This is a genomic window from Wukongibacter baidiensis, assembly GCF_050888315.1.
GTDB lineage: Bacteria > Bacillota > Clostridia > Peptostreptococcales > Caminicellaceae > Wukongibacter > Wukongibacter baidiensis.
Window position 1 is genome coordinate 1,326,441 of sequence record NZ_CP138202.1, and the last position, 57,671, is coordinate 1,384,111.

A 57,671-nucleotide genomic window follows, 5' to 3' on the forward strand; every position below is an offset into this window, starting at 1 on the left:
GAGATAATAAACGATTTTGCAAAATACCGTAATATCCATTTCTACCGGGCTGGGAATAGATCGGCATCCCAATCATTTCAAGAGATTGTATATCCCTTAATGCTGTACTTTTGGAAATTCCATATTTACTCATAATGTCTTTTAGATTGAAAAAGTTTTTATCGTTTAGATATATCATCATATCATTTATTCGTTCTGATTTACGCATCGCCATATTCCTTTCAGCCATTCATTAAAAGGTGTCGTAAATTGATACCTTTTAATAGTATACTATAAATACAAAATGATGGAAAGGAGATTTAAACATGAACACAGAGAAAGAATTTAAAAGAATAATGTCCACCCAAACAATGATAGCTTTAGCAACAAGCGTTAATGAGGTACCTAATGTCAGGATAGTAAATTTCTATTTTAATGAATTAACTAATTCTCTGTTTTTTACATCCTTCGAAAACAATGAAAAGGTAAAAGAGTTTAAGATAAATAACAATGTCGCTTTTACAACTATTCCCAATGAAGGAAGTGAACATATAAAAGCTAAAGGTTTCATCGAAAAAAGCAATTTAACCATTTATGATGTTGCAGATCGTTTTACAAAGAAAATCCCTGATTACAAAGAAATAATTGAACAAGCAGGACAATATCTTGTATTATTTGAGATTAAATTTGATACTGCCAAAGTAATATTAGACTTTGAAAATATTGAAATTATATCCTTAAGATAATATCTTTAGTTATAAAAAAATAATTTATAATAGCAGTAGTCTTGATATATATCAAGACTACTGCTATTATCATGATTACGCACCGCTCAAAATTTCGCAGGTAAGTATTCAGCCCTATCTTGACATATATAGAATGGACTGTATTAATTACTACTGCCCTCTTCCTTTTAATAAGTGGCGGTATACAATATCTATTTAGTACTATTATTCCCTTAGGGGGTAATGCTGAAACAGTTTTATTTACTACATTTCTGTTGTATGCTCCAATAGGAATTATAGTCTTTGCTGCGGTCTTCTGCCTGAGTGGAGTAGTGATTTTGCATTTGCCTTTATAATTGGTAAGTTAGGATATATCCCTGCTATAATGGTAACTGATATATTTAAAATACATTGCGATTGCTGTTAAATATATGCCTCTATAAATAGTATTTAAAACAACTATTCACATCTATTGTAACATCTCTCCCGTCTTCAAAAAGTGATTTATCGAATCTTCCCACAGTTTCATATGTCCGTTAAATACGTCAATGGTGTTTTCCTCATGCATTTGTTCAATAATATCATCATTAATTGCCGTAAATGTATACTTGATCTCACAGTAAACAATATCACCTTTCCCATCCGTTAGTTGAATATCAATTACTACAATCAACTTACTTTGAATGAACTTTACGAACTGGATACCATAGTCACCATCATCATACTTCGTCATAATCCACTGATAGCTTCCAAAATCATTATCCGTCTCAAAAACACAACCTTTTTCAGCTAATCCACTCTCTGAATAAATCATTGTATAATCCCAACCTTGTAACCATTCTTTTTCACGTACAGGACATAGTAACTTGAAAATCTCTTCTTTCTTCCCATGTAATGTTTGTTTATAATTTCTTTCCAATCTTCTGCTTTTCAACATATTTATCACTCCTTCTAACTCAAGTTTAAACTATAAACCGATAGTCAGGTCAAAGTAGTTCTATATAATTTAGCCTGTGACCCTCTGTTTTCATAACGTTAACACCTGGTATATGTATATCCAATGGCTAATATCACAAACATATATTTGTTACATTTTTTTAACATTTAAGAGTTTAAAATTAATGATACTATTATTATAGTAATATTTTCATTAATTCCTATAAATTTCATTTAGTGTAAATTATGTACTTCATGTGTCTTTCAAAGTCAAACTCATAACCTAAGACATGTGGTTTATATATAAGAAACATTTTATTATTTATTAATAAAAGGGGGATATCTAGTGAGTATAAAGGCAAAATCTAAATCATTAAGGAAAAGAATAATAGTCATTTCTCTAGTTACAGTATTTATTTTATTTAACTTTATTGGATTTAATTTGGGCAATAAGTTTTATAATGAAATGATCAATCCATCTATAGACATGGAAAAAGACTCATATGTTTCACAATATTATAAAGTTTTAGAGATGGAAGATATTAATGTAGAATCAAAGCATGGATACAATTTAAAAGGAATATTAGTAAAAAACCCTTCACCATCTAATGATACTATTATTATAAATCATGGATATACTGGTGGTAAACGTTCAATGACAAACGTTGCTGATGTATATATAGAAAAAGGTTTTAATGTAGTTTTGTATGATATGAGAGGTCATGGTGAAAGCGGTGGAAGAAACTCAACTTTTGGTTACTACGAAAAAGATGATCTTGAATTGGTAGTCAAACACATAAAGAAGAAATATCCAGATGGCATACTGGGAATTCACGGATATTCAAGAGGTGCAGCAGCAGCCTTACTACATGCAGGAGTATATAATAAGGATAATAACATCTCTTTTTATATAATAGATTCTTCATGGTCTGACTTAAGGGGCAAATTTGTATATCAAAATGAATTTGTTTACGAAAATGAAGAGTACAGTAATCTTGAATATTCTTTTATCTTGACTTATGGTAACATAGTAACACGTATCCGTTCTGGATTCTGGTTTGGTGAGGCTTCACCAATTAACTACATAGGAAATGTACAAACTCCTATTATGTTCATTCATGGGAAAAAAGATGATGTAATACCTTTTGAAATGACACAAGAATTATATGACAAAAAAAGTGGTATTAAAAAAATGCATATTTTAAAACATTCAGGACATAGAAGATCTATAATTTTATATAAAAATGTAGTTTATGATTTCTTAGATGAAATACTAAATTAGTTGTTCGTTAGTGTACAGTAAGCTGGTAATACATATTTTACATGTTCTACTCTGATCTCAGAACTCCCGGTAGGAATCTACCGGGAGTTTTCTTTACAGAATATTTTGAGACTCTTATAAATTAACTAGTACACCTATTTTTATATTTTTCCGTTTAGTTCCTTGTGCCATTTTATTTAAATGCCATGGGGACGGAGTTATTGACACATTCCTTCCTCATTAATTGCTACGGCATCATTTTTTATTTTTGACACTATCTTTGTTTCTGACCATTCTTCTTTTTTTTGCATGCTTGCCAGCTCGCTATCTAGCCATATTTCTAATTCCTGACTTATATCAAGTAATGATTCATTCAAAGAAAAACGAAACCCTTCACAACCTTTTTGGCAATTGCCGTGACCGCTGCCCTTTTTTCTATCACATCCATATCCTTTAGAGATCTTTTCCTGTAAAAACTCCGGGAATTTCTCGATCACATCAGCATATTTTAAGGTATTTTTTGTTTTAAGGATGATACAGTAACCGTTATGCAAAGATGTCGAAAACCTCCATATTGCTTTGCCTTTATACAAGTAGATAAAATGAACACAGAACATCCCTAACTCTACATTGCATTTCATTCCCGAATCCAGATAACGTTGATGTAATTTTAAAACGAGTTCTTGCAAAGGAGCAGACAACGGATAGACAAAGTCTTTCAAAATAGAGGCGACTTCCGTATCCTCGTTTTTCAGCGCCCTGTAATCGCATCGGAGTAAAATATCGTCATTTTTACGGGATGATAGTTCATTCTGGGCAATCCCCAAAGTCTTCCAACCCGTTAGCATAATCGGATAATCTGGATATGTAATTTCTACTGCTTCAATTTTTGATATATCAGGTTTTTTCATACTCAAGTCAATACCATGAAAATTAATACCGCATTCAGTCAGAAATCGCATGCTTTTAATCATTTGCGGAACAGAAATTTTTGCAGTTGAATTTTTATTAAGAGATCTTTTGAGACTAAGTTTTTCCCAACCATTAACCAACAGTGAATCACCTTTCTCGGATAATATCCCATGCTGACCTATGTTTATTAATATGCTCTTAATGTTGTTTAAGAATGGAAACTCTACCGTCAAAGTTGTTTCGTCTGAAAACTTTTTCTTGCCTTTTTTAGGTACGTCACATAAACTGTTGTCAGCTATTAAACAATCGTAAAATCGATATAGGAAATCTCTGAAAGCAAGGACGCCGTTTCGTATGTCCTCTTCGTCTGAAATGTTTCTAAACATAGAATTGATTGTATATCGTTCAGGAATATTCACTGGTATTAGTTGTTTCAAGAATTTTGCCATGTCCCCCATTGTTTTTTGCATAAAAAATTCTCCTTTTAGTATACGTCAGTAATAATCACCGAATGGCATTGCCTCGCCGATATTAAATTCTTTCATTCTTCTCCTTGTATAGTAAGTTTATGGCTTAATAATTCAAGCTGCAAACCCTTTATTTTACCACTTTATTAATAAAATCAATTTCATACTTCTGTTCACCGTATTTTTTTTCATTGTCAATAATGGTACCTTCTGTGAGGGTTATACGCAGAACGATTGAGTTCGGATTGTCCTCGTCGCCAACCTCATCGAACCAGTCGAAGATTTTTTTGAACTTAGCTCTGATTTTCGCATTCTTCTCGTCCTTGACCCAACCGAGATTTTCAGCCATGCCCTGTAAAGCATAATCATCCAACCCGCAGACGGAAATTTCGTTGTTCTTTTCAATTTGCAAGGTTTTGTTTTTTCTTGCGTCCGTGGAAACATAAAAAACACCGTCTTCATAATAAGCACAAACCATGCGGACGGCAGGACGGGGATTACCGGCAGCGTTCGCAGATAATGATATTGTCGCAAGGGCAATAATTACTTCTTTACCGTTTCCGCAACGCTCTTCCATTAGTTTGATTGCATCTTCGTATTTGCTCATTTTTAAACTCCTCCAATATTATTGTTTATTCCTTTATTTTACATCCTAGCGCATTCGCACTATATTGTCAACGACGATAAAGTTTGATATGGTTGCCTTCTATTAGTTTTTCACGAATAACACCCTCTTCTCCACCTCGGAACAGGACAGCATGAGGTAAAAAGGGGCACGTCCAACTTATCAGGACTTTCAATTCCAAAACAATCTGTTAAATTTGCTTGATTATCACAATCTACAATCAACATGTTGTAAGCCATATATTTTAAAATTCGGTGATTTTTCTGCAAAAACAAAAGAGATAGGTATCTGATTTTTAATCCAATCCTATCTCTTTTGCTTTCTCTCACAAAGTCCTCTAAATCAAAGGTACTGTCCGTTGACATGTTCATATTTAGTTAAGTGCTCACTGCAATGAAAATTTCAAACTCTCCAACGGGCATTTTATTCCTAAAACCATGCCCATTCTTTATGAATTCAAAATCCTTCGTAGACCTTGTAAATACTGCTATTTCTCAGATTCTTTCCTTTGTATTCGTACAATAGTCTCCACATGAGTAGTATGCGGAAACATATCAACAGGCTGTATCTCTTCCGTCTTATACCCTAATTCATCTAATATTTTTAGATCCCTTGCCAAAGTACTTGGTTTGCAGGATACATAAACTACCCTTTCAGGCTCCATCATGGCTATGGTTTCCAAGACTACCCTATCACAGCCCTTTCTTGGTGGATCAACAACTACTACATCGGCTTTTAAGCCCTCCTTGTATAGCTTTGGTACCACCTCTTCGGCTTTCCCTACAAAAAACTCTGTGTTATCCATGCTATTAAGCTCTGAATTTTTCTTGGCATCCTTTATTGCTGCATCGATTACTTCGATACCATAAACTTTTTTTGCCTTTTGTGCTAAAAACAGCGATATGCTTCCTATTCCACAGTATATGTCAAACACAGTTTCATTTCCACTTAGACCAGCATATTCTAATGTCTTATCGTATAGTACTTTAGTTTGAAATGAGTTAACCTGGAAAAAGGATAGTGGTGAGATTTCAAACTTTAGATCACCTATGTAATCCACAATCTTATCTTGACCGTATAGTGTCTTACATTCACGCCCCAGGATTACATTGGTTTTCTTTGTATTTATATTCTGTACTATGCTTTTTATTTGAGGAATTTCTTTTGTCAGCTCGTTAATTATTTCATCCTTAAACGGAAGCTTTGTTCCATTTGTAATGACTACAACCATCAAATCATCAGAAGTATAGGAAACTCTCGTCAGTATATGTCTTAAAAGACCATTTCCAGTTTTTTCATCATAAATAGATATTTTGTTATTGTCAATAAAGGCTTTGAAAATTCTTATAATTCTATTGTTTATATCATGCTGGATTTTACAACCATCAATGTCCACAATATTGTGGGTACCCTTTTTATAAAATCCTATTAGGGCTTTTCCTTTTTCTTTACCTATAGGAAATTGGGCCTTGTTTCTATAATTGAATGGTGTATCCATACCTAATGTATCGTGTACCAGAATTCCTTCTAATTTACCTATTCTCTCAATACTGGATTCAACTTTTTTTCTCTTCATCTCGAGCTGCTTACTATAGTCAATATTCTGTATTTGACATCCCCCACATTCCTCTGCAACTGGACATGCAGGAGTAACTCTATATGGAGATTTCTCTTTGATTTCAATAATTTTTCCAAGGGCATAGCTTTTCTTTACCTTCGTTGCCTTTATCTCTATTTTGTCCTCGGGTATTCCTCCATCGACAAAAACAGTAAATCCATCTATTTTTCCAATTCCTTCTCCACTTTCTCCAGTATCGATTATCTCAATGGTATATTTTTTTCCTTCTTCTACAGGTATATTAGTCATATATTTTACCTCCTAGTAAGATTAATGATTATTTTAAATCTGTCTTTATGCTTTTCAGATTACTCTTTTTTTATTAACTCATATGTATTCTTAATGCTCTGATAAAAATATCTTTATCACTTAGGACTCTATATCGAGTCCTAGGAAAATTTTCTTAAAATATTATTATAAATTGCATAAAAATAGCAAATTTTTCAAAAATGATTTATAATATGTTTATAAGGCTTGTCTTAGGAGTGTGGTAATGTGCGAAGAACTATTTTTAATCTATTTTTAATTGTTATTATCTGCTTTTTAGCCTCCTTTATCCCGTTAAGTAATTCTTATTTTAAAATTCCACAGAATATCTTGCCAAATTTCACACTAAGTAAACCATCAAGAAATACTGAGGCCATTAGCGGTAATTATGAAACAAATTTTGATGATACTCATCTATATAATCCAACTAATATAGAGTTTACCATGATCGGCGACTTTGATAAAGGGACTTTTTCCTTAGGTGATAGTCATGATATGGTTTTAGAAGTTTTTAATAAAGATACTTTAATAAAGAAATATTCCAATACCGAATTTATAACTGGTCTGCTTAATACATCGGATGTAGATTATGAACTTAAGTATTCCTGCGATATTTCCCAGGAAAACCTAGATTTAAATCAAGGTCATTATAACTTTAAGTTTTACTCAACGGCTGCAAACTTTAAAGAAGTGACTCCATTTGAAGTATCTGTATATTATTTAAGCACTTCTAAATACATTTCATCAAAGAATACTATAGAAGAAGGTAAAAGGTATGTCACTTTATACTTCCCCGATAAAAATTATGAGTATCTAGTCCCAATCTCACGTAAAATACCTGCTACTAATAAACATAGTAGAAAGGTTCTAGATAATCTACTTCTGGGTCCTAAACCTACTTTATCCTTACATGCAGGTTCTCCAATACCTGAAGTTCCTAAGATATGGGTCAGTAAGGGGGTTGCTACACTTAGTCTTCCTTGGGATATTGGCATTTATGACCAAGACTCAGTTGTAAGCCAATTTTCATTAAACTCATTCATAAATACTTTAACTTCCATAGACGGAATAGATAAGGTACAGTTCTTAAGAGGTGGTAAGAAAGTTAAAACCTTCTTCAACGGAACTTATGTTAAAAAACCCTTTGAAAAAAATAATTCTCCAAAGGTTTATTTAGGTCTTCAAACAAGTAACGAACGTATTTTGCTTGTTCCGATTAATCTTGAGGAAAATATACCAGACATGGATCAATTAGTTCATAATATCTTCAATTCTCTAAAAAATAATGTAGTAAATGATATCCATTATGAAAATTTGTTTTCCATAGTTCCTAATAGCGTAGACCTCATAGACTATGAATACAGTAACAATATCTTAACTTTAAATCTTAGCGATGACTTTCTAACGGTCTATGGAGAGAGGGATGATCTTCAAAAAATGATGTTAGATGGCATTCTATACTCTTTTACTAGTATCTCTAATGTTTCAAAGGTTTCTATAAAGGTTAATGGAAATACAGTCGATTCCTTTAATGGAATCTCTATTTCACAATCTATGCCGGCTCCTAAATTTATCAATATTGAAGCCGAATAATCTAAAACGCATGTTTTTTATCATTTCTTCTTTAGTTCTATCTCATCAATAAAATAACACAAAAAAATTTGGCGCCCTAGGGGCGCCATTTAATATATTAGAATCAGTTACACATCGTAAACAATTACGAAGTATAAACTACTCCTTTAAATTATAATACATAATTGTTAACTTTATACATGTTTTTTTGTTTTTTGTTAGTTTTTTTTTCTATTTTTGAGATAACTTTAGATTTTCATTCTTTGTTATCTCCTTCTTATTTAACAGATTGCTCTAAAATATCCCATACTTTTTTATTTACTTTCTTAATTCTAACTGGCTTAAGTTCCTTATTCACAAAGGCATGGACTGTTTTTCCCTTAGCTAATAAAGCCCCATCTTCCTTCCTTATGACTTCATATTCAAAGACAATCCTAACTCCCTTTAATGAATCAACCTTGGTTCTAATAAGAATCTCATCAAAATATTTAGCTGGCTTAATATACTCACAATGACTTTCAGTAACAGGTAGTATTATACCTTCTTGTTCCAGTCTCTTGTATGTATATCCCAAAGAGTTAAAAAACTCCGATCTACCAACTTCAAACCACGTATAGTAGTTACCATGATATACTACTCCCATTTGGTCTGTTTCTCCATATCTTACTCTAACCATTGCATCATTTGAATACATGTGATCCCCCTCTTCAGTTGACTACTGGTTAGTAGCTACTAAAGGACTCTTGCTTTTCCACTATACACTAAGCCTCTTATTGCATCAACTGTAACCACTTGTCCATTATCCAGTAGATTTATACAATTTTCAGCACCAACTATAACAGGTTTTCCTAAGCTTAATCCCACTATTGCTGCATGTGATGACAGTCCACCCTCTTCAACTATAACCGCTGATGCTTTCTCTATATATTTTATCATATCTTTATCAGTAGCAACAGTCACTAATATATCTCCATCTTCAAATTTTGACTCTAGTTCAGAAGCTGTTTTAGCATTACAAACTTTACCAGAAGCAGCATTCTTACCTACACCCATACCTTTAATTAAAATTTCTCCAACTATGTCAACTTTAATAAGGTTTGTTGCTCCAGCTACACCAACTGGAACACCAGCAGTGATAACTACAAGGTCTCCACCATTGATATATCCGTACTCTCTTGCCTTTTCAACAGATAAGTCAAAAATTTCATCAGTTGACTTTGCTTCTTTAGTTAAGACTGGCTTAACTCCCCATATTAATATTAATCTTCTAAGTACTTCTTCTTTAGTTGTAGCAGCAATAATTGGAGCCTTTGGTCTAAACTTAGAAACCATTCTAGCAGTAAATCCTGAAGAAGTTGCAGTAATGATAGCTGAAGCGCCTAAATCATGGGCAGTTGTGCACGTTGCATGACTCACTGCATATGTCACGCTAGTTTCTTTATTAGCCGCACCTTTCTCCAATATCGCTTTATAATCTAATGACTGCTCAGTTCTTTCGGCTATATTAGCCATAGTTTGAACAGACTCTAAAGGATATTTACCTGCAGCAGTTTCGCCTGATAGCATTATTGCATCAGTTCCATCGAAGATTGCATTCGCTACATCTGTTACTTCCGCTCTTGTAGGTCTAGGGTTTCTCATCATCGAATCAAGCATTTGAGTTGCTGTAATAACTGGTTTACCTGCGGCATTACACTTTCTTATCATTTCTTTTTGTGCTAATGGAACCATTTCCGTCGGTATTTCAACACCTAAGTCTCCTCTAGCAACCATTATTCCATCGGATACATCTATGATCTCATCAATATTGTCAAGACCTTCTTGATTTTCAATTTTTGAGATTATTTGTATCTGATGAGCATTATTCTTTTCTAGAATCTTTCTTATCTCATGAACATCATCAGCCTTACGAATAAATGAAGCTGCTATGAAATCGATTCCGTTCTTAATACCAAACTCAATGTCACTTATATCCTTAGCTGTTATAGCCGGTAGGTTTATACTTACACCTGGAACATTTACACCTTTTTTATTCTTAACAGTTCCACCATTCTTAACTTCACATTTAATTTCTTTGTCGTTAGGTATATCTAATACTTCTAGCTCTATTAGTCCGTCATCTATAAGTATTTTATCTCCAACCTTTACGTCTCCAGGTAATTTATCGTAGGTAATAGTACATCTGCTTTCATCTCCAGCAACTTCCTCAGTAGTTAAAACGAATTCTTGTCCCTCTTCTAATTCTACTGCTTCCTTAGCAAACTTTCCTGTTCTGATCTCTGGTCCCTTTGTGTCCAATAGAATTGCTACAGGAGTATCTAGTTCACGTCTAACTTCTTTAATCATATTTATTCTTTGAAGATGTTCTTCATGGTCTCCATGTGAAAAATTCAATCTTGCAACATTAAGTCCACTTTTAACCAAGCTCGAGAACATTTCCTTAGATTCACTTGCTGGCCCAATCGTACATACTATTTTTGTTTTTCTCATACCTTCACCTCATATTTTTATTTATTTTTATATTGACAATATTTTAGTAAGTTCATACATTTCTTTATCAATCTCTTTTTCCACAGAAAGAGCTTCTTCAATTTCTTGATCAACTATCCTATTTTCTTTAATTCCAACAACTCTTCCCTTTTGTCCTTCAAGGAGAAGCTCTACACTCTTAGCCCCTAGTCTGCTAGCCAATATCCTATCCTGGGCTGTAGGCGTCCCGCCTCTTTGCAAGTGTCCCATTATAGTTACACGAGTCTCTATATCTGTTCTTTCTTGTATCTCATTGGCTATATCATAAGGTTTGCCAACTCCCTCAGCTACTATTATTATACTATGAAGCTTGCCTCTATTTCTACCACTAATTAACTTTTTACATATTTCATCCATGTTAAAGTCTATTTCTGGAATAATTATATTTTCAGCTCCACCGGCAAGTCCTGCATATAAAGCTATATCGCCGCAATGTCTTCCCATAACCTCAACAATATTTGCTCTTCCATGGGATGATGAAGTATCTCTCAAATTACCTATTGCATTTACAACTGTGTTAACAGCCGTATCAAAGCCAATTGTATAATCTGTGTAACCTAAGTCATTATCTATAGTTCCTGGTATACCTATAGTAGGGAAACCACTTTCACTTAATTTTTCTGCACCTCTAAAGGAACCATCTCCGCCAATTACAACTAGTCCATCAACACCGAAAATCTTAAGTACATCTAATGCTTTTTGGAATCCTTTTTCAGTCATAAATTCTTTACTTCTAGCAGACCTGAGTATAGTTCCACCTCTATGAATTATGTCTCCCACAGAGGAAAGATTCATATCCTCCATATCGCCTTCTATAAGACCTTGATAACCTCTTTGAATACCCACTACTTTTAAACCTTTAAATATTGCTGCCCTGGTTACAGATCTAATCGCAGCATTCATCCCTGGAGCATCTCCTCCACTAGTTAAAACACCGATTTTTTTCACCAAATCACTCCTTACAAACTTTCTTTATTTAATAAAATAATTACATTATTACCATAGAAAACCAATATATAAATTGCCCCTAGACTCTTTTGTTTTCAAAAGAGCAGAGAATATACCTATAAATAACTATCGGCTATATAATTTGTCGAAACCTCTAATAATATTCAATTTATTTAAAGTTGTATTAAAATGTAATGACAGGTAACGAATCTTTACTTAAGTAAAATTTAATATAGGAAAGTTAAATATATATAATAGGTTTTTCGTAGCTTATATAGTAAGTAATAAGGGAAGTAGGCATAAAAACTTCCCTATTCAATTTTAAAGTAGAAATATCAAGTATAGTTATTTGCTAAACTACATTTAATCAGAAACAGGCATCGACAGAACCTAAGATTTTTTACAATAAATTTACATGATTAGTATTGATTATTTATCACGCTATGTGCTTCATCTGCCTCACATTCAGGAACTAATAGCTCAAACATTGCATCATCCATTTTCCCTATCTTTTTCACCTTGACTAAAAAGCCTTCTGAATTCAACTTCTCTTGTACTTTTTGTGCCTCTTCTTCTTGGTGTGCAACGTAAATAACAGTCCACATACAAGTCTTCCCTTCTGAAACCTAATTTTGCTTTATATTTTAAAGCATTTTTCATAAAATTTCAATAGAACATATCATACAATTATTATAGTATAAATTTTATATAAAACTCCAATTTTTTTTAAACACATAGAACATTATAAACTTTTTGTGATTAAAAATAAATATATTTTATTTTTTATTGCTCAAAAAGTCTAAATTGCAAGTATCTTTTTTTCCTTAGAGGCCTTCTTTTATAAAGCCTACAGAAATCCTTTGCTTATCTATTAAATTTGTAGGAATCATAATTATGAATTTTTATTAATATAATTAAAATATAACACTACTTATTATTCTCATAAAGGAGGCTTTCTATTGAAAGAAATTGTAAAAAAAATGATGCTTGATAGAGGTGTAACAATTGAAGATATTGCAAGCTTAGTTTATTTACTTCAATCAAAATACTGCAATTTAACAATAGAAGAATGTATAAATAGCGTTGATAAAGTTTTAGAGAAACGAGAGGTTCAACATGCCATTCTAACAGGCATAGCCTTAGATGTCTTAGCAGAAAAGGATAAACTTGAAGAGCCTCTGCTAAGTATACTCAAGAAGGATGAACCCCTTTATGGTATAGATGAAATATTAGCACTAAGCATAACAAACGTATATGGATCTATTGGGTTAACAAACTTCGGATATTTAGATAAAGAAAAAATAGGTGTTCTAAAAAAGCTTAATGTTAAAGGACCTAAGGTCCATACTTTCTTAGATGACTTAGTTGCAGGAATTGCTGCAGCAGCATCTGCTAGAATCGCTCATTCAAAAAGCAATTAGCAAACCTTTATTGAATCTTTACCTATTATTGCCTTTAGTTCTTTTATAATCTCTTCATCAATCTCTACCCATAAATCTTTATCAGCTAATAATTTGGTCTTTTCAGACTCAATGTATAGATAAACCGGAGTTTTTCCTCTCCTTTTTTGTAAAACCTTTTTTATTCTATTCATCATTTCATTGTCTCTATTTGATAATTTTATATACAGTTTTTTTGTATCTATGCTTTTTCGCTTTATAAAAGATTGTTTTCTACTACTTGAAATCAAATTTATATTTTCATCTGTAAGAGGAACTATATTTTCTGCGATTATCTTTGGTTCCTCATCTTCTTTTAAATTAATCTTGCCTACAACAATAACAATGCTGTCTTCATATAAATGTTGAACGCATCTATCATAAACGCCTGGAAATACTATAACTTCCATAGTTCCCAAAAGATCTTCCAGGGTTAGAAATGCCATCAGATTATTATTTCTGGTTGTTTTATCTTGCTTTTTCATCACTATTCCAGTAATTATTATTTTTGAACCATCCCTTAGACCAAGAGTACTGTTCTCCTCTTGCATTTCTTTTAAGTCGTTCGACTTAACGGTTGCAATCTTATTTATTAATTCCTCATACTCAGAAAGGGGATGTCCACTTAGATAGATACCCAGCATTTCCTTTTCAAAGCCTAGTAGATATTTATCTGAAAACTCTTTTACATCGGGAAGAACATCGTGTTTCATGTTCTGAGGCAACGTATCATCAAAGGCATTAAATAATGATACCTGTCCTTCTATATTTCTTCTTCTATCTTGATGAATTCCTTCAACTATCCTTTCATAACCTGCAAGAAGTCCTGCTCTAGTAACATTTAGACCGTCAAAAACTCCTGCTTTAATCATACTTTCTACTGCTCTTTTATTCAATTCTCTAGTTTCAATCTGCTCACAAAAATCAATGAAGCTAGTAAACTTCTTGCTTTTTCTTGCTTCAACGATTGACCTTATAATTCCATTTCCTACATTTTTTATAGCTAGCAAACCAAATCTGATTTTATCCTTAGAAACCGTGAACTTAGAAAAACTTTCATTTATACTTGGCGGAAGTATCTCAATACCCATTCTTTTGCAATCCCCTATATATTCTGCAACCTTCGAAGAATTTCCCATTACACTCGTCATAAGGGCTGCCATAAATTCAACTGGATAATGATGCTTAAGATATGCAGTTTGATAAGATAGAACAGCATAACTGGCAGCATGACTTTTATTAAAGGCATATTTCGCAAAGTCAATCATATCGTCAAAGATTATATTTGCTGCTTCCTTATCCACACCATTTCTAATACATCCAGCTATTTCAATATTTCCATCTTCGTCGACTTTTCCATTAATAAAGTACTCTCTTTCTTTCTTCATAACATCCATCTTCTTTTTTCCCATGGCTCTTCTTACAAGGTCGCTTCTTCCAAAGCTGTAACCGCCTAGTTCTCTAACCACTTGCATAACTTGTTCCTGATAAACTAGACAACCATAGGTAACCTTTAGTATAGGTTCTAATTTAGGATGAACATATGTTACTTTATCTGGATTATTTTTATTTTGAACATATTTAGGTATAGAGTCCATTGGGCCTGGTCTAAAAAGAGATACACCGGCTATAATATCCTCAAGGGACTCGGGTTTTAGCTCCTTCATAAATTGACGCATCCCAGAACTTTCAAGCTGGAAGACCCCTAGGGTTTCACCGCTGCTTATCAGTTCATATGTCTTGGGATCATCATAAGGAATCTTTTCTAAGTCAATATCAATTTGTCTATTAATCTTTATAAGCCTTACCGCTTCCTTTAGTACTGTTAAATTTCTTAGCCCTAGGAAATCCATTTTTAGAAGTCCTAGTTCTTCTAATAGATTCATATTAAACTGTGTAGTTACGTTATTGTCATGCAAGTACAAAGGAACGTATTCGTTTACAGCCTTTTTTGATATAACTACACCTGCTGCATGGGTTGATGCATGTCTTGGCATACCTTCCACCGCCATAGCTACATCTATCAAGTATTTTGCATTCTCATCATTTCTGTATATATCCTTTAGTTGTGGATTCAGCTCTATCGCCTTTTCTATTGTTATTCCTAATTGATGTGGAATCTGTTTAGCTATCTTATCGACATCTCCATAGGGCATATTTATTGCTCTGCCTACATCTCTTATAGCTCCCCTAGCAGCCATTGTACCAAATGTAATTATCTGAGCAACCTTTTCCTTCCCATATTTCTCTATAACATAGTCAATTACCTCTTGGCGCCTCTCATCCTCAAAATCAATATCAATATCGGGCATAGTTACCCTTTCAGGATTAAGAAATCTTTCAAAAATCAGGCTATACTGTATCGGGTCAATATCTGTGATGTTCAATGTGAAGGCAACAATACTCCCTCCACAACTTCCTCTACCTGGTCCTACTACAATCCCATTATCCTTAGCATATTTTATAAAATCCCATACTATTAAGAAGTAGTCCACATAACCCATTGTTTCAATGGTATTAAGTTCATACTCCAGCCTCTCCTTAATCTCATCAGTTATTACGTCGTATCTTCTTTCAAGCCCCTCATAGCAAAGTTTTCTTAAGTACTGACTAGGGTTATATTCCTCTGGAACATCGAATCCCGGCAAATGCATCTGATCAAAATCAAATTCTACATTACACAGGTCTGCTATCTTAGCAGTATTTTCAATTGCTTCGGGTGCGTAGGAAAACAACTTTGACATTTCATCATAAGATTTCAAATAGAATTCATTAGATGGAAACCTCATTCTTCCTTCATCTGCTACGGTTTTACCTGTTTGGATACAAAGGAGTATATCATGGGCAACATGATCATCCTTATTTAAATAATGTACGTCATTAGTTGCAACTAGTGGAATCCCTGTTTCTTTGCTAAGTTTTATTATATTGGTATTTACTAGTTTTTGTTCTTCAATTCCATGGTCTTGTAGCTCTAAGAAAAAGTTTCCCTCTCCAAAGATGTTATTGTATTCTAGAGTCAGCTTTTTAGCTCCCTCATAGTCGTTATTAAGAAGTCTTCTTTGTACATCGCCAGCTAAACAGGCACTAAGACATATTATATCCTCACTGTATTTTTCAAGTACTTCTATATCTATTCTAGGTTTATAATAAAAACCTTCTGTATAACCCTTTGAAACAATTTTAATTAAATTATTATAACCATTATTATTTTTAGCAAGTAACACAAGATGACCCATACCTTTATCCTTTACAGGGTCTTTGTCAAAACGTGTTCTGGGAGCAGTATATACTTCACACCCTATTATAGGCTTTACTCCCTGCTTCTTAGCTTGTTTATAAAAATCAACAACGCCAAACATGGCGCCATGGTCAGTAATTGCTACTGAGTCCATCCCAAGTTCTTTAGCTCTATCAAACAACTTCGAAATCCTTGTATATCCATCCAATAAGCTATATTCACTATGAAGATGAAGATGTACAAATCTATTTGTCATATACTTCATCCTTTCTAAAACTCTATCATATAATTTCGATATCTTGTCTACATTATACTATGTAAGACATATGGAAGTCTAATAGAAAAATAACAAACTGCCTTCTCGGCAGTTTTTAGCAACTTTTTTATTAAATTGTATTAAGCTTAGCTTAATCTTCCTTCAAATTTAGGAAACACATTTGTTATTTGTATTCCCAGGTTTTTATTTGTATCCACTTCTAGATAATTTGTAACTTTATTTCCTTTTTCGTCAAGCAGTATTCTCACTATCGGCTTAGATGGATTGATTTTGCTTATATCTACAACTAATCCTAATTCATTTGTATTAAGTCTAACAAGACTCCCAACGGGATATATTTTAACACAGTTTAATAGCTTTTTAACAAGTTCGTTGTCAAACTGTGTGTCTACCATTTTACATATATATTGTAAGGCTTTATGAGGGACGATCCCCTTCTTGTAAACTCTATCGGAAGTTAGCGCATCGTATACATCACATATTGCAACTATTTTTGAATATATTCTTATTTGTTCAGCTTTTCTACCTAAAGGATATCCATTCCCATCAGGTCTCTCATGATGACTTAGAGCAATCTCAGCAGCTATCCCGCTTATCCCTTCACTCTTTTTTAATATATCGTAACCATATGTAGTATGATTTTTTACTATTTCATATTCTTCAACAGTTAAAGCACCAGGTTTGTTTAAAATTTCTTGAGGAATTAACATCTTTCCAATATCATGTAATATTGCTCCAACGCCTAAATCCACAAGTTCCTCGTATTCAAAGCCATATGAAAGTCCTATAACTAGTGACATTATACAAACATTTACGGAATGCTCTAATGTATAATCATCAATAGTCCTTAGCTTTCCTAGGCTAATTACAATTTCATCATTTTCTAATAATTCCTCTATCAATTTATTTACAATTTCTAAGACCTTTTCAACTACTGCTCCGTTTAAATAGAATTCTTGCATTGTATCGGCAATAAATCTCTTAGCCTCTAATCTCGTTTCAAGTAAGTAGGGATCACTATGATTTTCTTTCTTCATTTCCTTAATAGGAAGTTTATTTTTTATCCACACATTTGATATATCAAGTGTTTTTATCTTCACTATATAGGTTTCTCTTAGCGTAATTCCATCACCAAGTAATATATTTCCTAAGGAATCATACAGGTTTTCACCAAGTATCATTCCTTCCTTTAATTCATCGACATCAATTTTAGTTAGTCTGCTGCTCATTATGAGATCCTCCAATAAATGAGAATATTAGTAAATAAATCAACTGATTATTATCTTCTTTCGACATCCATTACTAAAAACCTCCAATTAACAAGATTTTTTTTTAGGTTTCCAGTCCTAAATTAAAAAGCCTACTTAACAGTAAAATTTATCACATTAAGCCGCTGAAGTAAGGTTTTCAGAGAAGATAGAGTCTCGATCTTCCTATGAAAAATCTGGATTTAGTACTATTATATCCAACTTCAGAAATTGAATAATTACTTTTTTTACTATAATCGAGATTATTTTCTTCACTAAAAAAGAGCTACAATTCTGCAGCTCCTATAGATTAACTAATTTATCATTAATCAACTTTTCCAATTCTTCCATAGCTTCTTCTTCGTCTATTCCATTTATAATAATAGTTATATTAGAATCCCTTGAAATCCCTAAAGCCATTATCCCCATGATACTTTTAGCATTTACCCTCTCATTATCTTTTTCGACAAATATATCTGATGCAAATTTGTTTGTTGTCTGCACGAATAATGCTGCTGCTCTTGCATGTAAACCCATTTCATTCTTTACTTCAAAATCTCTCTTAATCATTTACTTAAGTCTCCCTTCATTCTCAATTGTTCAGCTATCTTTTCAATTTTTCTAAGCCTATGATTTACGCCTGATTTGCCTACGGGAGGGGTCAGCATTTGTCCTAGTTCCTTAAGACTTGCATTTTCATATTTAAGCCTTAGTTCAGCTATTTCTCTTAGATTATCTGGAAGCACCTTAAAACCAGCTGTTTTTTCTATATATTGAATGTTCTGTATTTGTCTTATTGAAGCTTCTACTATCTTGCTTAAATTTGCTGTCTCACAATTTACAATCCTATTAACATTGTTTCTCATCTGTTTAACTATCCGCACATTTTCTAGATGCATCAAGGCATTATGAGCTCCTATTATGTTAAGGCAATCAACAATTTGATCACCCTCTTTTAAATAAACAACATAATTACTTTTTCTTAGGATAACCTTTGCCTTGAGTCCATAACTATTGATTAGCGTGAGTAGTTCTTCACTAAATTCTTGGTTATGTGTAACAAATTCAAGGTGGTAAGTTTTTTCAGGATCACTAACAGAGCCTCCACCTAAAAAAGCACCTCTAAGATACGCCCTTTTACAGCATTCATTATCTAAAAGCTTTTCTGGTAGCTTATAATTTATGTTAAAGCTATTATTTTCAAAGTTAATAATTTCTAATTTTTGTAGAATTTCTGTTGCATCTGTAATTAGAACAACATAGGTATTTCCCTTTTTTAATACTTTGTTTTTCTTTACTAGTACCTCAGTATGAACATTAAAAGTATTTTTAAAAAGCTTAAAAATTAATCTAGCAATAGCAGGATTTTCAGTTGTAACTCTTATGTTAACTTTGTTAAGTCCTGCCAATTGTATCGTTCCACTCATCCTTAGCATTGAAGAAGCTTCAGCAAATTGACAACACGTATTTTCAAACATTTTTCTTACAAGTTCATTTTTCGTTTTTGAAGAAAATGACATTTAATCACCATCTTTATTAGTTATAATTTTCAAATACTAGTTTAACTTATACAATCAAAAATATATTCAATTAGGTATATTTGCATTCCAAGGTTTCCATGTTTTGAATAGCAATGATATAAGGACACTGAAAGAGTTGAATTGGAACAAGGTCTTTTGTAAAAAGATTTATATTTTATTATATCACAATTTTGAAAATATTTATCAATAATATATATGCAATACTTTTAAAATCCTAAAAGTTTCTATTTTTTCTAAATTCAGATTAATTTTATTGGAAGGAAGTCTCAGAATAAAGGATCTTTAAAAAGCAAATAATAACTTTGTAACATCATAAGGAGGTGAATTAATGCATACAAACAAAAGCATTGGATGTAATGTAACTGAGTGTAAATATCACGCTAAAACAGAATCTTATTGTAGCTTAAATCATATAGACGTAGTAAAACATACTAATACTGCAAAGACTGTAGAATGTACAGATTGTGGTAGTTTCGTAGCTGAAAACAAGTAACACAAGCTATATTGATATAGGAGGCACGACTATGCATACACCCCAAATGGAAGTAAAATGTTCAGTATCAAATTGTAAATATAACAAAGAAAACCTATGTCATGCAAAAAATTTACAAGTTAATGCCATGGGCGATGGCTATGCGAAAACTAGCGATGGTACTGCCTGTTCAACCTTTGTTTCAGAGATCAATAACAATAAAACCTTCTAATATCTCTATTTATTAATTATTACATCATTAATTATGAGGTAATAATTATCAACAATTTATTATACTCTGTAAACATTTAAGTTATAATGATTACAGAGTATTTTTAATCTTGCATTTTTTCACCCTTCATAAATCTATCTATCTCGTTCATTTTTATCCCATTGAAAACCTTTTGATAATCTTATTTTATATTATGCCTGAGGTAATTGCATAATTATAGCTTGGCAAAATTGCGTATGTGAATATCATCCTTACTTTAATTACTTCAAATAGAGCATATTTTATTGGTATAGCTCTAGGGTTTTTAAGACTATATATATTAGAAAGTTTTTTTAGATGGTAGTTATGCAATTTGCTCAAATAATTATTTTTCTTGAAAGATAATTATTTTCAGTTAAAATATTAATATAGGGCTTAAAGCAGATAGTTTAATTTATAAACCCTATACAGACTATTTCTAACAAATGTTAAAATTCTTTGAGGAGGAACAAAAATGAATAAAATTACTGTTTTTGGAAGCAAACATTGACCAGGCTGTGCACCAGTGAAGGAGTTTCTTTCACAGAATAATGTTGAATTTTTATATATTGATATTACGGATAGCATGTTAAACCTAAAGAAATTTCTCAAATATAGAGATAATAGACTTGAATTTGATGAGATTAGAAAGTCAGGTAGGGTTGGACTTCCTTGTGTAATGATTAATAAGGGAGAAAGATTTATTTTTGATCAATCGGAGATAGATGAATTAGTAGGTAAGTAAGTCAAAAGACAAATCATTACATATAACATTAAAAAGACCTCATAAAACTATGAGGTCTCAATTTTTCTTATTTCTTTTATAGCTTTATCAATAATGTTCTTTTCATCATAATATTTTGCCATTCCTTTGACTCTATCTATATGAATAAATCTAGCATCTATAAATCCCTCTTCTTTTTGAGGGTTACACGCCATACTCCTAGCCTTCATCAGGTACCAATGGACTGTTTTATTGACTATTTCATTATTTTTCCAGCTATTTTTGAAAGAATATTGAATCTTTCCAATATATTTTATGGCATCAGCCTTAACTCCACCTTCTTCAAAAACTTCTCTTATAGAAGTATCTTTTGTATCTTCATTTTCCTCAATCTTACCCTTTGGCAACACCCAATCTCCATTATATTTTTTAAGAAGTAAAATCGCATTACCAAAATAGACAACTCCACCTGCACTAATTTCTTCTCTCAATTGTTCCACTCCTTATGCTAAAAACTACTATAAGCTAAAATATATATCAAACATTGTAATTTTACTTTCTTATACTATAATATATTAAAAAATACTATCTTTCGGAACAATTTATTATATAGAGTTCATAGTAAATCTCAATTTATACATATCAAAATATTCGATGCTTCTTGGGATTTTTAATCTGTATAAATGAAAACTTTGATTAGAATCTCTGTAGAGAATTCTTGTTAAAGCTCAATTTATGCATGTCCAACTATTCAAATTTGGCAAAATTTTAGATATGTACAAATTAATAGTTTTACCGAAATCTCTATATTTAAACTATCCATAGAAAGTTTAAAACTATGCAAGTAATTTGGTTTCTAAGGCTCCTATCAATTTCCAAATCATGTCCAGAATTTGATAGCCGCCTTAAAAACAAAAGGCATAGCAGAGTTTTGAACTTTATATGAATAATCTTGGTAGTAATAGTATACCATAATAAAGTTAACATAGTATGGTAATAATTTCAATAATAATCTCGTATATTTTTGATTAAAAAAAATAGAAGATTTAGTTTTATTAACTCAATCTTCTAATTCCTTAAATTCTTAGATTTTCTCATTATCGAATTCAATTCCATAAATCTTATTCTGTCTTGACTATACTTTCTTTCTATAGCCGTCTGTAGTATATGCTCAGACAATTTTAAAGCATCATGTCTTACATATCCCTTCTTTACTTCAATAAAATTTCTTTGAACAAGCTGAATCCCATGCTCTCTGAATACCTCTTTATCTTCTTCTCTTATTTCAACAGCCTTTGATCCTTCGTCTTTATATTTAAAGTATATATCATCGGGAATTTTTTTATTATTTGCATAGACATATTCAATAATATTCTCATCTGTATGTCTTAGAATGGTCTTTACATGATCTCCTACTGAATATCCATCGGTTTCACCTGGCTGAGTCATAACATTTGATACATATACCTTAATAGCAGAGGATTTTTTTATCATCTTAGTAATATCTTCAACTACTAGATTAGGCAAAATACTCGTATATAGGCTTCCAGGTCCAAGTATTATTACATCAGCATCCATTATCGACTCCTTTGCTTCTAGTAGGGGCTTGGCCTTTTTAGGTTTTATAAATACGCTTTCGATTGGACTATCTAATTCTTTGGATTTAATAGGAATTTTCGATTCACCCTTTACTATTACACCGTTCTCTAATCTAGCGAAAAGGGTAACATCTTCCGTGGTAACAGGAAGAACTTTTCCAGCTACGGCAAAAATATCATTTATTCTCTTTATTGCATCTTCAAAGCTATCGGATATTCCATTCATTGCGGCTATTAAAAGGTTTCCAAAGTTCTGATCTTTATATATACCTTCTTCAAATCTATACTGCAAAAGCTTCTCCATAATTGGCTCTGTGTCTGCCAAGGCCAAAATACAGTTTCTTATATCTCCAGGTGGAAGCATCCCTAAATCTTCTCTAAGCTTCCCTGAACCACCGCCATCGTCGGCTACAGTAACAATGGCAGTAATATTAGAAGTAAATGTTTTAAGTCCTCTTAAAAGGACAGATAGACCTGTCCCCCCACCAACAACTACTATTTTTAATCCTCTATCTAGCATATTCTTATCTATTATATTGCTTATATTTTTAGAATTTCTAAAAATATTTCTCGAGCTTGAATTAGTCATAATTCTTGTCACTATTTTTGTTATACTACATATTGAGATAGACACCAATATGATACCTAAAATAACAAGTACTAATTTGTATTCGACTTTAATTGATTCGCTAATTAGATGACCTAATAAACTATTGATACCTATTGATGTTAATATGATTCCGATTATCCCTAAAAAAATCCACCTTTTAACCTTTCTACCTGGCTTAAGCCAGAAGTAAATATTCATTTCCCCCTTACTCCTTATCTATAGACAAACTTATTAAGACCCAAAGCCATTAAGTACTTTTCCGAGAATATCTACTATACTTTGAGGTTATTTGTCTTTATTTAGGTGCATCTCTATGATTCAACCTTACTCTTTGACCTTTCTCTTTTAAATATTCATTTAGTATATTAGCTACAGTTACCGATCTATGCTTACCTCCTGTACATCCAACTGCTATAACCAGCTGGAACTTACCCTCTCTCTCATAAAAAGGTATTAAGAAATCTATAAGATCATTCAGTTTTTTTACAAACTCAATGCTCTCAGGCCATTTCATAACATACTCTCTTACATTCTTATCATTTCCTGTAAACTCTTTCAATTCTGGTATATAGTGAGGATTAGGTAGAAATCTCACATCAAAGACTAAATCTGCATCCAGGGGAATTCCCTTTTTAAAGCCAAAGGATAAAATTGAAATCATAATATTATTTGATGAACCCTCAATGAATATTTTTTTTATTTCTTCCTTAAGCTCGCTAGGTATCATATTTGATGTATCTATTATTTTGTTAGCTCTTATTTTTAAATTCTCTAATTTCTCTCTCTCAGCCTCTATTCCATCAATTATTCTACCCTCACTACTCAAAGGATGTACTCTTCTAGTCTCTTTGAATCTCTTTATTAGAGTTTCATCTGAGGCATCAAGGAACAATATCTCGTATTTATAACCTTTACCTTTCAGTTCGTCTAAACTTTCAAATAGATCATCAAAGAACTTACCGCCCCTTATATCTATCACTAATGCTATTTTCTGAATCTCTCCACCATTAGTGAAACAAAGTTCAGCGAATTTTGGAATTAATACAGGAGGTAAATTATCTACACAATAGAATCCTAAATCCTCCATGCATTTCATTGCTTGACTTTTCCCTGCACCAGATAAACCAGTAATTATCACAAATTTCATAGACCCACCTCATCTTATGTTCTCTTACTCTTCTGTATTTATTATACTATCTACATTTAAACCGGCTTGCAGCGCGCGGTTTATACCCTTTTCTACATTGCCGATATCTTCAGGCCTATGGGCATCACTGTTTATAACAAATTTTGCGCCCTCTTTCATAGCTACTTTAATGTATTCCACTGTCAAATGCCCATGGCTGCTGTTTATTTCTAATGCTGTATCATTTTTTACTGCAGCTCTTGCTACTTCCTTTGTATCAATCGATGCTTTTGCTCCTGGATGAGTTAATATATCTATATCATACTTTGATAAGGCTTCTACAACTGACTTTGTATTTATTACCCTCGATTTTCTTTCTATAGATGGTAATAAAGGACTTAATACATTATAAATCTGAACCTTTGTACCTTCTATTAGCTTATCAGGAATACTTCCAAAATGAAAACCCGCTAATAAAATATCTAGCTCTTTTTTTATTTCTTCGTCAACATCGATTTTACCATCTGTACCAATAATATTTGCCTCCAGACCAAATTTCACTTCAATATCTGGATTTATTCTATTTAGTTCGTCTATTTCTTTTCTCATCTTTTTTATATTTTTTTTCTTTACCCCATATCCTATATGCTTTGGTCCATGATCTGTTATAGCTATTTCCCTAAGACCTTTCTTTTTTGCTGCTTCAACATTTTCCTCAATAGTTCCCTTTGCATCACCACTATAGATGGTATGAGTATGATAGTCAGCAAATATTTTCATAAAATCACCACTATTCTTCATCAATTATTTTTACTTCTGTTTCTAGCTCCACGTCAAATTTGTCTCTAACAACCTTCTGAACAAGTCTAATAAGATCATAAACCTCTTCAAAGGTAGCATTTCCTAGATTAACAATAAAACCACAGTGTAGATCAGATACCTGGGCATCACCTACTCTAACACCCTTTAGCCCAGAATCCTCGATAAGCTTACCTGCATAATGACCTACTGGTCTTTTAAATGTACTTCCAGCACTAGGTAAATGTAAAGGTTGCTTTGATGTTCTTCTCTCTGTTAAATCATCGGTTATACTCTTTATTTTTTCAAAATCACTCTTATTTAATTCCATTTGAACCTCTAAAACTATGTAACCATTTTCTTGAATAATACTTTTCCTATAACCAAATTCTATCTCGTCCTTAGTAAAGTGCATTACATTTCCTTTATTGTCTAAGACAGAAACTCCAGTGACAACATCCTTCATTTCTCCGCCATATGCTCCAGCATTCATAGCTACAGCACCACCTAATGTTCCTGGAATTCCACTAGCAAATTCAAAACCTTCTAGACTTTCATTCATTATTATTTTCGATAGACGAGAAAGTAATATACCTGCCTGCGCCTTTACAATGTTACCTTCAACTACTACATCCTTAAAATTATCTGCAACTTTAATGACTACTCCTCTAATCCCTTTATCACTTATTAATAGATTACTTCCATTGCCTATTATGTGATACTTTATATTATTTTCTTTACAATACCCTATGGTAAAAGCTATTTCTTCTATAGATTCTGGCATTATTAGTAGGTCAGCTGGGCCACCGATTTTGAAGGATGTATGGTTTTTCATCATCTCATTTTTTAGTACATTTTTTGGATTAATATTATTTGCAATATCTATATATATTTTATTTATATCCATAAATTCATCTCCCAACAAGTTATTTTAAAGTAATCAAGATAAGTATACCTTTTTGATTTTATAAAAACAAGGGCTTCGGTTTACAGCTACTGAATCATCGTCCAGAAGACAATGCTTGCTCTATTCTTTCCTTTGCATCTATTATAGCCTCTTCTGGAGTTTTTTCCCCCAATACAGCCATTCTAATCTGACTTTGTAATATATCATCTACTACTCCCCATTTAGGATGAGCCCCTATTGGCTTTGAATAGGACAGACTTTTCTCTACGGTCGACATTATTTTATCATTTTTATATACTTCTCCTATACCCTTTTTCACTGGAAAAACGCCTTGCTTATCAAGTTCTTTTTGCCCATCATCATCAGTCAGATGCTTGATAAATTTCATACACATCTCAACTTTCTTCTTATCCTCTTGCTTAAATACCCCATAGGCAGTTACAGTATTTCCCGATGATATCGGTACACCCGCCTCTCCAGTAGGAAAGTTCGCTACCCCAAAGTCAAAGCCTTTACCCATACTATTAAGTACCTTCAATACATTTACGAAGGAAGACTTGCCAGGATACACAGCGACTTTTTTATCTACCGCAAAGCTTCTCCATGCCTCCATAGGTGCATTTTCTCCAAATTCTTCTGGAGTAACTTTATGAACCAGCTTCAAATCCACTAATTTTTTCAACCCTGAAATAGCTTCTTTTCCATAGAAGCTATAGCTCCCCCTTTTATAATTTACAATCTCTCCACCATCACTTAATATTATACCCCATGCGTTGTATGCATTAGGCATTATATAGGAGTTAAATCCAAAGATATCTGCTTTCTTATCCCCATCTTTATCGTATGTTAAATCCTTTAAAGTCTTTAAAAATTCCTCGTAGGTCCAATTTCCATCTTTAGGTGGTTTAACACCTTTTTGATTGAATAAATCCAAATTCAAAAAAAGACAGTAATTTTCCATCATGTATGGGACTCCCCATATCTTTTTCTCATACTTCACAGCTGAAATAGCATTAGATTTATATTTATCAATCTCTTCCTGCGTCAAATATTCATCCAGAGGCTCCAAAGCTCCCTTTGCAATTATTTCAAAATTCGATCCGACGGGTGCTATATCTGGGCTGGAATTAGTCTTCAAAGCCGTATCTATTTCTATATGTCCAAACTCTGGATTAAGTGGCTTAAATTCAATATATATACCTGGATTTTTTCTTTCAAATTCCTTTATTTTTTTCATAATCCATGAATACTTATATCCCGTAGTAATATCTAACCTCGGATAGTCCCAAACCGTAATAATACCTTTCCACTCAATTTCTTTTACGAAAATCTTATCAACCAATTCATCAATTTTAGGCCTTATCAAAAAGTGAGGAGCAAAAAGAATAAATACTATTAGTGTCAAACAAAGAAAAAGGGTAAAAGGTCTGTACTTTATACGCATCATCGGTACACCTCCTACCCTATGTTTATTAACTTGTTTCCATGTATATTACATTTTTAGCCTAATTCCATAACCACATAATCGTGCTCGAGTAAATCAATATATAATAGCTTATTTCTAAGAAGTTCTCCCTTGCCTAGTAAGACCTTTAAAGCTTCAGAAACTTCAATAGAAGCTACCAGAGCAGGCGTAAATGATGGATTACCAAGCTCACTTTCTAGTCCACTTCCATCTTTGGTTGGATAAATTTTATCTAGGGTGTTATCCCCAGGTAAAATTGTAGACACTTGACCATACCACCCTGCTATGGCTCCATGGATCAATGGGATATTCAACTTAGATGCAGTCTCCTGCAAAAGGAATCTTGTGTTTATTCTATCTACTGCATCAATAATCAGATCATGACCCTTTATAATTCCATAGGCATTTTCCTCTGAAATTCTTTCAGTAATAGGAGTTACCTCAATTAATGGATTAACTTGTTTCATCCTCTTTTGTGCAGTCAAAGCCTTTGATTTTCCTAAAGTATCAGTCTCTGAGAGTATCTGCCTATTGAGGTTAGTCTCATCGAAAAAATCACCATCTACAGCAGTAATATTACCAATTCCTAATCTTCCAAGGAATTCAATTACATACCCACCAAGACCTCCACATCCGACTACACAGACTTTAAGTTCAGCAAGTCTTTTATTTTCCTCTTTACTTAGCATCTTCATGTTCTTTATGTATCTTTTCATTTAGCCGCCTCCTACCGGTGGAAAGATTGAAACAACGTCTCCATCATTTAATTCTACAAATAAGTCTCCATCCCTTCCATTAATCAATAGTATCGCCACATCCTCTTTATCAACATTTAATTTTTTTATTATTTTATCCGGATTAATTCCTTCCTCGGCTTCAAAGTATACTTTTTTTCCTCTACCTTCTCTTAGTGTTGCAAATAACCTTACTTCTATGCTCATTTCTATCACCTCCTGATTCTTTCAGCATATATAAATTACGTACATATCACAAATTTTCTTGACCACAGACAATCTCCACAGGAAGGGCTATAGCCATAGCAGTCCATGGCTGAATCATTTACCATATCACATCCTTCAACGAGATCACAATCAATACAGGAAGGATATAGATTGTTATGAACAGCATTTCTAAATTTGACGTACTCTTCACTATTCCAGATGCTTGCTAGGCTATTATCATTTAAATTCCCAAAGGTGTATTTATCTACAAGCTTCACCCTGCCAAATACGTATTCCTTATAGGCATGGGAAAATCTGTAACAAGGGACTACATCACCGCATGAAGATATATATGTAGTGTCATCATCCACAAAATTACATCTTCTTTCTGTCTTTAACTCGCAATTAGGAAGATATATCTTCATTCCCCTTCTAAATGAATAGTTGTTTATCTTATGAAATAGTTCTTTAATACTTTTATTCTCATATCTTGTGTAAAGGATTTTTTCCTTATTTTCATCGGATTGAGGTAATAGGTTCGAGACAATAATGGAATCTGCTTTTAAGGAATCCGCTAGATCGATTATCGGGAAAATATCGTCAATATTGTCCTTTGTAGCAACGAACTGTATATTTATTGATGGTATCCTGCTATCCTTGATTTTCTTTAGGGTAATCAGCCTCTTTAGGTTTTCTGTAATTATATTTAATTCTATACCCCTTATCCTTTGAAGTTCATCATCTAATCCATCAATAGATACAATAATTTCATCTACGTTATTAACCATAAGCTCTAATAATTCATCCTTCATTATTGTACCATTTGTGGTTATGGTTAAATAGTAATCCTTAAACCTTTCGATTGCATCATAAATTAAAGGGGAAAATGTTGGCTCCCCTATTCCACCTAAAACTATTGATTCTACTTCATCCTCACTACTTATTTGCTCGCAAATTCCATCAAATAGCTCCCTGTCCATATCGCAAAGTTTTTCATTCCAGGACTTCCTATAACAGATACTACAATCTAAATTACACTTGTTAGTAAGCTCTAAATACACTTTTTTCAATTTCATATTTATCTACCACCTATAACTAAAGGGCTTCATATTGAAGCCCTTAGGTTAATTCTATTCCATTTCTTTCTTATTCAGCCGCTGTAGCTGGTTTCATAGCCTCACCAGCAATACCTAGTTCAGCTAATTTTTCTTCAGTCGGAACTCCCTTAGTATCCCAACCTCTTTCTTCATAATACTTAGGTAAAAGTTCATCTAACTTATGAACCCATCCCTTTGACGGACCATCTGGAATCGGGTCCTTAAGTAATCTCTTAGGAAGTGTATCCTCTGAAGTATCAATACCTGCCTTTAGATTAAATAGCTTCTCTATATTCCATATTCTGTCCCCTGCTTCTAACATACTTTCAGCAGTATGGTCAGTTCCACATACAGCATTATAAAGATCTGCATAATCCTCTGCTCCTAATGCGAAGGATGTGAATAGACATAGTCCTAAAGAGTCAATAGTTGCTGTTAGGTCTTGGAATATCTTTGCCCATGTAGCCTTTCCTTCAAGTGAAAATCTATCTAGCTTCTCTGGTAGTGCTAAAATCTCTGGAGAAATTAGATAACCCCTTACATGACATCCTCCTCTGTTAGAGGTTGCATATTGAAGACCGTGACCTTGAATACCTCTTGGGTCATATGCCGGTAATTCTTGCTTCTTAACCGTCATAGATAATTCAGGTACACCATACATGTCAGTCAATCTATAAGAACCCTCTGCAAGCTTATCTCCTAAGCCATCACGTAATCCCATCTTCTTAGTCCATTCAACTACTGCGTCGGCATTACCAAATTTCAAAGGTGTTCCATCTAATTCTTCCTCTTTAATATATCCCTTTTCATAAAGCTCCATAGCAGCAGCTAATGTAGCTCCAGCTGATATTGTATCGATACCCAGCTCATTACACCAATAGTTTGCCTTTATTATCTCTCCAAGATCTGCTACTCCACAGTCAGAACCGTATGCCCAAATTGTTTCATACTCAGGTCCTCCACCTTCAATATCATCAACCTTGCAATATCTTCCACATGCGATTGGACATCGGTAGCATGCCTCTCTCTTTACTAGGTACTTTTCAGCTAATGTTTCACCACTGATTTCTTCAGCATCTTCAAAGTATGCTTCTTGGAAGTTATTCGTTGGTAATACTCCATTTTCATTGATTATGTTTACTAATACAGCTGTTCCATAAGTCGGAAGTCCCTGACCTGTTACGCCATTGTCTCTTATCTTTTTAATAGATCTTGAGAATACTTCCTTTAGCTTATCTGGATCATGAACATCGGCCTTATTACTGCTACCTTTAACAGTAATAGCCTTTAGATTCTTAGATCCCATTACAGCACCTACACCGGAACGACCTGCAGCTCTATCCTTATCATTCATTATTGCAGCAATCCTTGATAATTTTTCTCCAGCCGGCCCTATAGTAAGAACCTTAACCTTATCGTCGCACTCTTTTTCAAGAATCTCTGTTGTTTCTGAAACTACCTTGCCCCAAAGATGTGATGCATCTCGTATCTCAACCTTCTCGTCCTTAATATCTATGTACACTGGACTATCTGCCTTATCTTCTACGATTATTGCATCGTACCCAGCAAATTTCAATTCTGCTCCCCAATATCCTCCTGAGTTAGAACTCGCAACTGTTCCTGTTAATGGTGCCTTTGTTACTACCATATATCGTCCTCCAGTTGGAGTCGCAGTACCAGTCAGCGGACCACTAACTATAATAAGCTTATTTTCAGGACTTAGAGCATCTATATTTGGATCAATCTCATCACAAAGCATTTTAGTTCCTAGTCCTCTACCCCCAATAAATTTCTTTGCGTCTTCCATATTCAGTGGCTCTACTTTTGTAGTTCTTTCCTTAAGATTAATTCTTAATACCTTCCCTTTATAACCGTACATATAAATCCTCCCTTTTTTGTTTATTTACATTGTTTTTTAATGCAATACTCGTGCCAATAAAAAAACGGGTTGTCTCAGAATGACGAATTTCTGCGTTATTTGAAATTTCATCGACTTGGCACGTACACTAGTACTAGCCAAACCGCTGAAATTTCAAAACCTTGAACTTCATTCATTCTGAAACACCCCAGGACTATGCTCATAAGATTGTTTTAAGAGACATACTCAAGCAAATACCCATCGTTCCATTATGGTGCGATTTTTTTAGTTTTCGATTGTTCCATTTCGTTACATTGTTCAAATTCAGAACAGTCTATTTCATATTTATTAAGTTTCCTATATAAAGTATTTCTCCCAATACCAAGTTTTTTTGCTGTTAGAGTAATATTTCCTCTACATTTTTTTAGTACTTTTATGATATGCTCTTTTTCAACCTGCTCCAGTTTGTAACAGTCATCATTGTTTTCACTAAAAACTTGCTTCATATGCAATTCAGTATCTTTCCTATTTATGTCTAGTGGTATATATTCAGTATTTATAACAAGTTCAATAAAGTTCTCTAATTCCCTTACATTACCGGGCCATTCGTAATTCATTAAGTTCTTCATATGTTCCTCTGATATAACTACCCTTTTTTTGTTAAGTCTCCTAGAAATTCTATTCATAAAATATTCAATTAATAAAGGTAAATCCTCTTTTCTTTGCCTCAAAGGAATAAGTCTAAGGGGTAAAACATTTAACCTGTAAAATAAATCCTTTCTAAAGTTCCCCTTTTTAACTTCTTCGGTTAAATCCTTGTTTGTGGCCGCTATTATTCTAACGTTCACTACAATCTCATCGGAGCTACCTACTCTATTTACGGTACCTTCCTCAATTACTCTAAGTAGTCTCGTCTGCATATCTAGGGGCATTTCTCCAATCTCGTCTAAAAATATGGTACCTCCATCGGCAATTTCAAATTTTCCAGGCTGTCCACCTTGCTTTGCTCCTGTGAAAGCTCCTTCTTCATATCCAAATAATTCTGATTCGATTAGATTCTTAGGTATGGCACCACAATTCAAAGCTATAAATGGTTCTTCTCTCCTGTAACTGTGATTATGTATAGCTTGTGCAAATATTTCTTTACCGGTACCACTCTCACCCATGATTAGTATTGTGGACTTACTATCGGCTACTTTTTTTGCAAATTCAATCGTTCTCAAAAATCCTTTATTTTTGCCGATTATTTTATCGAAGGTGTATATCGCTTGTCTTCCCATAATTTTGTTTGCAAGCTTTCGAACCTTCTTGACCTCTTTAAATACAAGTATTATGTTTATTACATTTTGTCTATCATCTAGTATTGGGTATGCACTAAGGCTAAATTGCAGCTTGTTTCTCCGTGATTTTACAAAAACGTCCTCATCTAAAAAAGTATCCAACCCACATAGGGTATCCTTTACCTTTTCCCAACCTTCGAATAGATTCCAAACCTTTATTTTTTTCATTTCCTCATCGTTGTACCCAAACATCTTCATAACGTAACTGTTGACTGACTTTATATTCCCCTCTAAATCAGCAGTCATTATCCCTGCAGGTATTGAATCCATAATGGTTTCAGTATAGATCTTGGCCATTTTGAGATCTTCATTGTATTTTTTTATATAAAGCATTTTTTCTATTGCGTTGGCAGCTGCAACAACCATCCCAAGGGTATGAGAATGTACATTTTCACTATACCCTGTAAGATCTAATGATCCTATTATTCTTCCTTCAAAGTCCCTTATGGGCGCTCCTGAGCAGGTCCATCTATGATAGGCATTGATAAAATGTTCCTTTCCCGACACCTGTACCGGTGATTCTTCTGCTAAGGCCGTCCCCATAGCATTTGTCCCAATGTTTCCTTCATCCATGTAAGCACCAGGGATCATCTTTAAAGAAAATGCTTCTGATAAAATATCTTCATCACCTATAACGCTTAGTATACATCCCTCTTCATCAGTCAGTATAGAAAAGAAATTTGATCCCTTAACGAAGTTATATAATTGATTCATAAAAGGCTCTGCTGCTATAATCAATTCTCTCTTTTCTTCTAGCTTCTTCTGCAGTTTTTCTCTATCAATGATCTTCTTACTATATATTATATCAGGCTCAACACCCATGTCTTTGCACCTTTCATGGGAATCTGCTATCCAATATTTAGTTGTATCATTAGTTAATTTGTCCATGATAAAAGCCCCCTTACTATGGATACAATTTAATTTTATCATATTTTTATTAGGCTAATCAGAATTTTCTGCAGTTTATAGGTGTATGAAATAAAAAATAAACCGCAACTTCATGTATTATTGAAGTTACGGTTTATAATTCTCATTCTTTTTTGGTAAGAATATTTGTTTATTATTCTACTACCTTTATTTCATCATCTACTTTTATCTTTCCACCCTTTAGTACCTTAGTAAAGATACCTTCCTTAGGCATTATACACTGGCCTACTTGGTGAAGAATAGCACAGCCTGTATGACATTCCTTACCTATCTGAGTAACTTCGTGGAGAGTCTCGCCGATTTGCAGCTTAGTTCCAACTGGTAGGTCATAAAGATTTATACCTTCAGTAGTAAGATTCTCTGCAAACTTCCCACTACATAGGCCTTCTATACCCATTTCTTTCATCTTATTTATACTTTCTACCCCAAGAAGACTTACCTGTCTATGCCACTTACCAGCATGGGCATCACCTTCTAATCCAAAATCTTCTATAAAGTTTCCTTCAGGTATATTTTCCTTAGGCACTCCCTTAGTCTCACTTATACTTATTGCAATTACCTTTGCCACTTAAAGCTCCCCTTCCCTTATATATTCACCAGATTTGCCGCCTGTTTTCTTTACAAGCCTTATATTTTCTATAACCATATCCTTATCAACAGCCTTGCACATATCATAAATAGTTAGAGCGGTAGTTGATACGGAATTTAATGCTTCCATTTCGATTCCTGTTTTACCAATAGTTTTAACCTCTGATTCAATGTGAATTGCATTATTTTCTTCGTCAATCTCAAACCTTATATCAGCACCAGTAATGAATATATTATGGCACATAGGTATCACTTCACTAGTCTTTTTAGCACCCATTATTCCGGCTACCTGGGCAACCGATAGAACATCTCCCTTTTTCATTTGACCCTCAATAATCATTTTTAGGGTATTACTATTCATCTTTATGGTGCCTCTAGCAATAGCAACTCTTTTCGTATCGTTTTTATCTCCAACCTCAACCATCTTGGCCTTTCCGCTTTCGTTAAAGTGTGTGAACTCCATACTAGCCTCCTATTTGATACATATTCCTTATTACTGGTTCATATTCTAAATCGTTAATTGTGTGCTCCTTTGGTTTAGATTCAACAGCTAGCTTTAAAATATCTAAAAGCTTAAGATCTTGTTCAAGTAAGCTTCTTATATTTATTTCATAATTTGAATGAAGACAGGGCTTAATCTTCCCATCCGCTGTAATTCTAACTCTATTACAACTTGAACAAAAATGGCTGCTAATAGGGTTTATAAGTCCAATTCGCCCCTTACCATTAGGTAGTTTATAGTATTTAGCTGGACTTCCTTTATCATCTTTACATAATGGCATGAGCTCTGGAAATCTCTCTAAAACCGTTGTATTCGGTATGAAATTCTCTTTAGCCCATGTACTTGCTTGTCCTAAAGGCATAAGCTCTATAAATCTTACATCTATATTTTCGTCCCTAGTTAAATTTACGAAATCATTAATCTCGTCGTCGTTAAAACCACCGATCAAAACAATGTTAAGTTTAATAGGAACCAGACCAACTCTCTTAGCTTCTTCAATTCCCTCTAGAACATCTGCTATATTACCGCCTCTAGTTATTTTTTCATACTTGTCCTTGTCAAGGGTATCAATGCTTATGTTGACTCTATTTAAACCTGCATCCTTAAGCTCCCTTGCATATTTCTTTAATAATATGCCATTCGTAGTCATTGCTATATCTTTAATTTCCTGAACTCGAGAAATCTTTCCTACAAGCTCTATGATTCCCTTTCTGATTAAGGGCTCTCCTCCAGTAATTCTTACCTTATTAATTCCGATTTTAGCACCCTCACGTACTATTTCTTCAATTTCTTCTATCCTCAAGATATCCTTATGGTCTTTTTTACACAGACCCTCTTCTGGCATACAGTATCTGCACCTCAGATTACATAAATCCGTTACAGAAATTCTGAGATAGTTTATTTTTCTTCCTATATTATCTAACATGTCAGTACCTCCTTCGTTTGAGGTTATAGTTAGGTCTACAGCTTCCTATGTGTTAAAAACAGATTACTCTTCCTGGCTCTTCTATTTCATAGCCTCCAAGTTTGAGAAGTTTTTCAGCAAATTCTTCTGACTTTAATGTTTCGATAAATTCTTTGATTTTCTCATCCTCTAAGAACTCTGTTAACAAAACAAAATCATATTCTTCTTCACCTATTGGTATAAAATCTAGGCCCATGGCCTCTGCCGATGACTTTATACCCAATCCAGCATCGGCTGTACCCGATAGAACTGCTGAAGCAACTGTCATATGTGTTGTCATTTCTCTGTCATATCCAGTTATACTATTGCTATCGACTCCTAACTCCTTAAGCTTAAAATCTAATAGTATCCTCGTTCCAGAGCCTTTTTGTCTATTTACAAAAACTATATCTTCTCTTGTCAAATCTTCTATAGAATTAATATTCTTAGGATTATTCTTCTTCACCATTAATCCCTGTAATCTCTTTACTCCCTTTACAAGGGAAATATCTATATTCTTTAAATATTTCTTTACATATTCAGTATTGTAGGTTCCAGTTTTTTCATCTAGAAGATGTACTGGTGCTATATGCGCTTCGCCCCTTCTCATGGCCATAATTCCACCTAGACTGCCAACATGGGCCGATGACAGATTAACATCCCTATGCTTTTCGTGTATCATATTTGCAAGTATATCCATTATTATATCATGACTTCCTATGGAAACAATCGTATTATTTATACTCTCTAAATCCTTGAGCAGCTCAATCTTTATTTCTTCTCCAGCATCTATTCCTTCTAGTTTTTTAGGAATTCTTGCTATACCGTCGGCCTTAACAAGGGACATCGTCACACCTGCACCTCTATTTAATGGTGTAGCTATTAACTTACCCTTAACCTTGCCTAGCTTCATCTTAACAAACTCTAGATGCTTTAACGAAGACATTAGACGCTTTGATAAAACAGCATCTACAGAGTTTCCTTTGAACTCTTTACAACTTCTATACTTATATATCAATGGTTTAACAAATGCCTCAAAAACGATATATGCCGAAACGGGATATCCAGGAATCCCAATTACCGGTTTACCATTAACCTTTCCTAATATTGCAGGCTTACCAGGTTTTATAGCCACTCCATGTATGATCAGCTTCCCAATCTCCTCAATAATCTTTGAGGTATAATCTTCGGTACCAGCAGATGACCCAGCATTAATTACAACTATATCGTTTTCCTGGACTGCATTCAGAATTTTACTCTTTATTAGCTCGTATTCATCTGGAACTGGCTTATATCTTGTAGGGACTCCTCCATAATTTTTAACCATTGCTTCAAACATTCTTGAATTTGAATCTATTATCTTGCCAGGAGCTATCTCTTCCTCAGGCTCAATTATCTCTGTACCAGTAGGAATTATACCTACCTTAACTTTCTTAATAGCGTCTATTTCTAAAATACCACCACATAGCAATGCACCTATATCCATTGGGGTTATTCTATGATAAGCAGGAACTATCATTTCACTAGCGACAATATCCTCTCCCATGGGCCTAACATGCTGCCACGGAGAGGCTGCCTTAATTATTTGCACCGTTTCCTCATCTACGGGGATAACATCCTCTATCATAATCACCGAGTCATAGGGATCTTCAATAACATCTCCCGTATCTATAAATATATAATCTCTATTAAGCTTAAGCTTCTTAGGATTTCTCTCATCGGTACCATAGGTTTCCTTGGCTTTCACTGCTATGCCATCCATTGCAGATGCATTGAAAAACGGAGAAGAAATTCTCGCAAACACAGGCTTGGTAGTAATTCTATCAAGTGAATCGTATACACTTACAGTCTCAGTTTCTCTATTTTTTATTGATTCCTCTATCTCTTTAAAGAAAAGCTCTTTTGCTTCCTCAAGCTCAACATTAGAAAGATAAACATTTCTCTCAAACTTACTCATTGGAAACACCCTCCAACATAACGTATTGAACACCTTTATTTATAAGTGCTTTCTAAATCGGGATTACTTTTACTAATTCTCCCTGCATAACTCCTTCTTTATCCGTATCTATTTTTATATATCCCTTTGCCTTTGACATTAGGGTAATCATTCCTGACTTGCCGAAAATAGGCTTTGCCACGTATTCTCCATCTTTTTTTTCAATGGTAACCATTTGATAGGTCTCTTTACCCTGGGCCGAATGGATATTCGATGTAAATTTAGCTTCGATTGAACTCTCCATTTCTAAGTCAATTCCCTGAATATAATTTATCAAATACTCTACAAATACTTTGAAAACTATCATTGCAGATACGGGTTGTCCTGGCAATCCAAAAACGGCTTTACCTTTAACCTTTGAAAGTATTGTAGGTTTTCCAGGCTTTATAGCAACACCGTGTACAAAGACCCCTGGTTCTCCAATTATATTTATAACCTTACTAGTTATATCCTTAGTACCTACAGAACTTCCACCGGATATAATCACAATATCATTATTATCTACTGCTTCTACCGCAGTAGCCTTTAAAAGCTCGAATTCATCCTTTACAACTACTTTTTTTGTCACAACACATCCTGCTACCTCAGCCATAGAAGCTAGGGTATAGGTATTAATATCTCTTATCTGACCCAGTCTTACTTCTTCACTAGGTCCTACTATTTCATCGCCCGTTGATATGATAGCAATGGATGGTAACTTATACACCTTAATTCTATCAACCCCAATAGAAGATAGAACTCCTATATCCTGTGGCCTCAGCTTCAAGCCCTCATATAAAACCTTCTCATCTTTTCCTATATCGTCACCGATATCAATAATGTTCTCCTTATTCGCTACGGGTCTGTATATAGCAATGTTCTCTTCATCCAGCTTTTCTGTATATTCAACCATAACTACAGCATCGGCCCCATCGGGAATCATTCCTCCCGTAGGTACATAACAAGCCTTATCTGCGGAGAGGCTTTTATCCGCGGGCTTACCCATATGGACTTCTCCAATTGTCTCCATAAAGGCAGGCAAACTTTCACTTGCCCCATGGATATCCTTTGAAAGAACTGCATATCCATCTACTGTAGATCTTCTAAAGTGAGGAACATTTACATTCGAATATACATCATGGGCTAAAACCCTTCCAACAGCCTTAGATATATCAATTTCTTCATTTTCCAATTTATAATCTTTAAAATGTTTTGTCAATTCTTTTTTTGCATCCTCTACACTATGCACTCTAAACATTTTCATAGGCCACACCTCTTATAAGTTCTAAATTACAACTAACTTTTGAGTTCTTTCTATATATACAAAGACAAAAACCTTTTCGTTTCATCCTTCTGAGGATTTGATATCAACTTCTCTGATTTTCCACACTCGACTACTTTTCCTTTATCCATAAATATAACCTCATCACATAGTCGTTTAGCTTGTCCCATATTGTGGGTTATAATAATGGCAGTCATGCCCTTTTCAGTATTCCTCTTAGCTATTACTTTCTCAATTAACTCTATCGAATTCGGATCAATATTTGCAGTTGGTTCATCAAGCAACAGAATCTCCGGCTCAAATACCAAAGCTCTTGCTAAAGCAACCTTTTGAGACTCACCACCGGATAAACTTGTAGCAAGCTGAGAACTTAAATCAGATATCCCGAGCTCCTTCATTATTTCATTAACTTTGTCCTCTATATCCCTTTTATCATATTTTCTAATCTTCAATGGATACGAAATATTATTAAATACAGATGTTCTCAAAAGATATGGTCTTTGACTCATATAAGTAATATTCTTTAATATTTCATCATTTAATGGATTCTCATTATAAAGTGTTTTTCCCCTTGAAGAATCTTCAAGACCTGCAACTATCTTTAGCATCGTACTCTTTCCAGCACCATTTGGTCCAATAACCCCATACACCCTACCCTTTTCCAAGGTCATATTCTCGATATTTACTACTGTTCTTTCGCCATAAATCTTAACTAAGCCCTCTATCCTAATATCCATCTTTAGTCTCCTACTACGTATTTAAATAATACTGAATTTGTAATAAAAGAAATAGTTAGTAAAACAAGTCCCATGGCTATTGAAGTGGAATAGTTTCCCATACTATTATTCATTGCAATAAAAGAGGTCATAACCCTTGTATGCCCCTTTATATTTCCTCCTACTATCATTACTGCACCAACTTCTGATATAGCTCTTCCGAAGCCGGTTACAACTGCAATTAGTATATTTATTCTCATTTCTCTAACTAATAAAATTAAAGTGTCCCACCTATTTCCTCCAAGGGTTTTGCAAATTTGCTTTATTGCATGTCCTTGATCCTTAGAGTTGTTAAAGATAATGCCTGTAACAATAGGTGTAACTAATAAAGTTTGTGCAATAATCATAGCAGCAGGAGTAAACAACAGACTAAAATGGCCTAATGGCCCTCTTCTTGAAATAATAACAGCAACAACCAATCCTACCACTACTGGAGGCAGGCTCATAAAGGTATATAAAAACCTTGTAAATACTCTTTTAAATCTAAACTTTTTTAAGCCAAGAAAAATTCCAAGTGGAATCCCTATCAAAGATGAGATAAGTGTAGAAGTAAAGGACACATATATCGATAAAAATATTATTGAATACACTTCTCTATCAAGGGATAGAAGAAGTTTGATCCCCTCAGCAAATCCATCTACTATATGTCCCATACTCTACACCTCCATTTCTCTGCTGTCTGCTAATCTCTTAAGTCATATTACTTAAGTTTAAAATTATATAGTATTTTCCTAGTAACTAGCGGCTAGAAACTAGTTGCTACTTCCCATTTGGCGTAAACAAAGGTTGTCCAAATTTTTCTTTTCCAAATTCACCTATAAGCTTCTGCGTTTCTTCGGATAATAGCCACTCTACAAATGCCTTAGCACCTTCACTGTTAATCTTATCGTTTTTGTCAGGATTTACAGGAATAACACCATACTGATTAAATAGTTTAGAATCACCCTCAACAACTACTTCTAGTTCAATTTTATCCTTCATAGAAAGATACGTCGCTCTATCTGACATTGTATAAGCAAGCATTTCATTAGTCATTTGTATAACCTTGCCCATACCTTCACCAGCTGAAACATACCAATCACCTTTAGGCTCTACTCTTGCCTCTTCCCAGAATTTCTTTTCCTTTTTGTGGGTTCCTGAATCGTCTCCCCTAGAAACAAATTTGCCATTTCCTTCACTTAATATCTTAAATGCCTCTATAACATTGCTTTTTGCCTTTTCAGATAACTTTGCTGGATCATCTTTTGGTCCTAGGATTACAAAGTCATTATACATTACATCTGATCTCTCAGTTCCATGTCCTTCTTCAACAAACTTTTCTTCACTACTCTTTGCATGAACTAATAAAACGTCGGCTTCACCATCTCTTCCCATTTGAAGAGCTTTTCCAGTTCCTACAGCAACTACCTTTGCCTCTATACCAGTCTTTTCTTTAAAGTTAGGAAGAATATAAGCTAAAAGCCCGCTATTCTCTGTACTTGTTGTAGTCGCCAATATTATGCTTCCATTATCCTTTACTTCTTTAGATTCTTCAGTAGCCTTTGTTTCTTCTGTAGCTTTTACTTCTTCTGCAGCCTTCGGTTCCTCAGTAGCACTTTGCTTTTCAACAGCCTTATTTGCACATCCTGCAAACCCTACAAGCGCTAAAGTAACAATTAGTACCCCAATTAATATTTTGCTTATCCCCTTCATAGTTTCCCTCCTAAGTTTTCTTTTGCTTTTTAAGGAAAAATATTTAATGGCTTTCAAAAAAATAAAAATGTATTTTGAATGCCGGCATTATCAAACTACAAATTTTTAAATTTTGAGTTCAAATAAAAAAACATTCCTCTTGAAAGGAATGTTTTAAAACCATTAATCTTTTCCTTTCCAAACATGGGAGGCATAAAGATTTCTCCTTATACCCATCGGTCTATAATTCATAGTCTAATCCTTAGAATTAGAGACTCGGAAAATAAATATGTACTTCAATATGTGACAAAATTATATCACATTCTTACCCCTTGTACAACTCAATAATAGTCTGTATTTTTCAAAAATTCATTATTTAGGATTATTTATCTTTCATTGCCTTTAAATAATAAGTATATTAATATAAGATGTATAGTAATTCATAATAAATCATTCTTCATATAGGAGGGTAACATATGTTTAAAGTAGGTATTATAACTGCCAGCGATAAGGGTTCAAGGGGTGAGCGAGAAGATAAAAGTGGAGAATTAATTAAAGAAATTATGTCGGCCAATGGTTATGAGGTCGCTAGGTGGGAAATACTTCCCGATGAAAGAAGGCTTATTTCGGAAGAGCTTATAAATATGTCTGATAATCTTAATATAGATTTAATTCTTACAACGGGTGGAACGGGCTTTTCTCCAAGGGATTGGACTCCTGAAGCTACATTAGATGTAATTGATAGACAAGCACCTGGAATATCAGAGGCTATGAGATATTATAGTCTTCAGATTACTCCTAAGGCCATGCTTAGCAGAAGTGTTTCTGGAATTAGAGGTGAAACTTTAATAATTAATCTCCCTGGAAGTCCTAAAGCTGTTAAGGAAAATTTAGAATTCATATTACCCGCTTTGAAACATGGACTTGAGATTTTAAAGGGTATTGCTGGTGAGTGTGCTAGAAAATAGACTTAAAGTGGGCGTCTCAGAATGGCGAATTTCTGCGTTATTTGAAATTTCGACGACTTGGCACGTACGTTAGTACTAGCCAAACCGTCGAAACTTTAAAACCTTAACCCCGGATTATTTATAGAAAATTTAAAAGGGTGCAAGTAGTTTTGATTCTAAGACTTTCATCAAGTTCGAAGGCATACCTACGCCGTACGTCGAGAATTTGATGGATGTCTTAGAATTAAAAGGACGTAGCAGAGTTTTAAATTTTCTATGAATAACCCGGGGTTGACTTCACTCATTCTGAAACGCCCTGTGGCTGTATTCAATGAGACAGCCTTTTTTCCTATACTAGCATATATAACTTGTTTTATACAATCAATTATCACTACAGATATTTCCTCATAACTATGCCATCTTCATTATAGTCACTTTGTTTGTTATATTCAAAAAAGCTTTCTATTCGTAAAATCTCTTGAAAGCTGTTATCCTTATATATTTTTCTAGCCCTTTTCCACTTTTCAGAAACTATTAATATTATGCTTTTTAGATTATTGTTTGTAGTTACTATATATTTAGAAAACTCTTCAAACATTAGCTTGCCTAATTGTTTCCCCCGATATTTAGGACTTACTCCCATTGATGATATATATAATTCAGTTCCATTATTCCTATGGGATTCTTTTATAGAGTGTCCTAGTTTAAAGTCCTTCTCAGCAATATCGTCTTTATATTCCCAAAGCTCCGAACTTAAGTATCCTATAGTCTCATTCCCATATTCCATTATAAAAAAACCCTTATGGAATACATTAATTCGTTCAAGGAAAACCTCGCTTTTTTCACAGATTTCTAAATCGAAGGAGGATGTCTCTATTCTCATTATATCTTCTATATCATTATCATTTGCTAGTCTGAATTCAATTTTTCTAAAATCCATGTTATTCCTCCTTTAGCAACCTATCAACAAATATATGGTTACGACTTAATGTCTAGTCACCTATTGTTACTCTTACGCTTTTTCTTCGTTACTATTTAACAACAAGGGTCTTAATTATTGCAAAACACTCTCTTACATGATGATTTGGAATTATGTACAAAGGAGTCTTAGCTGGTAAACCAGTAGCTTCGAATCCTAGTCTACGTGCTATCAGCTTCGCTCTAAACAAATGAAAATCATTACTTGATATTGCAACCTTTATATTATCTCGAGAATCAACTATATCAATAATGTCCTTTGCATACTTTATATTCTCATAGGTGCTTCTTGATTTCTCTTCTTTAAATATCATATCCTTACTAAATCCATGATCAATAAGATACTTTTCCATAACATAGGCTTCAGAAAATTTTTCATCCTTACCTTTTCCACCGCACAGTATGAGCTTTTGATTATAATTACTTTCTTTTGTAAATTTAATAACGGTATCAAGGCGATATTTTAATTCTAATGATGGCCTATCATCAATTATTCCCGCTCCCAAAATCAAAATATAATCGACATCTTTTGTGTCATTGACATATGCTCCGGTTATTATCATACTTTCAACTATTATAAAGGATATAAGTATTATAATTATACCTATATTTACTAGTTTTTCAACGTTGCTTCTTATATAGAGGTTATTATATTTTCTAAGAAATCCGTGTACGAGCAAAATTACGCCCAATGCCAATATTACTTTCAAACCAAAATAAAAACCCCATCCCAATGACAAACCAAAAAAGCAATACAGAATACATAGAACCCCTATAGCAATTATTAAACTATTATAGTGCATCCCTATACGACTCCCTTTTCTTTTTAAATATTTCCTCAATCAATATCTCCTTTTTCATCTCAATACTGCTATTACTCAGACTATCATTTTAAGTAATTCGTCATCAATTATAGTTCCCCTCTATTTTTTACATTTTTTTCTAAAAAAAAGAACCTCTATGACAATATCTTTATCATAAAAGTCCCTTTGTTTTATATTGATTTTTGAGCCTGTTATAGATAAACAACATTAAGATTTAAAATAAATTTCAGAGAAAATAATGAACGCTTCTACATTTTTTCTTTGAAATTTATTAAACTTTAAAGTTGCTTATCTCTAATTAATTTTTATGTCTTCATCCCATTCTTGTTCAAAGCCAAAGAATGTCATTTCCCGTAGGCAATGGGCAATAATGTTTGGATAACTAAGCTTTTTTAGAGTTCTTTCACAAATATAGTATCCTAACCACTCATCAAAGCTAGCTGCAACTAATGAGTATCCCTCTCCTTTGTCATCTCTTCCTGAGACATCAAAGTATATTGCCATATCATTTTCATCAAACTTATCGACACAATGAGCCTCACCATCTTCATCCTCTTGAAAAGCCTTTATGTATATATAAATATTTTTATCATTGAAACTTGGAGTAAATCCCACTAATTCTCCATAGAGCCTTTCAAAATTATGAATAGTTTTTTCATCTTCTATGTTATAGTGCCGCATTAAGCATTTCCATACATCTTGAAAATCAGTGTTCATTATCAAATCATTTAGTGTACTCATTTTTCACCTCTATATTTTTTAATAATTAACTTCACCTAGATTACCTACGGAGATTTCAAATTTTCCATAAATAATGCCGTCTTGGAATAAACATTTCTATATATAGAATAAAATTCCTTTTATTTTTACATTTTTTTCAATAAAATAGGACTTATACTCTATTTTTTTGTCGTATAAGTCCATAATTCCAGATAGTATATTAGTGAATAATAGAATGATCTAAGATTACAATCCATAAACATCGGAAAATTCAATATCTATTCTATCAATTAAACTCTCTAAGCCATCATTATAGTTAGCTCTTGATCTATATTCCTCATCTAATTCTTTAATAGGTATATCTATAATAAACTCCGTGAATTCTCCAACTTTACTCTTAACATTGATAGTTCCACCGTGTAACTCAACTAGTAGTTTAACAACTGTCAATCCAATTCCACTTCCTTCGCTATTTCGCGTAAAGGATTTATCAACCTGTCTAAATCGTTCAAAAACCATTTTCTGTTTCTCTTCCTGGATTCCAATTCCAGTATCTTTTACTGCTATGCTAATGGAATTCTCCTTAACGTATAGACTTACAGAAATTTCATCTCCTTCATCTGTAAATTTTAGTGCATTAGAAAACAGATTTAAAATAACTCTTTCAATGCTAAATGGATCACAGGCAGCTATCTTACTTTTTATATTAGAGTTAAATATTAATATCCTATTTTTATTTTCTATATAGTCTTCAACTGAGTAAGTTATCATTCTTATAAGATCAACTATATCGTGATTCTGTAAATTCAAATCAAATGAATTCGAGTTTATTTTTGTAATATCAACCAGATTATTAACTAGCTTCAAAAGTCTATAATTATTCTGTTTAATTATGTTTGTATATTTATCAATCTTTTCATTAACCTCTGAACTCAAACTATTATTCCTATAAAAGTTTAGCATTTGCAAAGCAGAAAAAGAAAGGTTTAATGGTGTTTTTAGCTCATGGGATAGGTTAGCAAAAAACTCAAGTTTTAATTTATTATATTCAAGTTGTTCTCTTAGCAGCCTATGCTCAGTACTGTCTATTCCACAACTTAATGTACCTTCAATATTTCCCTCTTTGTCCGTTAATGCCGAGTTATGCCAAGATACTATCCTTTCTTCACCATCTTTAGTTACAATAATCTCATCGGAATATTCTATCAATTCTCCATTTATTATGGATTCAAAGTTATGCTTTGCATCCTCTCTATTTTCTTTCTTAGAAAAGTTGTCATGCCAGGTTTTCCCAAGAAGTTCTTCTTCACTATACCCTAGAATTTCACATCCCTTTCGATTTATTAATACTATTTTTTCTTCTTTATCTAAAACTAGAAACAGAACTTCAGCAATATCAAGATATTTTTGAAGTTTGTCTCTTTCTTTTTTTAAAAGAGCAGTTCGTTCTTTTACTTTAATGTCTAGTATTTCATTAGACCGTTCTAGATTTTCATATAAACTTGCATTTTCAAGGGATATCACTATCTGTGAAGATAACATTTCTAAAATCTTCAATCTATCTCTAGTAAAGGCACCTGTCATTAGGTTATTTTCTAAATAGATTATTCCCTTGAGCTCTCTTTGATTAATCAAAGGAAAACATAAGACAGATTTTGGCATTTTATCAACTATATATTTGTCGCATCCAAATTTTAAAGACTGGGTTGAATTTTCTAAAATAACACTTTCATTTGTTCTGCTCACATAGTTTATGATACTCCTAGGAATATCATCATACTCATCAACTAGTGTATCACTGATAACTATTATTTTTTCATCTTCACTATCATTCTTTCCCTTAATTAAAAATTCATCATTCTCTTTAATCATAAAGACTACTTTCTCAGCCCCTACATTTTCAATAATTATCCTAATCAGTTTTTTAACCAATTCATCTAAAACAATTTCCTGAGATATGGCTTGATCTGCTTTCATGATAGTATTTATATCTACTAATTCTAGAGCAGTCACTGTCGTTGGTTTTTCATCTTCATTTTTTTCAAACTTTTCGTAAAAAATTTCTAGATATTTTTTTTGTAATGCCTTTACTTTTGCTTCTGCTCCCCATCGTTTATAGCTGAAATATGCTTCTTTAAAGTGTACTCTAGCATATCTATATTTGCTTTTACTAAGCCAAAAATTTGCAGCTAGCTCATTTGCTAAAGCTGCCTCATTTATATATTCATGTTCCTTTGCTAGAGAGATTGACTTATCATAATATTCTATTGCATCATCAGTCCTATCTGTTACTCTCATAAGCTCTGCTTCAACTAAATAGTATTTATGCAAGAAGTTCATCGGAGCATGATTAGACCAATTTCTCATCCTCTCCTGATTTTTGATGACTCTATTTAAAATTTCTTCTTTTTCTTTATTTGAAGCAGTATGATATATTGCTAAACTTGAAAGAGAATCAAAATAGTAAAAAACAGCAATATCCACCATGCCCGCCACTCCATCTAAATTTTCTTCTGCATTTTTTGCTGTTTCAACCGCAAGTGAATACTCTCCAAGAGTATAATTTAATATTGTTTTACTCATGAAAAGGAAAAACATTCCGGACATATCTCCTGTATCATTCATAACAGAAAGCATTTTATTTTCATCACACATTTCCCCTGTAAGTTCAATTGGGTTCTTTGATTTTCCTTGCATATTTAAAGCAAGCTGTCCAAAGATTTTTTTGTAGTTTAATGATGAACATTCTTTTATTTTTCCAATAATCTTTATATTGTCTGCTATCTCTTCTTCCAATGTTTTAAGTGGACGTCCTAGATAAAGTGAGTTTTTAGCATGTCCTGCCAAACAGCAGGCAGCGTATTGGAAACTTCCGTTTTCTATTCCTGCTCTATAACCCTCAACAAATTGATCGAGTGTCAATTTCAAATGCTCTTTCCAATGCTTTATGCTATAAGCATCCATGTCTAAAACCATAACCTTATATTGTTGTAGGCTTTGTTTTTCTATCATTTTAACGCTTACTTTTCCAAATTTATAGCCCAGCTCCACATTATTTTTTACCGTACATAGCAGAAGACCATAAAATGTGTATGCTCCCGCTGAAAGAGGAGAATTCCCGTATTTTATAGATAGTTCAACCATTTTACATGCTAAAATTGGTGTCAACTTTGGAGCTGCCTTATAGGTGGCCGGTATGGTACATAACATAATCTGCATCGCAGCTAGTTTGTCAGGATCACTCATATAAGGTAAATTAAGCAAGTCATCGACTTTCATTTCTAACATAGCTTCTTTTATCCTATCAAAAGATTTATCAATATCAGCTTGTTTTGGCTGAAAAGGTATATCAACTTCCATTAGCTTAATTACTGATATCCCTGTATTTAATGCTTCCTTAAAATTGTTTTGGGCCAGATAGTATTGTATTTTTATATTGTATACCTTAACTTTATCCGTTAATTTCTTTGCCCTTTTCAAAACTATTTCTGAAAATATATCCATTTGTTCATAATCACCTATAAGATAAGCCATTTCAGCTATTTCACAGTGTAACTTTAAAGTCAATCCATAATACTCTTCCCAGGCATCATCGTTTAACATTTCAATCCCTGTTTTAAAGTAGGTATAGGCTGGTTTATAAGCCGAAGAACTTTTTGCTGCTATACCAGCCCTAAGATTTAACGCCGCGAGTTCTATTCGTTCATTCTCTTCTTTTAGAGTTGATTTACCTATATTAAAATGTCTTACTATTTCAAATAACTGCTCTATTTTTTCCTTTTCCTGATATTGCTTTAATAACAAACCCCCAATGTGTAAATGAGTAGCTAGTCTAATCTCTTCAGACATCAAGGAATATACAGCCTGTTGTATTCGATCGTGAAGAAATCGAAACATTTCATTTGGCTTTAATGACTTCATGCCGAAGTTATTAACGCTAGATATCAATCCTTCTTTAACCGCCGACTGCAGATCCTGTAGCACATAATCTCTGGTTTCATTACTTATTAAAGCCAAGGTCTTTAAGTCAAACTGATTGCCAATACATGCTGCTCTTTCAAGCTGTTGTCTAGTTGAATGATCTAAAGTAATAATTTTTTTTATCAATAACTCTACTACATTATCTGTTACATCCAGTTTTTTTATTGCTGCTGTATCCCAGCACCATCTAGCTGAATTATAGTCATACCATACGTATTCTTTATCATACAATGTCTGCAGAAATTGTTTAGTAAAAAAAGGATTTCCCTGAGTTTTGTTGTATATGAAATCTGATAATTCCTCAATATCAGATAAATCTTTTTTAAAACCTATAAAAGTATCTGCAATCAATACTTGAACATCTTTCCTCCGAAATGCTGTCAGTTCTATAGTATTAGCGATAATATTGCTCTTAGCCAATTCATTTTTCATCATCATAAGCGGCTGAATTAAATCAATTTCATTGTCTCTGTATGCTCCTACAATCAATAGATGGTTGATTGACTCATTTGTCATCAGCATCGTTATAAAATTTAAACTTGCAGAGTCTGCCCATTGTAAATCATCAATAAATATAGTGAGTGGGTGTTCTTCCTTTGCAATGATCTTCATAAAATTTGCAATGGTGAATTTAAATCTATTTTGTGACTCCATAGCTTCAAGCTTAGGAACGGGACTTTGTTTTCCAATAATTAATTCTAAAGATGGAACAACTTCTGTGATTACCATCCCATTGTTTCCTACTGCTTTCAATATATTTTCACGCCATATAGCTAATTCCTCAGATGGTTTGGAAAGCAACTGATCAATAAAGTTTTCAAGGGCCAAAATAAGCGCGCTATAGGGTATTCCTCTCTGGAATTGCTCAAACTTACCTGATACAAAAAATGTGGCATCACTTAGGAGTTTTTTCTGCATCTCTCTCACTAAAGAAGATTTACCTATTCCTGCATAACCTTTAATTAGTACTAGTTGCTTTCTCCCTTTACTAGCTTTTTCTATAAATGATGATAATTCTTTGAATTCTTTATCTCTTCCATATAGCTTCTCTGGTATTTCAAATCTATCGACAGTATCCTCCTTGCCTATTTTGAAATACTCTATATTTCCACTGGACATAAAGCTTCTTTGACATCTTCTTAAGTCTTTTTTCAATCCTACTAAGCTTTGATATCTACCTTCAGGCATCTTAGCCAAGAGCTTCATTACCATGTCCGATAACACCTGCGGTATCCTTTGATTAATGATCGCAGGAGGTACAGCTTTTTGTGCAATATGGGCATAGATGAGCTCTGATTTATCATCTTGTTCGAAGGGTAGTCTCCCTGTGAGAAGTTCGTAAAGAGATACTCCAAGGGAGTAGTAATCTGTACGATAATCTACTTTCTTATCTATTCTTCCTGTCTGTTCTGGTGATATATATGATAATGTCCCTTCTAGTTGTTCAGGATTTCTACCTATATTTTTATCACCAGTCATTAATACCGAACTTCCAAAATCAATAATTTTTATGTCTCCACTACTATTGATTAGAATGTTATTTGGATTAATATCCATATGAATAATACTATTCTTGTGAATTTCGTTTATAGTATCAGCAAGTCGAATAGCTATATCGAAAATTTTTTCTACCTCAATTTTTTTATTTTTAAGTAGTTCTCCTTCAAAATTTTCTCTAACTAAAACCGGTCTCCCTTGCCAATTCTCTAATTCATATACTCTTGCTACGCCTTCAATATCGTTAACCTTTTGAGCAACCTCATATTCATACTTAATCTTTTCAATATTATTTAGTGTTAATCGCTCAGAAGATAGGGTCTTTAGAATTACTTTCTCATTTTTTGCACTGTTATAGCCTCGGTAAATAAGTGTATCCTTTCCTTCATAAATCAATTCCTTGATTTCATAATCTCTAAATCCCATTGTATTCTCACCATCCCACTCTCAAACTCAATATCTATGCTACTTTTTCTACATTTCTCCATTTATCACAAATTTCCTCTCAAACTTACATTTTTTTCTATACAAAAAAAGAAGCTCTACGACAATTTTAACGTCATATAGCTTCTTCAATGTAAAACAGTTCAATATAAGCTTTTTTAGTTTCCTCTAATATAATAATGCCTTTATCTCAGGGAATGGATCTAACGCCCTTTCCAAAACTCCTGTTATATATCCTATTAGTACTCCGTAATTAACTATCGGCATACCTATTTCCTTGGCTTGCTCTATCCTGAACTCCATTTCCTTAGGATTCAGCATACATCCTCCACAGTGGAGAACAAGATTAAACTCCTTCATTTTATCAGGTTCTGGGTATGCAGTTCCTGAAGTCCATTCAAAGTTTAGCTTTCCTCCTACCATCTTCTCAAGCCATTTTGGAATCTTGTCTCTCCCAATATCACCATCTTGTCTATGGTGAGTACATCCTTCACAAATAAGTACCCTATCTCCTGGATTGAGGCTTTTTATCCTACTTACACCCTTTACTAGTTCCATTAAGTCACCCTTGTATCTTGCAAATAAAATAGAAAATGAAGTTAGGGTTATGTCCTTAGGTGTATCTTTATCTACCCTTGCAAAGGCTTGGGAATCGGTTACCACTAATTTAGGTTTCTTTCCTAAGCTCTCAATGGTTTCCTTTAATTCTGTCTCCCTTGTGACCATCGCAATTCCACCGTGGTCAATTATATCTCTAAGGGTCTGCATCTGAGGAAGTATCATCCTTCCCTTAGGAGCAGCCTTGTCTATAGGTGTAACTAGAATCACAACATCAAAGGGATCTATTAAATCGCCAATTATTACTTTTTCGTGTGTTTTTAAGTTAGCTTCCCTGATTATAGTATTCTTTAGTTCACCAATGCCTTCCTTTGTAGCTGCACTAACCTTAACAAAGGGAATTTTATATTCAGAGCTCCACTTTTTTAATATATCATCTTCAACATCTTCTATGTCAATCTTATTAACTACACCTATAAGAGGTATTTTTTTTTCTTTAATTCTTGAGATTATCTCAATATCATAGTCAGTAATTCCAGTTTCACCATTTACTAAAATAATAGCAAGTTCAGTCTTGTTGAGTACCTGATAGGTTTTCTTAATCCTTAGCTCTCCAAGTTCACCAACATCATCTAATCCAGCCGTATCAATTACAACAACCGGGCCAATAGGTAATATCTCCATAGCTTTATAGACTGGATCCGTTGTTGTTCCAGCCACATTAGATACCAAAGCAATATCTTGATTTGTAATTGCATTAATGAGGCTTGATTTTCCCGCATTTCTTTTTCCGAAAATTGCTATGTGTAATCTATTACTTCTTGGAGTATCTTGCATCTATATATCCTCCCTTCTAATTTTCAGATATGGTGGCATCATTCTGCCAGATTCTTCTACAGCTTTAAAGGCCGATTCTAAATCTACCATATTTTTGTCACTGTATATCTGATAGTTATATCTATATTTTGGAGGTGTATTTATCAACATAATCGTATTTGCACCTGCTTCTAGTGCCTTTGTTTGCCCATCTGGATCAAGAGATGCCAGAGCCGTTGTCGCAGGTATAAATACCCTCTTACACACTATTCTTGTTACAGCTACGGCCTTAAGGGTCATATCTATGCTTCCCTTAGGGTAGTTTTCAAATGGAGTCCCCTTAGATGGGACGAAGGGTCCTATCCCAATCATATTTATTCCCATTTCCTTGAAGAATAAAATATCCTTGGCTATATCCTCCACAGTTTGTCCCGGAAGACCTATAATATTACCTGATCCGTTAAGATATCCTAATTCACGTAACCATTTGGAACATTCCACTCTATGGTCAAAATCATCATCGGGATGAATAAATTTAAAAAGTTCTCTATTAGTTGCTTCAATCTTAAGAAGAAAGTTATTCGCCCCAAGCTTTCTGTATAATTCATACTCTTCCCTTGGTCTTTCCCCTATACTAAGGGTGATATTCATTTTAGTTTCTTTCTTAACTCTCTTTATCAGGGATGAAATTTTATCCGGTGTCCACCACAGGTCTTCACCCGATTGTAGAATAACAGTTTTTAGTCCGATTTCATGGAGATAATGAACAACCTCCATAATCTCATCCTCATCCATCCTATATCTATTAAGATCATCTAAACTCTTTCTAATACCACAATACTTACAGTCTTTACGGCAATAATTTGAAAACTCTATTGCCCCCCTTATATCAACTGTGTCTCCGACTATTTCTTTTCTCATTCTATCGGCAGCAAGGAATAGAGCATCCTTTTCAGCTTTTCTTTCAGTTCTTAGCAGCATTGCAATATCTTCAAAGTTTAATTCTTCTCCATCTTCGATTTTCTTTAAAACCTCCATAAATTCTGGAGATATAACTGAATCCATTAATTTATCAACTAATCCAGAAAGCTTCCTCGGTTTGTCAGGATAAACCCCTTCAATAGTAATACTATTCTCCCTAAGGATTTTCTCCGCTCGATCTTTATCTTCTATTTTCACCTTAATAGCAGTCGCACATACCGTTCCATATTCAGAAGGAGCAGGCACTAAGGATGTATATATATCTTCATCCTTTAACAGCTTATCACCCCTAAGCATATGACTTGTAGAACCTGCCATGATGAGGTAATGTTTGATTTGTTCTTTTGTCATAGTAACCTCCATCGTTTATAGAGTTATTTATTTTAGATTATTAATTTAGCCTAGAAGTAAAGGTCTCTTTCTCCCTTTTCTAATCTTTCTAATCTCTTAATAGTTTCCTCTTTTATCTTTTTATCAACTACTTTATCTAATTCTCTTTCAAGTAATGCCTCTCCCTCTTTTCTTGTTGCATCAGATCCATAATCCAACAAGTACTCTTTAAAGGTTAATATTGCATTTGGATGACAGAACTCATGGATGTGGGCATCCTTAGCAAGCTCCATAAAGGCTTCACCTGTTCTCTTTTCTCTGTAGCATGCTGTACAGAAACTTGGTAAATGTCCCTGCTTTGCTACTACTTGAAGCATTTGATCAACACTTCTCTCATCGCTCGTTTCAAATTGTGTCGCTTCGCTATCGTCTTCCTCATATCCACCTGGATTAGTCTTTGAACCAGCAGAAATTTGAGATACTCCAAGTTCAAGTAACTCGTCTCTTAAAGCGGCACTTTCTCTTGTAGATAAGATTATTCCCGTGTATGGCACAGCTAATCTATAAACTGCAACTATCTTTTTTATGTCTTTATCTGATACTGGATACGGTACTTCCTTTAATGCTGAGTTATGGGCAGGTCTCAGTCTTGGTATTGAAATAGTATGTGGTCCCACATTATATTTATTATCTAGATAATCAGAGTGAATTAGTGTGGCAAGCACATCAAATTTGTAATCATACAACCCTAAAAGTACTCCTATACCTAAATCATCTATACCAGCTTCAAAGGCTCTATCAAGAGCAGTTAATCTATAATCGTAATCAGATTTTGATCCAGTTGGATGCATTATTTTATAAGTCTCTCTATGATATGTCTCCTGGAAAATTTGGTAAGTTCCAATACCTACTCCTTTTAACTTTTCAAAATCCTCCACCGGTAGAGGCGCAGCATTTACATTTATTCTTCTTATGTCAGTATTATCGTATATTGCCTTAACAGAATCTACTATGTGGTCTATATCTGTCTTCTTTGCGTCCTCACCACATACTAAAAGAATTCTTTTATGGCCTTGGTCTTCAATTGCCTTTGATTCATTAACTACTTCCATGGCGCTTAGTGTTCTTCTGTGAAGATCTTTATTTGCTGCCCTGAAACCACAATACAAACAATTATTTGTACATTCATTACTTGTATAAAGCGGTGCAAAAACTACAATTCTATTTCCATAGATTTTTTCTTTTATATACTTTGATGCTTCAAACATTTCATTTAATAAGTCCTCATCCTCTACTTGAAGCAGTACTGACGCCTCTTCAAATGTCAATCCAAAGCAATCCTTTGACTTTTCTATAATCTTTAATATATCATCCTTTGGCGTTTCCTTAGCCTTTTCAAGTAATTCATTTATAAAACTCTCATTAATGATTTTATGAGTATCCATTAGCATATACCTCCTATTTTTTGATTTCTATTTTTTAGTCAACGCACTCTTTACAGTCACTCCATCTAATCTTCCAAGCTTTCCAGTCATAGCTCCAATCTTATCCGTCGTTCCATCAACTATTATGGATATTACCTTTACTTTTTTCTCCTTATAGGGAATTCCCATTCTCCCTACAACTAAATCTGAATAACTTGATAATATAGAGTTTACAATCTGTACGCTATCTTCGTTTTCAACAATTATTGCTACCACACCAATTCTTTTATCCACCAGACTCCCCCCTGTGTTACATTGTTAATCTTACTCCTCCCAAAGATTTTCTCCAAACAAAAAACTTTCCAAAAGATAAGAAAAATGCTTACCCTTTGGAAAGTCTTATGCAAAAAATGGCATACTTTACCTTCCTCATTTCTTACCTTTTGCTCAGAAATATCCTTGCAATTAGTTAATAAAAATATGAAGTTGTGACCTAAATAAGTTTGTTGTCATCCTCCTAATGGATACAATCCATTAGTCAGAGTCTGTACTACTATATATATACCCTCAATGTTATTTTTATAACATATTTATTTTATTAGACAGCGTAGATGATAAATCATCTACGCTGAAATTATTACTAAGGTTAATATCTATTTTTATTCTTCACATCCGCATGCAGCTTCTTCTACTGAGCAACCACCGCAGTTTTCTTTAATTTCATATATTTCTCTCTTAACGTAGTGAGTATGAAGAAGATCGTGAGACTTATGTCCATTTGGCTTACCTAAGAACTCTTCGTAGATCTTTGTGATCATTGGGTTCTTATGTGATTTTCTTTGTTCCATTATTGTATCTTCTTCATATAAAGCCTTAGCTCTTTCTACTCTTACATCTACATCCATTAGGGTCTTAGCATCAACGTGAGGCTGTCCACCACCAGTTACACAACCACCGCTACATCCCATAATTTCGATGAAATGATAATCCTTTTCACCGGCCTTAATCATTTCTAATACCTTACCTGCATTAGCTGTTCCATGAACAACCGCTATTCTAATTTTATTTCCAGCTATCTCTAATTCAGCTTCTTTAATACCTTCTTCAACACCTCTAACAGCGCCGTATTCTATATCTTCTAGGTCTTCACCTGTTAATACATCTGCAACAGTTCTAAGTGCTGCTTCCATAACTCCACCTGTAGCTCCGAAGATAACACCGGCTCCAGTGTACTCACCAAATACTTGGTCAAAGTTTTCATCTGGTAATTGTAAGAACTTAATTCTAGCTTGCTTGATCATCTTACCAAGTTCTCTAGTTGTAATTACCGCATCTACATCTCTTAAACCATCAACTTCCATCTCTTCTCTTGCTGATTCAGTTTTCTTAGATGTACATGGCATTACTGAAACTACAAAGATCTTCTTAGGATCAATATTGTTCAGTTCTGGATAGTATGACTTTAATACTGCACCCACCATTTGATGCGGTGATTTACAAGTTGATAAATTCTCTAAGAACTCTGGATAATAGAATTCACAGTATCTAATCCAACCAGGTGAACATGAAGTAATCATTGGTAGCTTTCCACCATTTTGAAGTCTATCTAATAACTCGTGACCTTCTTCCATGATTGTAAGGTCAGCCCCAAAGTTAGTATCGAATACTTTGTCAAATCCAAGCCTTCTAAGAGCTGCAACCATTTTACCAGTTACTCTAGTTCCTATAGGTAATCCGAATTCTTCACCAAGTCCTGCTCTAACAGCTGGCGCAGTTTGAACTAATACATGTGTATCTGGATCTTCAATTGCATCCCATATTTTTTCGATGTCTGATTTCTCTCTTAAAGCTGCAACCGGACATGCAACTATACATTGTCCACAGTAGATACATGGGGCTTCAGCCATACTCTTATCAAAAGCAGGAGCAACCTCAGTCTCAAATCCTCTGTGTGTAAAGTCTAGGATTCCAATTTCTTGAACCTTCTTACAAACATTAACACATCTACCGCAAAGAATACATTTGCTTGCATCTCTTACGATTGAAGCAGACTTATCATCAACAGTGCTAACTCTTTTTTCACCTTCGAATGATACCTCTTCAATTCCTAACTCTTCTGATAATGTTTGAAGTTCACAGTTTCTATTTCTAGAGCATGTTAAACATTCTCTATTATGATTTGCTAAAATCAACTCTACAGTCGTTTTAACAGTCTCTCTTACATGCTTTGTGTTTGTCTTAACAACCATTCCCTCTCTAACAGGAAGAACACATGATGCTTGTAAGCTTCTACCACCTTCTACTTCTACTAGACAAACTCTACAAGCTCCTACTTCGTTTATATCCTTAAGATAACAAAGTGTTGGTATATCTATTCCAGCTTCTTTAGCAGCTTCAAGTACTGTGTAGTTACTTGGCACTTCAACCTGCAGACCATTTATGGTTAAAGTTACTTTCTCCATCTTTCACCTCTCCTTATCCTCTAGACTTACCGATACTATTGTTTAATAATAGCGTTAAATGGACACTTTTCCATACAAGCTCCACACTTGATACATTCGCTCTGATCTATTTCATGTAACTTCTTAACTTCTCCGCTTATACAGTTTACTGGACACGCCTTTGCACATAATGTACATCCTTTACATGTGTCTAGTATTTTGTATTCTAATAATGACTGACAAGCTCCCGCTGGACACTTCTTGTCATTTACATGAGCTTCATACTCATCTCTAAA

Annotated in this window: 50 protein-coding genes and 1 riboswitch (2 of these 51 cut by a window edge); of the genes, 8 read left to right on the forward strand and 42 right to left on the reverse strand. The window is 33.7% G+C overall.

Features of this window, described 5'->3' with window-relative positions:
- On the reverse strand, window positions 1–208 hold the 5' end (the start) of the coding sequence (locus tag R9X47_RS06265; RefSeq protein WP_432665882.1) for a helix-turn-helix transcriptional regulator. The gene continues 734 nt to the left of window position 1, outside the view; 208 of the gene's 942 nt are visible here — the first part of the coding sequence; its start codon is at window positions 206–208; the stop codon falls past the left edge of the window.
- Between the two features lie 97 nt (window positions 209–305).
- Here R9X47_RS06265 and R9X47_RS06270 point away from each other — a divergent pair, with 97 nt between their 5' ends.
- The gene (locus R9X47_RS06270) at window positions 306–725 is read left to right on the forward strand and encodes a pyridoxamine 5'-phosphate oxidase family protein (RefSeq protein ID WP_432665883.1); all 420 of its coding nucleotides are present in this window, start codon (window positions 306–308) and stop codon (window positions 723–725) included.
- A 448-nt stretch (window positions 726–1,173) separates the two neighbouring features.
- Here the strand turns inward: R9X47_RS06270 and R9X47_RS06275 are convergent, their stop codons facing one another.
- Window positions 1,174–1,641, reverse strand: coding sequence for a hypothetical protein (locus tag R9X47_RS06275; RefSeq protein WP_432665884.1), 468 nt, complete (start codon window positions 1,639–1,641; stop codon window positions 1,174–1,176).
- A 345-nt stretch (window positions 1,642–1,986) separates the two neighbouring features.
- Here R9X47_RS06275 and R9X47_RS06280 point away from each other — a divergent pair, with 345 nt between their 5' ends.
- The gene (locus R9X47_RS06280; RefSeq protein WP_432665885.1) at window positions 1,987–2,922 is read left to right on the forward strand and encodes an alpha/beta hydrolase; all 936 of its coding nucleotides are present in this window, start codon (window positions 1,987–1,989) and stop codon (window positions 2,920–2,922) included.
- A 197-nt stretch (window positions 2,923–3,119) separates the two neighbouring features.
- On the opposite strand, the gene R9X47_RS06285 is transcribed toward R9X47_RS06280, so the two are convergent.
- From R9X47_RS06285 to rlmD, 3 genes are all read right to left on the reverse strand, one after another.
- Window positions 3,120–4,283, reverse strand: a complete 1,164-nt coding sequence (locus R9X47_RS06285; RefSeq protein WP_432665886.1) for a hypothetical protein — start codon at window positions 4,281–4,283, stop codon at window positions 3,120–3,122.
- A 127-nt stretch (window positions 4,284–4,410) separates the two neighbouring features.
- Window positions 4,411–4,887, reverse strand: a complete 477-nt coding sequence (locus tag R9X47_RS06290) for a pyridoxamine 5'-phosphate oxidase family protein (RefSeq protein ID WP_432665887.1) — start codon at window positions 4,885–4,887, stop codon at window positions 4,411–4,413.
- Window positions 4,888–5,392: 505 nt separating this feature from the next.
- Window positions 5,393–6,772 carry a 23S rRNA (uracil(1939)-C(5))-methyltransferase RlmD gene (gene rlmD / locus R9X47_RS06295; RefSeq protein WP_432665888.1) on the reverse strand — a complete coding sequence of 460 codons (1,380 nt, stop codon included), beginning with the start codon at window positions 6,770–6,772 and terminating at the stop codon, window positions 5,393–5,395.
- A gap of 246 nt (window positions 6,773–7,018) precedes the next feature.
- On the opposite strand from rlmD, the gene R9X47_RS06300 reads away from it, so the two are divergent.
- On the forward strand, window positions 7,019–8,383 hold the full coding sequence (locus tag R9X47_RS06300; RefSeq protein ID WP_432665889.1) for a GerMN domain-containing protein: 1,365 nt from the start codon (window positions 7,019–7,021) through the stop codon (window positions 8,381–8,383).
- Between the two features lie 256 nt (window positions 8,384–8,639).
- On the opposite strand, the gene R9X47_RS06305 is transcribed toward R9X47_RS06300, so the two are convergent.
- From R9X47_RS06305 to R9X47_RS06320, 4 genes are all read right to left on the reverse strand, one after another.
- Window positions 8,640–9,056, reverse strand: a complete 417-nt coding sequence (locus R9X47_RS06305) for an acyl-CoA thioesterase (protein WP_432665890.1) — start codon at window positions 9,054–9,056, stop codon at window positions 8,640–8,642.
- A 38-nt stretch (window positions 9,057–9,094) separates the two neighbouring features.
- A complete protein-coding gene (gene pyk, locus R9X47_RS06310; protein WP_432665891.1) occupies window positions 9,095–10,852 on the reverse strand; it encodes a pyruvate kinase in 1,758 nt (585 codons plus the stop codon).
- A gap of 27 nt (window positions 10,853–10,879) precedes the next feature.
- Entirely contained in the window at window positions 10,880–11,839 is a 960-nt protein-coding gene (gene pfkA / locus R9X47_RS06315; RefSeq protein WP_432665892.1) for a 6-phosphofructokinase, read from the reverse strand.
- Between the two features lie 419 nt (window positions 11,840–12,258).
- Complete coding sequence (locus tag R9X47_RS06320; RefSeq protein WP_432665893.1) at window positions 12,259–12,444, reverse strand: hypothetical protein; 186 nt, start codon at window positions 12,442–12,444, stop codon at window positions 12,259–12,261.
- A 354-nt stretch (window positions 12,445–12,798) separates the two neighbouring features.
- Between R9X47_RS06320 and R9X47_RS06325 the strand changes: the two genes are divergently transcribed.
- Window positions 12,799–13,260, forward strand: coding sequence for a phosphatidylglycerophosphatase A family protein (locus R9X47_RS06325; protein ID WP_432665894.1), 462 nt, complete (start codon window positions 12,799–12,801; stop codon window positions 13,258–13,260).
- Here R9X47_RS06325 and R9X47_RS06330 read toward each other — a convergent pair.
- The 4 genes from R9X47_RS06330 to whiA form a co-directional block, all read right to left on the reverse strand.
- Complete coding sequence (locus R9X47_RS06330) at window positions 13,257–16,775, reverse strand: DNA polymerase III subunit alpha (protein WP_432665895.1); 3,519 nt, start codon at window positions 16,773–16,775, stop codon at window positions 13,257–13,259. The genes R9X47_RS06325 and R9X47_RS06330 overlap by 4 nt on opposite strands.
- 146 nt (window positions 16,776–16,921) lie before the next feature.
- Window positions 16,922–18,025, reverse strand: a complete 1,104-nt coding sequence (locus R9X47_RS06335) for an HD-GYP domain-containing protein (RefSeq protein WP_432665896.1) — start codon at window positions 18,023–18,025, stop codon at window positions 16,922–16,924.
- A 321-nt stretch (window positions 18,026–18,346) separates the two neighbouring features.
- Window positions 18,347–18,613: an HPr family phosphocarrier protein gene (locus R9X47_RS06340; RefSeq protein ID WP_432665897.1), complete on the reverse strand. Its 267-nt coding sequence runs from the start codon at window positions 18,611–18,613 to the stop codon at window positions 18,347–18,349.
- A complete protein-coding gene (gene whiA / locus R9X47_RS06345) occupies window positions 18,610–19,563 on the reverse strand; it encodes a DNA-binding protein WhiA (RefSeq protein WP_432665898.1) in 954 nt (317 codons plus the stop codon). The genes R9X47_RS06340 and whiA overlap by 4 nt, the downstream gene beginning before the upstream one ends.
- Window positions 19,564–19,912: 349 nt before the next feature.
- On the opposite strand from whiA, the gene R9X47_RS06350 reads away from it, so the two are divergent.
- The 3 genes from R9X47_RS06350 (at window position 19,913) to R9X47_RS06360 (ending at window position 21,051) form a co-directional block, all read left to right on the forward strand.
- The gene (locus R9X47_RS06350) at window positions 19,913–20,077 is read left to right on the forward strand and encodes a DUF1540 domain-containing protein (protein WP_432665899.1); all 165 of its coding nucleotides are present in this window, start codon (window positions 19,913–19,915) and stop codon (window positions 20,075–20,077) included.
- Window positions 20,078–20,108: 31 nt separating this feature from the next.
- On the forward strand, window positions 20,109–20,288 hold the full coding sequence (locus R9X47_RS06355) for a DUF1540 domain-containing protein (protein ID WP_432665900.1): 180 nt from the start codon (window positions 20,109–20,111) through the stop codon (window positions 20,286–20,288).
- Window positions 20,289–20,832: 544 nt separating this feature from the next.
- Window positions 20,833–21,051: a glutaredoxin domain-containing protein gene (locus R9X47_RS06360; protein WP_432665901.1), complete on the forward strand. Its 219-nt coding sequence runs from the start codon at window positions 20,833–20,835 to the stop codon at window positions 21,049–21,051.
- A 47-nt stretch (window positions 21,052–21,098) separates the two neighbouring features.
- Here the strand turns inward: R9X47_RS06360 and R9X47_RS06365 are convergent, their stop codons facing one another.
- From R9X47_RS06365 to R9X47_RS06455, 19 genes are all read right to left on the reverse strand, one after another.
- The gene (locus R9X47_RS06365) at window positions 21,099–21,521 is read right to left on the reverse strand and encodes an NUDIX hydrolase (protein WP_432665902.1); all 423 of its coding nucleotides are present in this window, start codon (window positions 21,519–21,521) and stop codon (window positions 21,099–21,101) included.
- A gap of 577 nt (window positions 21,522–22,098) precedes the next feature.
- A complete protein-coding gene (locus tag R9X47_RS06370; protein WP_432665903.1) occupies window positions 22,099–23,436 on the reverse strand; it encodes a gluconeogenesis factor YvcK family protein in 1,338 nt (445 codons plus the stop codon).
- A 97-nt stretch (window positions 23,437–23,533) separates the two neighbouring features.
- A complete protein-coding gene (gene rapZ, locus R9X47_RS06375) occupies window positions 23,534–24,385 on the reverse strand; it encodes an RNase adapter RapZ (protein WP_432665904.1) in 852 nt (283 codons plus the stop codon).
- 24 nt (window positions 24,386–24,409) lie between these two features.
- Entirely contained in the window at window positions 24,410–25,165 is a 756-nt protein-coding gene (locus R9X47_RS06380) for a PHP domain-containing protein (RefSeq protein ID WP_432667591.1), read from the reverse strand.
- Window positions 25,155–26,069: a UDP-N-acetylmuramate dehydrogenase gene (murB, locus tag R9X47_RS06385; RefSeq protein ID WP_432665905.1), complete on the reverse strand. Its 915-nt coding sequence runs from the start codon at window positions 26,067–26,069 to the stop codon at window positions 25,155–25,157. The genes R9X47_RS06380 and murB overlap by 11 nt, the downstream gene beginning before the upstream one ends.
- A 94-nt stretch (window positions 26,070–26,163) precedes the next feature.
- Complete coding sequence (locus R9X47_RS06390) at window positions 26,164–27,516, reverse strand: extracellular solute-binding protein (protein ID WP_432665906.1); 1,353 nt, start codon at window positions 27,514–27,516, stop codon at window positions 26,164–26,166.
- A 53-nt stretch (window positions 27,517–27,569) separates the two neighbouring features.
- Complete coding sequence (locus tag R9X47_RS06395; RefSeq protein WP_432665907.1) at window positions 27,570–28,250, reverse strand: HesA/MoeB/ThiF family protein; 681 nt, start codon at window positions 28,248–28,250, stop codon at window positions 27,570–27,572.
- Window positions 28,251–28,475, reverse strand: a complete 225-nt coding sequence (locus tag R9X47_RS06400; RefSeq protein WP_432665908.1) for a MoaD/ThiS family protein — start codon at window positions 28,473–28,475, stop codon at window positions 28,251–28,253.
- A 35-nt stretch (window positions 28,476–28,510) separates the two neighbouring features.
- Window positions 28,511–29,551 (reverse strand): tungsten cofactor oxidoreductase radical SAM maturase, encoded by a 1,041-nt coding sequence (locus R9X47_RS06405; RefSeq protein ID WP_432665910.1) that lies wholly within the window; start codon window positions 29,549–29,551, stop codon window positions 28,511–28,513.
- 70 nt (window positions 29,552–29,621) lie between these two features.
- On the reverse strand, window positions 29,622–31,451 hold the full coding sequence (locus tag R9X47_RS06410) for an aldehyde ferredoxin oxidoreductase family protein (protein WP_432665911.1): 1,830 nt from the start codon (window positions 31,449–31,451) through the stop codon (window positions 29,622–29,624).
- 248 nt (window positions 31,452–31,699) lie between these two features.
- Window positions 31,700–33,661: a sigma-54-dependent Fis family transcriptional regulator gene (locus R9X47_RS06415; protein ID WP_432667592.1), complete on the reverse strand. Its 1,962-nt coding sequence runs from the start codon at window positions 33,659–33,661 to the stop codon at window positions 31,700–31,702.
- Window positions 33,662–33,830: 169 nt separating this feature from the next.
- Window positions 33,831–34,265: an MOSC domain-containing protein gene (locus R9X47_RS06420; protein ID WP_432665912.1), complete on the reverse strand. Its 435-nt coding sequence runs from the start codon at window positions 34,263–34,265 to the stop codon at window positions 33,831–33,833.
- The gene (gene moaC, locus R9X47_RS06425; protein ID WP_432665913.1) at window positions 34,266–34,748 is read right to left on the reverse strand and encodes a cyclic pyranopterin monophosphate synthase MoaC; all 483 of its coding nucleotides are present in this window, start codon (window positions 34,746–34,748) and stop codon (window positions 34,266–34,268) included.
- 1 nt (window position 34,749) lies between these two features.
- A complete protein-coding gene (gene moaA, locus R9X47_RS06430) occupies window positions 34,750–35,712 on the reverse strand; it encodes a GTP 3',8-cyclase MoaA (RefSeq protein ID WP_432665914.1) in 963 nt (320 codons plus the stop codon).
- Window positions 35,713–35,764: 52 nt separating this feature from the next.
- Entirely contained in the window at window positions 35,765–37,687 is a 1,923-nt protein-coding gene (locus R9X47_RS06435; RefSeq protein WP_432665915.1) for a molybdopterin biosynthesis protein, read from the reverse strand.
- 52 nt (window positions 37,688–37,739) lie between these two features.
- Entirely contained in the window at window positions 37,740–38,969 is a 1,230-nt protein-coding gene (locus tag R9X47_RS06440; protein ID WP_432665916.1) for a molybdopterin molybdotransferase MoeA, read from the reverse strand.
- Window positions 38,970–39,019: 50 nt separating this feature from the next.
- Complete coding sequence (locus R9X47_RS06445; RefSeq protein ID WP_432665917.1) at window positions 39,020–39,724, reverse strand: ABC transporter ATP-binding protein; 705 nt, start codon at window positions 39,722–39,724, stop codon at window positions 39,020–39,022.
- Window positions 39,725–39,726: 2 nt separating this feature from the next.
- Window positions 39,727–40,416 (reverse strand): ABC transporter permease, encoded by a 690-nt coding sequence (locus R9X47_RS06450; RefSeq protein WP_432665918.1) that lies wholly within the window; start codon window positions 40,414–40,416, stop codon window positions 39,727–39,729.
- A gap of 106 nt (window positions 40,417–40,522) precedes the next feature.
- The gene (locus R9X47_RS06455; RefSeq protein ID WP_432665919.1) at window positions 40,523–41,455 is read right to left on the reverse strand and encodes an extracellular solute-binding protein; all 933 of its coding nucleotides are present in this window, start codon (window positions 41,453–41,455) and stop codon (window positions 40,523–40,525) included.
- A 154-nt stretch (window positions 41,456–41,609) separates the two neighbouring features.
- A riboswitch (molybdenum cofactor riboswitch) is annotated at window positions 41,610–41,728 on the reverse strand.
- Between the two features lie 182 nt (window positions 41,729–41,910).
- On the opposite strand from R9X47_RS06455, the gene R9X47_RS06460 reads away from it, so the two are divergent.
- Complete coding sequence (locus R9X47_RS06460) at window positions 41,911–42,402, forward strand: MogA/MoaB family molybdenum cofactor biosynthesis protein (RefSeq protein ID WP_432665920.1); 492 nt, start codon at window positions 41,911–41,913, stop codon at window positions 42,400–42,402.
- Between the two features lie 370 nt (window positions 42,403–42,772).
- On the opposite strand, the gene R9X47_RS06465 is transcribed toward R9X47_RS06460, so the two are convergent.
- The 10 genes from R9X47_RS06465 to nuoF all read right to left on the reverse strand — a co-directional run.
- Window positions 42,773–43,321 (reverse strand): GNAT family N-acetyltransferase, encoded by a 549-nt coding sequence (locus R9X47_RS06465; protein ID WP_432665921.1) that lies wholly within the window; start codon window positions 43,319–43,321, stop codon window positions 42,773–42,775.
- 91 nt (window positions 43,322–43,412) lie between these two features.
- Window positions 43,413–44,162: a YdcF family protein gene (locus R9X47_RS06470; RefSeq protein WP_432665922.1), complete on the reverse strand. Its 750-nt coding sequence runs from the start codon at window positions 44,160–44,162 to the stop codon at window positions 43,413–43,415.
- Window positions 44,163–44,477: 315 nt separating this feature from the next.
- Window positions 44,478–44,924, reverse strand: coding sequence for a DUF6557 family protein (locus R9X47_RS06475; protein ID WP_432665923.1), 447 nt, complete (start codon window positions 44,922–44,924; stop codon window positions 44,478–44,480).
- Between the two features lie 225 nt (window positions 44,925–45,149).
- Window positions 45,150–50,807, reverse strand: a complete 5,658-nt coding sequence (locus R9X47_RS06480) for an AAA family ATPase (RefSeq protein WP_432665924.1) — start codon at window positions 50,805–50,807, stop codon at window positions 45,150–45,152.
- Window positions 50,808–50,993: 186 nt separating this feature from the next.
- Entirely contained in the window at window positions 50,994–52,220 is a 1,227-nt protein-coding gene (gene hydF, locus R9X47_RS06485; RefSeq protein WP_432665926.1) for a [FeFe] hydrogenase H-cluster maturation GTPase HydF, read from the reverse strand.
- Entirely contained in the window at window positions 52,221–53,531 is a 1,311-nt protein-coding gene (gene hydE, locus R9X47_RS06490) for a [FeFe] hydrogenase H-cluster radical SAM maturase HydE (protein WP_432665927.1), read from the reverse strand.
- Window positions 53,532–53,581: 50 nt separating this feature from the next.
- A complete protein-coding gene (hydG, locus tag R9X47_RS06495; protein WP_432665928.1) occupies window positions 53,582–54,961 on the reverse strand; it encodes a [FeFe] hydrogenase H-cluster radical SAM maturase HydG in 1,380 nt (459 codons plus the stop codon).
- A gap of 21 nt (window positions 54,962–54,982) precedes the next feature.
- On the reverse strand, window positions 54,983–55,228 hold the full coding sequence (locus tag R9X47_RS06500) for a TM1266 family iron-only hydrogenase system putative regulator (RefSeq protein WP_432665929.1): 246 nt from the start codon (window positions 55,226–55,228) through the stop codon (window positions 54,983–54,985).
- A 365-nt stretch (window positions 55,229–55,593) separates the two neighbouring features.
- Entirely contained in the window at window positions 55,594–57,396 is a 1,803-nt protein-coding gene (locus R9X47_RS06505) for an NADH-dependent [FeFe] hydrogenase, group A6 (protein ID WP_432665930.1), read from the reverse strand.
- A gap of 35 nt (window positions 57,397–57,431) precedes the next feature.
- A protein-coding gene (nuoF, locus tag R9X47_RS06510; RefSeq protein ID WP_432665931.1) for an NADH-quinone oxidoreductase subunit NuoF crosses the window boundary here: on the reverse strand, window positions 57,432–57,671 show its final stretch. Its footprint extends 1,551 nt past the window's final position; only the last 240 of its 1,791 coding nucleotides appear in the window; the start codon falls outside the window, past its right edge; its stop codon occupies window positions 57,432–57,434.

Bases quoted from the DNA above. Each gene is read 5' to 3' on its own strand.
- R9X47_RS06445 (WP_432665917.1), bottom strand. From the start codon at position 39,724: ATGGATATTAGGATAGAGGGCTTAGTTAAGATTTATGGCGAAAGAACA.
- R9X47_RS06290 (WP_432665887.1), bottom strand. From the start codon at position 4,887: ATGAGCAAATACGAAGATGCAATCAAACTAATGGAAGAGCGTTGCGGA.
- R9X47_RS06370 (WP_432665903.1), bottom strand. From the start codon at position 23,436: ATGAATATTTACTTCTGGCTTAAGCCAGGTAGAAAGGTTAAAAGGTGG.
- pyk (WP_432665891.1), bottom strand. From the start codon at position 10,852: ATGAGAAAAACAAAAATAGTATGTACGATTGGGCCAGCAAGTGAATCT.
- R9X47_RS06450 (WP_432665918.1), bottom strand. From the start codon at position 40,416: ATGGGACATATAGTAGATGGATTTGCTGAGGGGATCAAACTTCTTCTA.
- moaC (WP_432665913.1), bottom strand. From the start codon at position 34,748: ATGGAGTTCACACACTTTAACGAAAGCGGAAAGGCCAAGATGGTTGAG.
- R9X47_RS06330 (WP_432665895.1), bottom strand. From the start codon at position 16,775: ATGACAAATAGATTTGTACATCTTCATCTTCATAGTGAATATAGCTTA.
- R9X47_RS06455 (WP_432665919.1), bottom strand. From the start codon at position 41,455: ATGAAGGGGATAAGCAAAATATTAATTGGGGTACTAATTGTTACTTTA.
- R9X47_RS06340 (WP_432665897.1), bottom strand. From the start codon at position 18,613: ATGATTAAGAGAGATTTTGAAGTAAAGAATGAAATGGGTTTACATGCA.
- R9X47_RS06505 (WP_432665930.1), bottom strand. From the start codon at position 57,396: ATGGAGAAAGTAACTTTAACCATAAATGGTCTGCAGGTTGAAGTGCCA.
- R9X47_RS06470 (WP_432665922.1), bottom strand. From the start codon at position 44,162: ATGCACTATAATAGTTTAATAATTGCTATAGGGGTTCTATGTATTCTG.
- R9X47_RS06480 (WP_432665924.1), bottom strand. From the start codon at position 50,807: ATGGGATTTAGAGATTATGAAATCAAGGAATTGATTTATGAAGGAAAG.
- R9X47_RS06355 (WP_432665900.1), top strand. From the start codon at position 20,109: ATGCATACACCCCAAATGGAAGTAAAATGTTCAGTATCAAATTGTAAA.
- R9X47_RS06285 (WP_432665886.1), bottom strand. From the start codon at position 4,283: ATGCAAAAAACAATGGGGGACATGGCAAAATTCTTGAAACAACTAATA.
- hydF (WP_432665926.1), bottom strand. From the start codon at position 52,220: ATGCAAGATACTCCAAGAAGTAATAGATTACACATAGCAATTTTCGGA.
- R9X47_RS06435 (WP_432665915.1), bottom strand. From the start codon at position 37,687: ATGAGTAAGTTTGAGAGAAATGTTTATCTTTCTAATGTTGAGCTTGAG.
- R9X47_RS06270 (WP_432665883.1), top strand. From the start codon at position 306: ATGAACACAGAGAAAGAATTTAAAAGAATAATGTCCACCCAAACAATG.
- R9X47_RS06350 (WP_432665899.1), top strand. From the start codon at position 19,913: ATGCATACAAACAAAAGCATTGGATGTAATGTAACTGAGTGTAAATAT.
- R9X47_RS06305 (WP_432665890.1), bottom strand. From the start codon at position 9,056: ATGTATTCAAATGATGCAATGGTTAGAGTAAGATATGGAGAAACAGAC.
- R9X47_RS06405 (WP_432665910.1), bottom strand. From the start codon at position 29,551: ATGAAATTGAAAAAAGTGTATTTAGAGCTTACTAACAAGTGTAATTTA.
- hydE (WP_432665927.1), bottom strand. From the start codon at position 53,531: ATGACAAAAGAACAAATCAAACATTACCTCATCATGGCAGGTTCTACA.
- whiA (WP_432665898.1), bottom strand. From the start codon at position 19,563: ATGTCATTTTCTTCAAAAACGAAAAATGAACTTGTAAGAAAAATGTTT.
- R9X47_RS06400 (WP_432665908.1), bottom strand. From the start codon at position 28,475: ATGAGCATAGAAGTAAGGTTATTTGCAACACTAAGAGAAGGTAGAGGA.
- murB (WP_432665905.1), bottom strand. From the start codon at position 26,069: ATGGATATAAATAAAATATATATAGATATTGCAAATAATATTAATCCA.
- hydG (WP_432665928.1), bottom strand. From the start codon at position 54,961: ATGCTAATGGATACTCATAAAATCATTAATGAGAGTTTTATAAATGAA.
- rapZ (WP_432665904.1), bottom strand. From the start codon at position 24,385: ATGAAATTTGTGATAATTACTGGTTTATCTGGTGCAGGGAAAAGTCAA.
- R9X47_RS06465 (WP_432665921.1), bottom strand. From the start codon at position 43,321: ATGGATTTTAGAAAAATTGAATTCAGACTAGCAAATGATAATGATATA.
- R9X47_RS06475 (WP_432665923.1), bottom strand. From the start codon at position 44,924: ATGAGTACACTAAATGATTTGATAATGAACACTGATTTTCAAGATGTA.
- rlmD (WP_432665888.1), bottom strand. From the start codon at position 6,772: ATGACTAATATACCTGTAGAAGAAGGAAAAAAATATACCATTGAGATA.
- R9X47_RS06275 (WP_432665884.1), bottom strand. From the start codon at position 1,641: ATGTTGAAAAGCAGAAGATTGGAAAGAAATTATAAACAAACATTACAT.
- R9X47_RS06390 (WP_432665906.1), bottom strand. From the start codon at position 27,516: ATGATGCGTATAAAGTACAGACCTTTTACCCTTTTTCTTTGTTTGACA.
- R9X47_RS06440 (WP_432665916.1), bottom strand. From the start codon at position 38,969: ATGAAAATGTTTAGAGTGCATAGTGTAGAGGATGCAAAAAAAGAATTG.
- R9X47_RS06460 (WP_432665920.1), top strand. From the start codon at position 41,911: ATGTTTAAAGTAGGTATTATAACTGCCAGCGATAAGGGTTCAAGGGGT.
- R9X47_RS06410 (WP_432665911.1), bottom strand. From the start codon at position 31,451: ATGTACGGTTATAAAGGGAAGGTATTAAGAATTAATCTTAAGGAAAGA.
- R9X47_RS06380 (WP_432667591.1), bottom strand. From the start codon at position 25,165: ATGAAGAATAGTGGTGATTTTATGAAAATATTTGCTGACTATCATACT.
- R9X47_RS06335 (WP_432665896.1), bottom strand. From the start codon at position 18,025: ATGAGCAGCAGACTAACTAAAATTGATGTCGATGAATTAAAGGAAGGA.
- R9X47_RS06395 (WP_432665907.1), bottom strand. From the start codon at position 28,250: ATGAAAAGATACATAAAGAACATGAAGATGCTAAGTAAAGAGGAAAAT.
- moaA (WP_432665914.1), bottom strand. From the start codon at position 35,712: ATGTTAGATAATATAGGAAGAAAAATAAACTATCTCAGAATTTCTGTA.
- R9X47_RS06320 (WP_432665893.1), bottom strand. From the start codon at position 12,444: ATGTGGACTGTTATTTACGTTGCACACCAAGAAGAAGAGGCACAAAAA.